Raw genomic sequence first — 57671 nt, 5'->3', positions numbered from 1 at the left:
TAAACCATCGGGTATACAGGGTAGAAAAGGATACAAAAATCCCCGTGGTTTGGGCAGAGGCCAGCGCTATGAACCAGCCCAACGATCTGGCCGTTAGCGATGCCGGTTTTATTTACCTCAGTGATCCAAACTGGGCGGAGAATACTGGAAATGTGTGGATGATTACCCCCGCCGGGAAAGTGTGTTTGTTAGCGTCTAATATGGGTACCACCAATGGCATAGAGGTAAGTCCGGATGGCAAATTTCTCTATGTGAACGAGTCGGTTCAAAGACGAGTTTGGAAATATGATATTCTGGAGGATGGAGCCATTGACAACAAGAGACTATTTTTCTCTTTTAAAGATTTTGGTTTGGATGGGATGCGGTGTGATGCCAAAGGAAACCTGTATATCGCCAGGTATGACAAGGGAACGGTGGTGATGATCTCCCCCAAAGGAGAGCAAGTTAAAGAGATAACATTAAAAGGAAAAAAGCCCTCGAACCTTGCGTTTGGAGGAGTTGATGGCCGGGACGGTTATGTAACCATGGCGGATAGGGGATGTATAGAAGTAATCCGGATTCCCCATCCGGGAAGTTATTATACTAAAGTTCATTAAATAGGATAAAAGAATGATTACAAAAATGCGATTACTGGGCGGATTTTTAAGCCTTAGTTTGTTAGTAGTAAGTTGTGGGAGTACCAACATTGTGGCCACTCCTATTGAGAATATAGATGCCATTCCGTTGAAGGTGTCGCCACTGACGGAGGTCCAGAAAAAACAATGGGGCCATGCCGATCTCCTTACGGATACTATTCCAGGAATGAGTGTAGACAAGGCCTATACTGAGATCATTGGAAACAAAAAAGGTGAAAAAGTGATCGTAGCTGTGTTGGATGCGGGCATTGACCTGAAGCACGAGGATCTGGAGGAGGTGCTTTGGACAAATAAAGACGAAAAGATAGGCAACGGTATTGATGACGATGGCAATGGCTATATTGATGATATTCACGGCTATAATTTTTTGGGCGAATCCTATAACGAGCAACAAGAATTTGCGCGAATCTTGCGCTTGAACCTGGGTGATGAAGCCTTACGGGCGAAGGCGCGCAAAGAATTAGACAAAGAGTTAAAAGAGGCTAAAGAAACCAAACAGATCATTCTGAATAATAAGCAACAAACCCAGCAGATCTTAGATATTGTAAAGGAATCTAACCAGGCTATTGCAAAACATTTGGGAAAAGAAGTCTATACCAAGGAAGAGGTGGGGGCAATCAATACCACTGATCTAAGCCTGCAACGCAGTGTAAATGTAATTCAACAGATGTTTAGCTATGGAAATAGTATCCCTGAGGTAATTGGGCTTATTGAGGCCGATATGGAAAATTTTGAGGAAGGTCTGGTCTATTACTCGGAAAAGTTAGATTACCACCTTAATGTAGATTTTAACGGCAGAAAGGCTGTAGGTGATGATCCGTATAGCTTCTCAGATACCAACTACGGTGATGGAAATCCTATGATCCGAAATAAAGAAGAAAGTCATGGAACCCATGTGGCAGGAATTATTGCCGCCGAACGCAATAATGGCATAGGGATGAACGGGGTAGCCAACAATGTGGCCATTATGAGTATCCGGGCCATCCCTAATGGGGACGAATACGATAAAGATGTGGCCCTTGGCATCAGGTATGCGGTAGACAATGGGGCAAAAATCATCAACGCAAGTTTTGGAAAGGCCTTTTCGCCTAATGCTGAATGGGTCTATGAGGCCATTAAATACGCTGCGGATAATGACGTGCTTATTGTACACGCGGCAGGGAACGACGGGGAAGACCTGGACAGCCAACAACATCCTAATTATCCAAACGATCATAGGTTTGGAGGTTCGGAGTTTGCAGACAATGTTATCACCGTGGGGGCCTTAGACGAAACCTATGGCTCTGAAATGGTGGCTTCCTTTTCTAACTACGGGGCCCGCAATGTAGACGTATTTGCCCCGGGAGGGGAAATTTATTCCTCCATGCCCGGTAGTGAATACGAGTTTCAGGGAGGTACTTCCATGGCGGCACCTGCCGTAAGCGGAGTAGCTGCACTGTTGCGTTCCTATTATCCCAACTTAAGCGCAGCTGAGGTAAAGAAAGTATTGATGGATTCCGGACTAAGCACTAAAACCTCGGTAATGGTTGCGGGCGACCCCTCCAAAGCAAAACCATTTGACCAGTTGTCCAGGTCAGGTAAAATGGTAAATGCCTACAACGCCCTTATCATAGGGAAGATTCTATCGGATAAAAAAAGTAAATTACCATAAATATGAGAAGAAGTTATAAGATTTTGCTAGTGTTCTTTATGGCGATGGTTCTTGGTTTCCACGGCTATTCCCAGGGAAATACCGGCTATTGGCAGCAAGAAGTAGACTACACTATGAAGGTGGCTATGGATGTGGAAACCTATAGATACACCGGAGATCAAACCCTGGTGTATACCAACAATTCTCCGGACGATTTAACACGGGTTTACTACCATATGTACTTTAACGCTTTCCAGCCCGGAAGCGAAATGGACATTCGCCTGCAAAGTATTTCAGACCCGGACAAAAGAATGGTCGTCGATGGAAAAAGCAGAATTGCTGCGCTGGCTCCGAATGAAATAGGATTTCTAAAGCCCTTGTCCCTCACCCAGGATGGCAAGGCGGTTTCTTATAATCTTGAAGGGACCGTTTTAGTGGTGTCCTTAGATCACCCTATAGTATCCGGGGCCTCTTCTACCTTTGTGATGAGCTTTGAGGGGCAGGTACCACTTCAGATAAGGCGTTCTGGCCGGGACAATAAAGAGGGTGTTGCGCTTTCCATGAGCCAATGGTATCCCAAAATGGCAGAATACGATTTTGAAGGCTGGCATGCAGATCCTTACATTGCCAGAGAGTTCCACGGGGTATGGGGCAATTTCGATGTTTCCATAACCCTGGACAAAAGATACACTATAGGAGGTACCGGCTATTTGCAAAATCCTGATGAAATTGGTCATGGATATGAAGCGCCTGGTACCAAAATAAAGAAGGCGAAAGGTAAGACCTTAACCTGGCATTTTAAGGCCCCTATGGTTCATGATTTTATGTGGGCAGCAGATCCTGATTATGTTCATGATACCCTCCCCCTGGAAAACGGGCCTACCCTGCATTTCTTCTATAAGAACAAGCCCGAGATCCTAGAAAATTGGAAGAATCTACAGCCAAAGACCGCGGAAGCCATGAGATTCTTTAGCGAGAATATTGGCCCTTACCCTTACAAGCAATACTCAGTCGTACAGGGGGGCGACGGCGGTATGGAATATGCCATGAGTACCCTTATTACCGGAGAGCGCACATTTGCAAGCCTGGTAGGAGTGATGATCCATGAAATGGCTCATTCCTGGTTCCAGCATCTTCTTGCCACAAATGAAGCCAAACACGAATGGATGGATGAGGGCTTTACCTCCTTTATTTCCAGTCTCTGTATGAATGCAGTGATGAACCAGCAGAAGCCAAACCCTTTTGAAGGCGCTTATAATAGCTATTATGCCCTGGTTAGCTCTGGAAAGGAGCAACCACAAGCAACCCACGCGGATCGCTATGAATACAATTCGGCCTACGGCAATTCGGCTTATAGCAAAGGAGAGGTGTTCCTGGCTCAGCTGGGGTATGTCATGGGGCAAGATAAATTAATGACCACCCTGCAGAAATACTTCGAGGATTTTAAATTTAAGCATCCAACGCCCAATGATCTGAAGCGAACCGCAGAAAAAGTATCAGGGATGGAACTAGACTGGTACCTCACGGACTGGACACAAACCACCAATACCATTGATTACGGCATCAAAGCCGTCTCTGAAAAGGATGGAGGTTCAGAAATAGTATTGGATCGCATAGGATTAATGCCCATGCCAATAGATATTTTAATTGTGTACAATGACGGAACGCAGGAAACCTTTTACATCCCTTTGCAAATGATGCGGGGTGAAAAGGAGAATCCTTATGGCAATGTTTCAAGAACCGTATTGCCAGACTGGCCCTGGGCATTCCCAACTTATACCTTTAAAATAGACAAGTCGTTCGAGAATATTAAGGCCATTGTGTTAGATCCTTCACAGCTCATGGCAGATATACAAATTGAGAATAATGTCTGGCTGCCCAACGAGCAATAGAAATAAGCTGTATTCATTAATACCAGGGACTGTTTTTATACAAATGGTTCCTGGCGGCTTTTTCCCGATTATTGATCAATAAATGATGCTTGTCTAATTCCCGATTTCGAAATCCCATTAAATGAAATATTGCCTTGCTGTAAAAACGGGCCACATTCAGGTTCACCACTAGTTGGGTTTTGCTTGCGTCTCTCCAGGAGATCCCCGGTAAAAAGGTCAGCAAATGATCTGCCTTGGTTCTTCGCAACATAGCAGATATTCCCAGGATCCATGTAGGAATGCGTTTTATCATAAAATACCCTTCTGCTCCCTGAGGTTGATAGAGCGGCATAAATAGTATTCCTTTTTTTTCGGCATATACATGGCTTTCATTGAGCTGAGCCAATAGGGTGCCTTTGGAAACCGTTTGAAAACTATGAAACCCGGGTTCCATGTTAAAGGAATCTTCAGGGCTTATAGCAAATCGCTTTACGATCTCATAGAAATTCACATTCCGCGAAGCGGAGGTTTTTAATGCAGTATAATAGGCATCAAAAGAGTTCACTTGCTCTTTTTGTATGGCGCCGGCAGAAATCATTGCGAGCCAGAAAAAAGCAATGCTGTTATTCTTTGCTTCTTCACTGGCATGCTGCCCTGATTCGAAGCCAAGGGAAACATATCCCAGTGAATTGATGTAACTAAGCAGTGGGCCCTCAAGGTATTCTTCTATCCCAAGGATAATGGGAACCGGGAACTGCCGCGCAAACTTCCTGTTGATCATGGCATCATTGATGGTAATAAACGGGAGTGTTTTGCTAGAAGTGGTATGGAAGTCAATAAAGTAAAATGGCTGATGATGGGCGGTAAATAACTGATTGATGAGGTTGAGTAATTCGTACAGTTCCTGTTCTTCAAATGATCTGTCAGTTGCGTCACAATGTTCAATGCGGTCGATTTCTTCCTTCAGCCATAACCTATTCAGGTCCTTCTGAATATACCGCCGGTTTTGAAGAATGGCGGGTATGTTTCCAAGCAAGCCATATACGTTGCCTGTTACCTGGGAGGCATGTTTTTCAAGTTTACTAAATACGTGTTCCAGTGCCTGTACGCCTGAGGGTTCATTGCCGTGGATCCCCCCAAAAAATACCAGCACAGGACCGGGTTCAGCACCTTGTAAATGCCCAATGATCCTGGTTTTGGTCTTTGGCGGGGCTTTTAAAAGATCTATCATTCATTAAAGATCATTGTTGGTAATAATGCCTACCAACTTTTTGTCATTCACTACCGGTAAGCAGTGGATGTTGTTTTCTTTCATCAACTTTTTAGCTTCTTCCAGTAACATATCAGCCTCTGCTGTAATAAGTGATGTTTTCATAATATCCTTGATGCTTTGTATTTCAAGATCAGGATTGTTGAGGTAGTGTTCCACATCTACCCAACTTAGCAGTCCGGCCAGATTGAGGTCGTCATCTAAAATAGGGGTGTGGTGTATCTGTTTCCATTGCATCATTCTAAGCACCAGGGCGGCACTGTCTATATCCTGAGCGGTAATGGTCTTGGTGTTCATCCTATCCCCAACCGTTATCTGTTTCTTTGGGATCTTGTATTCGTCCCCGCGAGCTAATTGCCAGGCGTCTACTGTATATCGCTTTTCCTGTCTGTCGTACATGGTCGCTACCATGATCTTTAAAGCTTCAGGAGCTTTGTTAGTTTTTAGAAGTTTTCTGTATGAATTGATCATCCATCGGGACCCCGAATGAGAGCGGATCCTTTTTTCTATTATGGAAAGATAACGCTCTGCATCCATAGGTTCAATATTCATACTGTAAAGTCCCCTGAAAGCCATCGGCAAAAAGTGATCTAGCAGTAATTCCTGACTGCTTATCAGCTTTCCTTCCCAATAAAACTGTGCCCCCATCCCATATCGGGCGGCATTAAAAAAATTGCCTTTAGCGTCTTTAAAATCCATTTTGGTGTGGATGTCGTCATATGCCTTGGGCCTGCCATGCATAAGTCCGACCCAAAACATCATATTGGCGATCTCGTCATCTGTGGTGGGCCCAGATGGCATATATCTGTTTTCAATACGCACATGGGGTTGGTTGTCCGTGATCCCATAACACAATCGGTTCCACCTGTAGGTGGTGCCATTATGAAGTGATAAGGCTTTTAAGGTAGGGATCTTTCCTTCCTTAAGTTGAGACAGACTATCAGTATCAAAAGAAGTAGTCACCAGGCTTCTGAAATTTATGATCGCATCTTTGTAAAAATCTGCAATGGTCCCACTTACCCAGTGGTCTCCAAAACTTACCCGCGACTCTTTCTCATTCAAAATAAAAGTGCTGCTGCGAGTGTCTACGCTTTGGGTAAAGAGTGCGATCCTGGTTTCTTCCCAAAGTTCCTTGCCTAAAAGCAAGGGTGAATTGGTACAAATAGACAGTACTGGGCCCGCAATAGCCTGAGCCCAATTATACATATTTACAAAATCGGATGGGTCTATCTGCAAATGTGCCTGAAAGCTGGTGTTACAGCCTTCATAAAGAATGGTGTCATGGTGCAGGTTTACCTCATCTACCCCTTTTATATGAAGCTCAATATCATCTTTTCGGATAGCTTTGATCGCCTCATTCAGGACTCTGTATCTCTCAGCAGGTGTCATGTAGTTATGGTGGAGATACTTATAGGTAATGGTGGGTAGAATGCCAGTAAGGATCACTTTTGCTTTGTGTTTTTCGGCTGCCTTTTTTGCCTTAATCATTAGCTCGTTTAGTGCGTGGTGAAGTTCTGAAAAACAACGACCCTCCAGCTTTAAGGGCTCCAGGTTTAATTCTAAATTATATTTATTGAGTTCTGAGGTAAAATGTTCGTCATTGATCTCTGCCAGTATCTCCACCCCAAGATCTGACGGATCCCAAAATTCATTTACAAGACAAAACTCCTGCTCTGCCCCAATGTGAATAGGTGCTTTTTGAAACATCCCGTTCTGTAGCAACTGATCGAGCGCTTCAACATCTTTTAATAAATGATCTATATAAATTGTTTTTTCCTCTGTATTGCTAATCTTTCGAACTGTTTTTTCTCCCATGTTATTGTATATATCCGTTACGAGATTAATGCACGCAAGATAATTCCTTGCGATCCCCTAAAATATGATAATTATCATTACGAGCCCACAAGCTAATTCTTGTTACTTTTATACCCTTATGAAGTTTAGGTACCCCAGAGAGGAAAAATTAAAAAGCGAAACGCTGGTACAGGCCGTCTTTGAAAAAGGTACGCCTGTCACTGCGTATCCTTTAAAGTTAATCTTTTTGGTCTGCCCTACCAATAATCCAAAAATTCAGGCTGGGGTAACAGTTCCTAAGAAAAACTTTCGAAGTGCCGTAAAGAGAAACAGAATAAAACGTCTGATGCGCGAAGCCTACAGACTCAACAAACATCTTATTTTTAACAAAATTGAAGGAAGCTATGCCTTTATGTTTTTATACCTTGGGAAGGAAATCCCTGCATATAGCCAAATAGAGGGATCCATGATTAAACTTTTAGGAAAATTCTTAATACTAGCGAATGATGAAGAAGTTGATACATAAAAGGTTGCTATTTATATCCCTGGCAGTATTGGTATTTATCTCTGCAAGTAGTTTCAAGACAGATTTCTTTGAAATTGCCAAACAGATAGAGATTTTTACAACCCTGTTCAAGGAGCTGAATATGAACTATGTAGATGAGACCAACCCGGCTGCCTTAATGGATACAGCCATTAAGAATATGCTCGATGATCTGGACCCTTACACCAAATTTTTAAATGAACAGGATGTAGAGTCGTACCGTATTAACAATACAGGAGAATATTCGGGAATTGGCGCTTTGGTAAGGTCTTATGAAGATAGGCTGGTGATCATTGAGCCCTATAAGGATTATCCTGCAGATAAAGCCGGACTAAAAGCGGGCGATGTGCTACTTTCCATTGGGGATATAGCCATCAAAGACTTTAAGGACGATGCCAGTGAGCTCTTAAAAGGGGCTAATAATACCGAAGTGAATGTTACGTATGAGCGCCAAGGTAAAACCGATAAGGCTACCATAGAACGAGAAGCCATTGAAGTAGATGCCGTGCCTTACTACAAAATGGTAGATGAAGAAACGGGGTATATTGTGCTATCCAGATTTAATAAAAAGGCTTCTTCCCAAACAAAGTCGGCCATGAAAGATCTAAAAGCGCAGGGAGCCCAGAAATTGATCCTGGACCTGAGGGGAAATCCGGGTGGCTTGCTCTCAGAGGCCATTAATGTTACCAATTTATTTATTCCTAAAGGCACCTTGGTGGTGACCACTAAATCCAAAGTAAAAAAATTCAATCAGGATTATAAGACCCGTAACCAGCCGGAGGATGAAGAAATTCCTTTAGTTGTCTTGGTAGACGGCAGAAGCGCCTCTGCCAGTGAGATCGTTTCCGGAAGTTTGCAAGATCTGGACAGGGCAGTGATCATAGGGGCCCGTAGTTTTGGCAAAGGACTGGTACAGCGGCCTCTGAAACTTACCTATGGCACTCAATTAAAAGTGACTATTTCCAGATACTACACCCCTTCTGGCAGGTGTATACAATCGCTCGACTACTGGAATAGAGATGAAGCAGGGAATGCTATACGCACAACCGAATTCAACGATTTTACAACCAGAAATGGGCGCAAAGTACAGGATGGTGGCGGTGTAATGCCCGATATTGAAATACAGTCCTTAAAAAGCAACGAGCTGGTCTCTGCATTGGTAAATAATAATGTGATATTCGATTTTGCCACCAACTATTACTATGCGCACACAGTACCAGAGATTCCTAAATTTTCATTTACCAAAGATGATTTTAACGCTTTTAAAAATTTTGTTTCCAAGAGTGAATTTAGTTTTGAAACCAAGACCGAAAAAGTCCTAAAGGAAGCCTTATTAAATCAGGGGAATGATCTATTAGGCCCTGAGGTAATAGAAGAATCCAAAAAGCTTCTGGGTACCATCGGTAAAAGTAAGGCTCTGGCTCTGGATACCTACCAGGGCGAAATCCAAAAACAATTGGAAGACGAAATTGTAAAAAGGTATTTCTATAGGGAAGGTCTTTACGATTACTACTTAGCGAACGATGCGGCCATTATCACTGCAAACACCCTGCTAAAAGACGGTTCAAAATACGAAAGCCTCTTAAAATAAAAGCCCTGCTCTTTAGCTTAAGGGTTGGTTAATTTTATTGATCGCAAGACGGTGTGTCGCACTAGATGTGCTTTTTATGGACTGACTGTTGATTTATACGGCTATTATTATACATTTGGGGCTTTCTAAAAATAATAGCTACATGACCAGCAAATACAACACGTGGTACCATCCATACACCCCTGCCTCCGCCTACAGTAAAAGAATTGCCTACTTCAGTATGGAATTTGGCATTCACCAGGCTCTAAAAATTTATTCCGGTGGATTGGGTTTCCTGGCCGGATCCCATATGCGTTCGGCATTTGAGTACAAACAAAATATGATTGGGATCGGGATGCTTTGGAAATACGGGTATTACGATCAGGGAAGGCACAAGGACCAAACGCTACACCCGCAATTCATAGAAAAGCAATACAGTTTCCTTGAAGATTCGGGACACGAAATAGATGTAAAGATTTTTGACAATGCCACCGTAAAGGTGAGGGCAATGGTGCTAAAGCCGGAAATTTTTGGGACGGTCCCCATTTATTTACTGACCACCGATGTGGATGGAAATGATGATCTGTCCAGGTCCATTACCAACCATTTGTATGATTCCACAGAATTAACACGCATCTGTCAAAGTATCGTTTTGGGAGTTGGAGGCGCCAAATTAGTAGAAGTACTGGGGGGTGCAGATGTGTATCACCTTAACGAAGGGCATGCCCTTCCCGCATTCTATTATCTGCGAAACAATGGGTTTAAAAAGGATCATATGGTCTTTACCACCCATACTCCGGAAAAGGCCGGAAACGTGGAGCGCAACGCCAAGGTCTTAAATGACAGCGGATTTTTTGGACGAACCTTAACAGCTGAGGAACTTCAGGAAGAAACAGGAAACAGAGACACTTTAAATTATACTATTGCGGCCCTGAGAATGGCAAAAAAGACCAATGCGGTTTCCAAACTTCACGCCAAGGTGGCCAAAGAAATGTGGAAAGGACAGACCGGAGCCGCCGGCATCTACCCCATCACCAATGCTCAGAACCAGAAGTTCTGGCAAGACGAAGGTGTAAAGAAATCCTGGATCGCAAAAAATAGCAAGACCTACCAAAAAAGGAAGTTGCAGCTTAAATCGGAACTCTTTGAGGAGGTCCTTAACCAAACCGGGAAGCTTTTTGATCCCAATATCCTTACTATCGTATGGGCACGCAGATTTGCCGCTTACAAAAGAGCTGATCTGTTGCTACACGACATGGAGCGTTTTGAAAGGCTATTGCACAACACAGAGCGCCCTATACAGATCATCTGGGCCGGGAAACCTTATCCTTTAGACTTTGATGCCATCGGTGTGTTTAACAGATTGGTGCACTTTACCAAATTTCGTCATAATACAGCTGTTCTTACGGGTTATGAAATGAGTCTTTCTAAAAAGCTAAAGACAGGTTCAGATGTTTGGCTGAATACCCCCAGAATTACCCGTGAGGCCTCTGGTACCAGCGGAATGACTGCCGCTATGAACGGTTCCGTAAACCTGTCCATTAATGACGGGTGGATCCCGGAATTTGCCAGGAATGGCAAAAATAGTTTTGTCCTGCCGGAGGCAGATTACAAGTCGCCCGTATGGGAGCAAGACGTTTTAGACAGTAAGAATCTGTATGAAATACTGGAGAACAAAGTGTTGCCCACCTATTATGAGAAGCCAGCAAAATGGCAGGAAATAGTTTTTAAGGGTATTGATGATGTGATCCCTGCTTTTGCAAGTCAACGGATGACTAAAGAATACTATGATACCCTGTATACCTAAGTTATAATAACCAGACACATTCCTGTGTTTTTTAGGATTGAGAATTAAGAATTACCTTTAAGCGTATTCTTATCTGCTCGCTGTGACTGTACATCGTAATTTGTTGTGGATTCTTTTGATCCTAATTCTGGGGGCTTGCGGGGGAAATGCCCAAACACAGCCCAAATTGTCTGAGGACCAACAGTTATACTCCCCGGAAACAGCTGTGAAACTTCTAATTCTGGGGACCGCACAAGATGCGGGTTCACCCCAAATAGCCTGCGATAAACAATGTTGTAAAGATCTCTTTAAAAATCCTGACAAGAGCAGGAAGGTAGTGGCCCTTGGATTGGTAGATGAACAATATAAAAGGAGCTATCTATTTGAGGCAACCCCCGAGATTGGCAGTCAGCTTCACGACTTAAATACGCAGGCATCCTTTCCTACTTCCAAGCAGCCAGATGGTGTATTTCTTACCCATGCACATATAGGACATTATACCGGATTAATGTTTTTTGGCAAGGAATCTCTTAATTCAACTAAGTTGCCGGTATACGCAATGCCTGGGATGACCTCCTTCATAACAAATAACGGTCCCTGGGGCCAACTGGTTTCAGATAATAATATTGCTTTGGAGGCCCTTTCAGAAGATAAGAAGGTCTTATTGAGCCCATCTTTAACTGTCACCCCTTTCCTGGTCCCGCACCGTGATGAATATTCGGAGACCGCGGGGTTTTTGATCAAAGGACCCTATAAACAAGCATTGTTTATACCTGATATTGACAAATGGGGGCGATGGGATACAAGCATTGTTAAATTGCTTTCTGAAGTAGACTACGCCTTTATTGATGCCACTTTTTATGATGGGAACGAATTAAATACCCGGGATATCTCCGCAGTTCCACATCCCTTTGTAATTGAAAGCATGGCGCTATTCAAGGATCTGCCTGCGAAGGAAAAAAATAAGATCTACTTTATCCACCTGAATCATACCAACCCGCTTTTTGATACCGATAGTGAGGAATATAAGGAGGTGATTAGGAGGGGGTTTCATGTCGCGACTTTCCTTCAGGAATTCGAATTGTAACGTTGTATAAAGGTGGAGGAAACGAACAGAAAAAAGTGTTTTGTAATATCGAAAATAACTACATATGACGATAGGTAATAAATTTAATGTTCTTGTGGTTGGCTGTGGTCATATGGGGACAAGCCACGCAAAGGCATATCATAAATTACCCGAATTTCAACTTGTTGGCCTTGTTAGCCGGTCTCCTAAAAGCAGGAATGCGCTTTCCGAATTGCTCGGGGGGGTCCCCACCTTTGAAAACTATGAGTTGGCCCTGAAAATCACCAAGCCACATGCGGTTTCTATTAATACCTATCCAGACACCCATTATGGCTATGTGAAAATGGCATTGAAGGCCGGTGCCCATGTGTTTGTAGAAAAACCCTTGGCTCTAACGGTGGAAGAAGCGGAAGAATTGGTCTCGCTGGCCCAAAAACTTCACAAAAAACTGGTGGTTGGTTATATTCTGAGGGTGCACCCGGCATGGGCTCAATTTATAGCTATCGCCAGGACGTTAGGCAAGCCTTTGGTGATGCGCATGAATCTAAATCAGCAGAGTTCGGGCGCTCAATGGTATACTCATCAACAACTAATGAGGTCCATGTCGCCCATTGTAGACTGTGGGGTACACTATATAGATGTGATGTGTCTGATGACCGGGGCCCAACCAATAAGTGTGTCGGCCATTGGTGCGCGTTTAAGTAATGAAATAGATGAAAAAATGTACAATTATGGGCAATTACAGGTGCGCTTTGAAGATGGATCTGTTGGCTGGTATGAGGCAGGTTGGGGGCCAATGATGAGCGAAACTGCCTTTTTCGTCAAAGATGTCATAGGACCAAAAGGCTGTGTTTCCATTGTTGACGAACAAAAGGGTGCTTCGGACGATGTAGAGGGGCACACTAAAACAGGTGGCTTAAAAATACACCACAGTGCACTTACTGAAAACGGGGAATTTGCAAAAAAAGATGAGGTAGTTTCTACTAAAGATGAACCAGATCATGACGGACTTTGTTATCTGGAACAAGTGTATTTTTTAAAATCCATCCTCGGGGATATAGATCTTACGTCGCATCTGCGAGATGCGGTTAATAGTCTAAAGGTAGTGTTGGCCGCTGATGCCTCTGTAAAAACCGGCAAGACAGTGTTCTTAAGTAGGGTAAAAGCAAATTGAATTCCACTTTAGGAAAATCTTAACATACTGTTAATCAGCTTGCTGAAATTGATCCGCATCAAAATTTTTTGTATATTAGTTTTTATGGTAAAGTCAGAAAAGAAAGAACACTCAGCATTTATTGAAAAATCGGTTCATCACTTGGAAGCCAGAGGTTTCGATAAAATCAGAGTAGATCTGGAGGGATATGACAAGCCAAAATCATTTCTCAGAAAACGCGACGGAACAAACGTTACTCCAGATATCGTTGCCAACAAGGATGGAAAGCGTTACTTTTTTGAAATCAGTCTTAAAACGGAAGAGCCCCGTTTGTTAAAATCAAAATGGGTGTTTCTGGATGCACTTAGCAGGATGAAGTCCGATTCCTTTCGAATTATTACTACCAAAGGGCATTACAAATTCACCGATAGTGTGCTAGAGGATATTAACCTTAGCAATAAGGTTCCTATCAAGATCTAAACTTCTTACTCCTTAAATACTTTAGTTACCAGCCCGATGTATATTTACCGATGGGTGTCCCTGATCATTTTAATATGTGGGATGTCGTCTTCCAAATATTCCTCTCCTTCTTCATAAAAACCTAATTCATTATAGAATTTTACCAGATATACCTGGGCAGAAAGCGCTATTTGAGGTTCTTTCCATTTGGTGTGAATAAAATCTACAGATGCCTGCATGATCTGTTTACCATATTTGTGTTTTCGTTCTTTTTTCGACACCACTACTCTGCCAATACTTGGGAGTTTAAAATAGTCCCCTGCTTTAAATAGTCTTGTATAGGCGCACAAGATATTGTTTACGGTTCCCAACACATGAACCGCCTTGCTATCCAGGCCATCTATGTCCTGATACACACAATTTTGTTCTACAACAAATACCTCGGCTCTGAGCTGTAATAAGGCGTACAACTCTTCGCGGGAAAGTTCGTTGTATGTTTTTACCTCGATCTTCATAATACTAATCTTGAACTATAATCTGATCCGATTCGCATTTGCCGTATTCGGGCTGGATATTTACATGACTGATTCCAAAATGGTGGTAGGCTTTTTCCTCTATCTCGTCTAGTACCTTATCAAACTCATGAAGACTGATATTCTCATGAAAATCAACATGGGCCTCTAAATGTATTTCATGTTCATTCAACTGCCAAATATGCACGTGATGAACATTCTTAACAGGGGGTATGGTGCTTAGAACTTTTACTATTTCTTCCACTTTAATGGCTTCGGGTGTAAATAACATTAGCACTTTGGTAGACGCTTTCAAGAGGTCGTAACCCATGTAGATCAAATAAAGCCCAATTGCGATAGTGAGCAATGGATCTATCCAGTAGATCTCATAGAATTTCATTAGAAGTCCACCAACAAGCACTGCCACAGAGGCTAACATATCTGTTACTAAATGCAGATAGGCAGATTTCATGTTCATATTATGATCAGAGTCCTTTTTTAGTAATAACACGCTAAATCCATTCACCGCTATTCCCAGTGCAGAAAGCCAAATAACAATGGTAGATTCTATGGGCTCTGGATGGATTAGGCGCTCAATAGCCTCTTTCATTAAAATAACAGCCACTACGAGGAGGGTGGCAGAATTAATAAAGGCCGCCATGATCTCTGCTCTTTTGTATCCAAACGTTCTTTTTACAGATGCCTGCTTTTTAGTGTATCTGGTGGCGGTATAACTTAGCAGTAATGATAGTACATCACTGAAATTGTGTAGGGCATCTGAAAGCAGCGCAAGACTTCCGGAGACAATTCCTCCTATTACCTGCGCAATGGTAATACTGATGTTTAGTAGGATAGAGACTAGAAGGTTCTTTCCTTTTAGCTCTGGGTGATGATGATGGTGATGAGAGTGAGAATGGGCCATTCAATGGGGCCGAGGAAAATGTCCTCTGTTTTTTAGTACGGTTATGAACAGGCTATTTTTTCTATTCTCCTTTCGTGCCGGCCACCTTCAAAGGGAGTTTTTAAAAAGGTTTTTACCATATCTAATGCCTGGGGCAGGGCAATATACCTTGCGGGTAGGCTTAGAATATTTGCATCATTGTGTGCCCTGGCTAATTCTGTTATCTCTTTATTCCAACACAAGGCAGCCCTAACTTTTTGATGTTTATTTGCCGTCATAGAGGCTCCGTTTCCACTTCCGCAAATTATGATTCCAAAATCAACAGTTCCATTTTCTACATCGTTAGCTACCGGGTGTATAAAATCTGGGTAATCAACACTGTCGGAACTATCAGTACCATGATTAACTACCTCTATATCCATTGATTTTAACAACCCAACAACTGCGAGTTTATATTCTGTTCCGGCGTGATCATTTCCTATTGCAATTTTCATGTCTCCAAGCTTTTAACAGTACTAAGGTACAAATCTTGCTATTATGAAGGAGGCTAATACTTGTTAACAAAACATAATTTAAGATATTAGTAAGACTTTGATAATCAACGTATATCTAAAAACAACAATTGTTAATAGTACGCACATAAGAGTTAATTTCTATTTTGTAAACATCTCAACAAAAATTCTATTGGCGATTTTCTAACTGAATAACAAAAAATATCTTTAAAAGTTTGTATCATCTTATCCACCTAAAAGTAATAGCAGTTAACATTAATAACCTTAAAACTTGTAAACTATTCGTTGTTAATTCTACTTATCAACATCTGCTAATAAGTGTTTTAAACTTCTGATATTTAAAACATTGAATTTAAGACAACCTAACAACAAACATATAAACCTGTTCAATAGTTTATTAAGTGGTAATTTTTATTGTACAAATTAACAGCCTATCATAATCACCATTATTTTTTAAATTAATAATTAAATAGAAAAGTATAATGTAATATATGTTAACAAATAGATAAAGCCTGCTTAAAGTATACTTAGAAGTGAAGGCACTGAATTATAATTCGTAATTTTCCACACAAATTAGAAATGAATGGCGAAGAAAAAGAAAAGGGCTAATAATCACAGAAAGAACGAAGTAACCAGAGGAATTTTTGAGGTATTGGAAGGAGAGCCCGGAAAAAGTTTTAATTACAAGCAAATAGCATCAAAACTTAATATAAGTGACACGGAAGGAAGAAATTTGTTGATAAAAAAATTAGGGCAGTTACACGCCAAAGAAAGGATAGAGGAAAGTGAAAAAGGTAAGTATAAGTCCTTAAAAGGAAAGGCCATTCACGAAGGAAAAATTGAAATTACTGCCAGGGGTAATGCTTATGTGATCGTTGAAGGTTTAGATGATGATATTTTTGTTGCTTCCAATAAGGTAAACAGAGCTTTTGACGGAGACAGGGTAGAAGTACTCTTGCGCCCATCCAGGAAATCTAATAAGTTAGAAGGGGAGGTAGTGTCTGTCCTGGAAAGAAAGAAAAATAAGTTTGTAGGGATCTTTGATCTCAATAAGTCCTTTGCTTTTGTGAGACCTACAGACCATAAGATGTATACAGACATCTTTATACCTATAAATCTCATTGGGAACGCCAAAAATGGTGAAAAAGTAATAGTTGAAATTCTTTCCTGGGATAAAAATGAAGATTCTCCCACCGGAAAAGTGGTAGAAGTACTGGGACTCCCTGGCTTACATAACACAGAAATACACGCTATTCTTGCAGAATATGGTCTCCCTTACACCTTTCCTAAAGAAGTAGAACACACAGCTAATACACTAGACACATCCATAAAAGAAGATGAGATAGCAAAAAGGAAAGACATGCGCGATGTGCTCACCTTTACAATAGATCCAAAGGATGCAAAAGATTTTGACGATGCTTTATCTTTTAGAAAACTGTCTAATGGGAATTATGAGATAGGGATCCATATAGCCGACGTTTCTTTTTACGTTACTCCAGACACTATATTAGATGAAGAAGCTTATGAACGAGCCACCTCTGTGTATTTAGTAGACAGAGTAGTTCCTATGTTACCAGAGATACTGTCTAACAACGCCTGTTCCTTGAGGCCAAATGAAGATAAATATACCTTTTCTGCTGTTTTTGAGATCGATGAAAACGCACAACTTAAAAATGAATGGTTTGGGCGTACAGCAACCCATTCCAATGAGCGCTTTGCTTATGAAGAAGCACAACACATAATTGAGAATGATACCAATAACATAGATGCTTCTGTGTCTATAAGAGGTGAAGCGTATGCTGTTTCTAATGAAATTAAAGAGGCTATCCTCACCTTAAACAGGCTCTCAAAGATAATGCGTGAAAAACGTATGAATGCAGGAGCTATATCTTTTGATAAATTAGAAGTTAAATTTAATTTAAATGAAGATAATATTCCTGTAAGTGTATATTTTAAGGAAGCGAAAGACGCAAATAAACTTATAGAAGAGTTTATGTTATTAGCTAATAGAAAAGTTGCTGCCTTTATAGGAAAACAACGCCCTGAAAAAACCTTTGTATATCGCGTACACGACGAGCCGAACGAAGAGAAGTTAATGGCGCTGAACGGTATCGTTTCTAAATTTGGCCACAAGCTTAACTTCAACAATAAAAAGACGATTAGTGAATCTCTAAATAGATTATTAGAGGATGTAAGGGGAAAGAAAGAACAAAATCTGGTAGATACCTTAGCAATAAGAAGTATGAGTAAAGCTATCTACACTACAGATAATATTGGGCATTACGGCCTTGCGTTTGATTATTACACACATTTTACCTCACCTATCCGCAGATACCCGGATGTAATGGTGCACAGATTACTTCAACATTATCTTGATGGAGGTAAATCACCAAAAGCGGAACCTGTGGAAGAAAAGTGCAAGCACTCTTCAGATATGGAGTATTTGGCTTCCAGTGCCGAGCGAGACTCCATAAAATATATGCAGATCAAATTTATGCAGGATCATCAGGATAAGGAATTTGTGGGTGTTATCTCAGGGGTTACAGAATGGGGTATCTATGTTGAGATCATAGAGAATAAATGCGAAGGAATGGTAAGGATCCGCGATATAAAAGACGATTATTATACCTTTGATGAAAGGCAATACGCCTTAGTGGGGGAACGAAGGAAGAAAATATATCAATTAGGAGACGAAGTGCGGGTGATGGTAAAGAACACTGACCTGGTAAAAAGACATCTCGATTTTAGTCTACTTGGAAAGGCTACGTAAGTTTTAAAACATTAGTTCGTTCTATATAGGACATCCTTAAGAATAGATCATGAAAAGATTGGTTTTATTACTTTTTATATGGGCAGGGGTAGTTGCTACACGGGCCCAGGAGGGAAAAGTATCCCAAAACCTCAGCAGCTTTAAAGAGCTTAAGGTTTTCGACGGACTCTCAGTGAACTTAATTCGGTCAGACAAGAACCAGGCGGTGATCACAGGAGCCAATACCTCCAAAGTTGCTATTGTAAACACAGATGGGGTCCTGAAGATCAGAATGGAAATTGGGAAGATCTTTAGCGGATACAGAACCTTTATTGATCTTTATTACACGCAAGATTTGGTGGTTATAGATGTAAATGAAGATGCGCGGATAACCACCAAAGAAGCACTAAAACAAGATGTTGTTGAGCTAAAAGCTCAGGAAGGGGGAGAAATTTCTATTCAGGCACAAGTAGAACAATTGTTGATTAAATCGGTTACGGGAGGGGTTATCAACGCCTCCGGTACTTCAGACAATCAGGATGTACAAATAAATACCGGTGGAGTTTATAAAGGGAAGGACCTTAAAACAAAATTTACCACGGTGAATGTAAATGCAGGGTCTAGCGCAGAGATCTATGCTACTTCCTACGTAAAGGTTAGCGTAAAAGCAGGGGGCACTGTGTTTGTTTATGGAGATCCCGATAAAATGGAAGAAAAGACCGTCTTTGGAGGCAAAATAGAGAGAATGTAAAAATACCACGGATGATCGAAGATATACAAGCGGCAGTTCCCCTTGGATTTTTCTTGAGTTTTATGATCGGCCCTGTATTTTTTGTGCTGCTGGAAACCAGTGCTACTAAAGGGTTTAGAGCCGGACTTGTTTTTGACGCAGGCGTGATCATTGCCGATATTATTTTCCTTACCATAGCGTATTTCAGTAGTTTCCAGTTACTCGAAAATTTAAGCAACCAACCGGGCCTTTATGTATTTGGAGGGGCTATATTGTTGGTGTATGCCATCACCATCCTCTTTAGTAAGGCACCCATAAATGACAAAACAGATGTTCAAACCAGCAAAACAGGCTATTTAGGACTATTTATTAAAGGATTCTTACTCAATTTTATAAACATTGGGGTACTGGTTTTCTGGCTGGGAGTGATCATTGTAGTAGGGCCCAGCCTTAATAATGACCCCAATAGAATACTGGTGTTTTTTTCCGCCATGCTTTCTGCTTATCTGATCACGGATATCTTTAAAATATTATTAGCTAAACAACTGAGGCGAAAACTTACCTTACGGAGGATTTATCTCGTAAAAAAGGTCCTGGGAGTTATATTAGCTATCTGTGGAACAGTATTGATCATAAAGGGGTTCCTTCCCAAAGACAAACTCAATATTGAAAAAGGGATAGAACTTATACGGGAAGTGGAGGGCAATTAACAGTGTAAAAACAAAAACCCCAACCTTTGTGGGTTAGGGAATCCTAGAGGCATCGAGCGGATTCGAACCGCTGTACAAGCTTTTGCAGAGCTGCGCCTAGCCACTCGGCCACGATGCCTTTACAAAGCAGCAAATTTACAAAATTAAGATGGAAACATCACCCAATAAATAGTTTCTAAATTAATGGGGAACTATTCAATAGATGTTGATGGGTTGAGGCATCGGGTGGACTCGAACCACCATAAAAGCTGTTGCGCAGCTTTGTCTATCCAATTCGACCACAATGCCGGATGCTACAAAAGTACTAATAGAAGTAAAAAATACCGCATTAAGTAAGATATGTTTATCTAGTAAACGAGTAATTTACCGAAACGGAAGACACATCTCCGTTAATAGGTGGATTTATCTTAGAGACCTTTACCTTTCCTTTTTTCACCATCCCAATCTCAAGTAAGATACGATCCGCAATACGCCGGGCCACATGCTCCAAAAGCTTTGAAGGGATCTTCATTTCTTCTTTGACGATTTGGTTGATAAGCACATAGTCTGCAGTGTCTCCCAAAACATCTGTAGCAGCTGGTTTACGGAGATCTGCCTTTACTTTAACATTCACTCGGTAATCACTCCCAATGAGGGTTTCTTCTTCCAGACAACCGTGGTAGGCATATAGTTTAATGTTGCAAAGGGAAATAGTGTCCAAGCTGTATTTTTGAACTGCAAATGTAAGCCAAAACGTCTAGAAATCTAGTAGGTACAACGGCAATTGCTGAGACCCTGGAAGAGGTCCACGCCCAGCGTTACCACGTGGGTTCCCGTACTAAAACCAAGAATCTCATTCAGGATGATCTGATAGGAGTAGCCGAAGTAAAAATTGTTCTTTTTTAATCCCATGATGGGGGCTATGTAGAGAGGGCTACCAATCTGGTCGTTTAGGAACCTGTACGTAACACCGGCATAATAGTAATCTTCAAAATCGTACCAGCGGAATTTTACGTTAAGATCGGTGACAGAACGGCCATCACTTTCAAACCATTGAAAGAATACAGAGGGTTCAATTTCCAAGCGGCTGTTCTTATTCTTGGTATATCTGTAACCCGAATAAATATAATAGTTGCGCAACCTGTTCGGCTCAAAAACCGGATTAAACTTGGTAAGGTCCTTATCCAGTAGGTTGGATGCGTTGACACTGAAATAGAACTTGTCTTTTCGGTATAGGACCCCTACGTCAAAATTATGATTGGTGGTAGCCCTGTCATCGGTCACGTTAGGGTCTGGCCCGTCAAAATTTTCAATGTCTATTCTAAATTGATTGAAATTATAGGAGATCCCGAAAGAAACGAACTCATCGTCGTATCTGTCTAATGTTAAATGGTGAGCAAAGGAAAGCCGCGCACCACGTTGCTTGGTCTCTCCGTTACTATCATTGTACAATAACATTCCAAGACCCGATCTGTTACCTATTCTGGCGTCGGCCGCAAGAGATTGAGTATCCGGGGCATCTTTTATCCCTACCCACTGGGTTAGGCCATTTACCCGGATCTTGATATGGTCACCAATACCCGCATAAGTGGGAGACATCACAAAGGGATTGTCTGCCAAATACTGAGAAAGCTGTGGCAACGTAAGCTCTTGCCCCCTGGCAAACACCGAGCTTACTAGTAAGATTCCAAATATAATATACTTACGCATAGTTGTGTTTCGGTTAAATTCTCTTATCTGTAGAGTGTAAAATGTCCTACAAATTCTCTGTCATCTCGCTCTCCATTTAGTTTTACCACGTACCAGTAATCGCCCGTAGGGAGCATGCTGCCTTGGTACATTCCATTCCAGCCTGGTGAGTTTAACGTAATTCTATAGAGCTCTCTACCATAACGGTCAAAAACGATGGTTAGTATTTCCGGAAAGCCCTCCATATTTCTTGGGATCCAGGCGTCATTCATACCATCTCCGTCTGGGGTAAAGAAGTTTGGCAATTCAATGTCTATGAATTCCATCGCGATCTGAGCTTCCACCATACACCCGTTAGCATCAATTACCTGAACCGTAAAGGTGTCGGTTCGATTAATGTAATAAGTGTTATCAGTACCATTGTCTTCCCCGTCAAAAATAAAGGTGTAGTCTTCAAGACCTCCAGTGGCAACTGCTGTAATTTCATTGATGTTGTTTTGTTCCAGAATCAGTGTTAAAGGTTCAAAGTTTTCGATCTCAAAATCTATTGTCTGAACACATCCGTTGGCGTGTGAAATGGCAATATAGTGTGGCCCCGGAGCGGTATTGGTAAAGTCGGGATTTAGTTGCATATCTGCAGGATCTGTAGAATCGAGTGCATACATGATAGATCCGAGAACCGTTGGGTCTTCCATGGTGATATTCAGATAATTATCCGGAACAGCACCAGTACATTCGTAAACAGGCTCAACAATTCCATTTAAATTTACACCAGGGTCTATAACCACAATTACATTGGCCTCACAATCCTGCGCATCCCTGATAAATACCACATAGGTGCCCGCGGCAAGGTCCGAATAAAAGAATTGGTCCTGAACAAAGGCAGTATCTACCGTAGTATTTAAAGCCGTTCTGTAAGGGGCTGTACCCCCGGAAATACTTACCGTAATGGTGCCATCTTCACTTCCTGCACATATCTCAGGCTCGGCTATATAAGTTGCCGTTACAGGCGCAGGCTCAGTAATGGTGAACTGGAATGGGATAAAACATCCGTTTACATCCTGTGCGATCACATCGTAAACTCCAGGAGCCAGCCTGTCAAAGGTGTTAATGGTATCAAATTGATTAAGGTTTGGCGTAATGGCATACAAGATGTTCCCTGTGCCACCAGACACTTCTACCGTAATGGTACCATCTCCTTCACCAGCACAGGTAACATTGGTAAATTCTTGCCTGTCTATTTGAAGTGGGAGTGGCTCAGTGATGATGATCTCATTGGTCACCTCAACACAGTCTACACTCACAACTCGTATATAATAACTTCCGGCAATTAATCCGCTGAAATCTCCATTTGGCTGAGGACCAACCAATAGGTTCGTTAAGGCGGCATCCGAGAACAATTCATAAGAATAATTCCCTAAGCCCCCCGTAGCGTCAGCAATAATAGTTGCCGTAGCCTCTCCCATACAGTTGATCATGGCAGCACTAAGGTCTAATCCAATAGTAAGCGGGGGTACCGGATCTATTGAAACCTGGTTAGAAATACTGGCCTCGCATCCAAAAGAATCGCGGACATAATATTGATATACTCCTGCAACCACTGTAAAAGTATGGGTGTTGCCACCAGACATTGGGGAAAACACAATATTATCTGTACTGTATTCGTAGGGCGCGGTGCCCCCTGTAGCCATAAGGGTTATTTGAGCGTCATTGGTACATGTAAGCGGGCTGATCTGGATTAAAGAGCTTTCAACATCCGAAGGCTCCGCAATAGTAACCTGGATCGTTTCCACACCACAATTCCATCCGTCTGAAACCGTAATACTATAGATACCGGCGCCGATATTATTGAAGACGGGACCAGACTGTCCTCCACTCGAAAAATCGATCACCGCACCCGTTGGGTCGTAATAGTTCAATCTATACTGATATACTCCCTGACCACCTAGCACATTAATTGCCGTGATAGTGGCATTAGTATCTCCATAACATACAAGAGTGGTTGGAGTAGCTGTAATATCTGCCGTGATAGGAGCTGGTTGTACCAAGGTTTCCGTATCACTTAGAATACATCCTCCCGCATCCGTAATATCGATAGTGAAATTACCTGCAGAAAGTCCGGTAAATGTCTGGCTATTCACTCCGGATACGGTATAAACCTGACTAGTAGTTGTATTGGTCAAAACAATATCATAAGGAGCATACCCACCAGATGGATCTACTAAAATTTCACCCTGGTCATTGGTACAGGTAACATTTGCAACCTGGTTTACCGTAGCTACCAAGGCAGAGCTTGGAGAAACTATCGTTATGATATTACTGTCTTCCACACACAAAGGCAGGGCCGTCTCTGTAATACGCACAAAGTAGTTCCCTCCAGGCAGGCCATTGATGGTCAAAGGATTAACAGCTGTGTCTCCGCCACCTGTGATGCCAGTTGAAACTGAGGCGCTCGTAAATATTTCATAGTTATATGTTCCGGAATATCCGGTTACGTCTATTTCTATCGCGCCATTAGAATCTCCATAACATACAACCGGAGTTGTTGCGATGGCCACCACATCAATAAGATCATATGGAGCAATGATGTAGGGCGCGGTATCTATATAACAACCCGTTACGGTGTCCGTTATTCTGAATGTATAACTGCCAACAGTTGTAAGGTCGAATTCTGCAGTAACATTTGTGGGAGTGCCGGTTAATGAACCATTTGGGTTTCCAAGTGGCAACAACTCAAAAGTGTATGCATTTAATGGATCTCCATCATCAGACACGGTGATAAGTACCTGTTCGGGGTTTGCACAGGAGATCGCGCTTACCCTAGAAACAGCCGCAGAAAATACGTTTAATGGATCAATAACAACAGCTGTTGATGTAGCACAACCGTTTGCATCTAACACATAAACCGTTATATTCTGAGTACTGCCGTTATCAACAATATCGAAGGTATTGGCTGTCTGATAGTTTACATTGTCTATACTATACAGATAAGGGCTTGTACCCGCACCTACAGGCACTGTAGCTGTTATTGTTGACGTATTTACTGTATTATTCGGATTACAATAGAACACGGTAGCTGTAGCAGAAACCGTTAGTAGGGGCGGTTCTCCAACAACAACGGTTTCCCGCAAAGAACATCCTTTGCTAGAAATAGCCTCTACCTCATAAGTTCCCGAAGGAAGGCCGCTGAACACAGGATCGGTTTGGGGACCGGCATAGAGCACAGCTGCGCTATATAAATTATAGGTATAGATTGGGTTATCATTAACACCGGGAGCACTTGCTGATAAATTAACAGTAACCGTACCATCACTCATTCCGAAACACGAAACATCCACAATGGTATGTGTGTCAAAGGTCACCGGAGTTGGGGCCACCAGTACCTCTGAAATATTCTTCACGCATACAGGATTTGTGGTGTCCAGATCTGTTACTACAAAAGTGTAAGTTCCAACCTGATCTAAGCCAACAAAGACTCCTGTGTTATTAGATACCGTTGTTACCAAATCCGGGTACGTAACAGTAAAATCAAGATTAGCAGATCCACCGCTAACGGCAATGGTTATTTCTCCATCAGGATTTACGGTACAATCTAACGGCTTCACAACGGCACTTACAAGGTTCATTTCCTCGTAGAGCACTTCAGGGCCAACCAATGCGGAACAAGACCATTGGTCAGTGATCTGCACCTGGTAACTACCCGCACCAAGACCACTAAAAACAGTAGTTGTCTGTGGCGCACCAAAAGCAGCGCCATCTTTTATCAATTGGTAGGTATAATTAGACCCCTGTCCTCCGGCCGTTCCAATAACCTCTATCTCTCCTTGAAGATTAACACAGTTTTCCTGATTTATTTGCAGGCTTGCCGTTATGAGTGCCGGATCTGCCAACACAAGGTTATTCTGAATCATTTGTTGACAGCCATTCGCGTCTATAACCCAGGCCTCATAGGTTCCGGCTGCCAGGTTTTCGAATCGCGGGCTAACTACATAATCCCCTGCTCCTGTAGGAGGTACTAGACCCACATAGTAGGAGTAACCACCCCAACCACCAAGGGCATCTGTAATTTCAATGATACCGTCATTCCCTAAACAACTTATAGGTGTGACATCTGCATTACCGGTAATAGCGGCATTGGGCCCAAGTATATAAAAGGGCTCTGTATTGGTACAGAAGGGAAAATTAGTCTGCGTAATGGACACATAATAATTACCAGCTACTATATTGATTACTGGCGTAGGCCCGTTACCAACCTCAGATCCTGTTGCGACAGATATATCATCAGCTAAGTTAGAAGGGGTGCCATTGGTATCCCAGATTTCCCAGTCAAAATCGCCGGGATAGGTGGCGTCTACAAGCTCAAATGTTACTTCTCCTGTGGCAGTTCCGTAGCAAATGACATCGCTTGTTTTGACTACATCAATGGTAAAGGTATTTGGATTTGCCAATGTCTCTGAAGCCGATATAACACAACCGGTATTTATATTTCGTATCAGAAAATTGTATACCCCGGCATCCAATCCACTAAAAATATTAGAAGCTTGGTAGCTTACGCCATTATTTATACTGTATTCGAAATTAGCCGGGTTATTAATGATTGAAGTGGCAGTGATTGTAATTTCACCATCCATTCCAGGATTACAACTAATAGGGTTGGTAATAGCCGCCGTAGCTGTTAATAATTGATCGAAAGGCACGATCACAGCACTGGCTGTTCCAACACAACCATTGGTGTCGTACACATTTATTGTATAACTTCCACCAGCTGTATTCGTTTCAATGTAGGTAACATTAGGACCTGTTTGAACAACAACATCATCACCTGGCGCAGGGGTTCCCTGATCATTGACGAATTCATATACTACGTAAGTGCCACTGCCCCCGGTTATTGCTGCACTGTTAATCGTAATAGAGGCATTACTGGTAGTATTTCCAGCCACGCATGCAAACTCAACAATTGTTGGTGCTGGGATTACCAGCACTGCAGGCTCATTAATAATAATATTTGCAAGAATGGTTATGCAATTATTTGCTCCCGTTGCCGTGATGGAGTACGTATCAGGAGGTAAATTTTCAAAAGTATTTGTTGCCGCATTAAAAGAACCCGCAATGGGTGAAATAGTATATGTAAGTGGGGTAATACCATTATCTACAGCCGTAAGCGTAATGGTACCATCATCTGCTCCGTTACATGTAACATCGGTATGGATTTCCGTATAAACCGGAACAATAGCAGCCGGGGCATCTACATCGATAGTGCGCTGGCAATTTGGCACTGGCGTGCCTACATCATAAACTATTACACTGTAAACACCGTTTGCGCTGGCACCGGTCCAAACATAAGGATTTGATGGCAGTGGAATCCGTCCCTGATTAATAGGACCAACTATTTCATATTCATAGAAACCGGAGCCAGAAATCACATTTATGGTAATTTCAGCATTATTATTAGGAGGGGTGTCACAATCTAAAAGCTCTGTTTGAATGGCAGTAAACTGCAATGGAGGATAGATTGTTATTATTTCGGTTTCTCCACAGCCGTTAAGATCCATGATCTCTACGGTCTGCCCCGCACCGGAACTCAGATTTGTAATGGTATACTCGTTGCTTCCGTTAAATACTATGTTTTGAAAGGGACCACCATTAACACTTAAAGCGTAAGGACCTATACCCGCCTGGTCTAATGTAACCATAACCTCAAATGCGCCTTCAACCGCGCAGTTAGGCACAAGCGTAAGCAAAATTTCCGGACTTGGATCCAGGGTAACAGGCACTACATAACTCTGCCCACAACCAAATTGATCCTGAATAGTGACCGTATAATTACCTGCTGGTGAACCAGTAGCTATTTCAATTGGATTATCGGTGGTGCCAACAATAGGAACAAATGGCGCTGGCCCGGTCACATCATAAGTGAATTGACCCCCTCCACCTAAAATATTGGTGACTTGAATTAGCCCCGGTGAGTTACAAGAAATATTTTGAATAACATTTACCGTTGCCGTAATAGCGTCTAGCTCTTCGATGAGAATATTCTCACTACCGGAAGTACAATTATCTGCGCCACCGCCGGTTACTTCCGTTACAACAATATAATATTCACCAGGCCCAAGACCGTTCACAACAATCGTTGGACTGTAAGGAATATTTCCACCACTCGATTGAACAATACCACCAGAGGGAACATCATACAATTCCCAGCGCATATTGGGTTCAATATTGCCATCTGTATCGGTAAGCGTATAAGTAATTTCGGCATCATTTGCCCCAAAACAAGAAGGCTCATAGGTTGCGTCTATCTCAATAGGGTTGGTCGTGATATCATTTACATTTACATTACTCTGCCTTATACAACCCGTGGAATCCCTGACATAAAAGACATAAGTTTTTCCTGGAATAAGACCAATCCAGGTGTAAGATCCTGGCAGAGCTGCGGTCCATCCTGCAGTAGCCGGATTGAAGGAAGCAGGGTCGTCTGTATAGGCGTACTCATAGTTTGGAACACCTTCGGTACCCTGTACCGTAACCTGTAGTTCATTACAGTTAACCACAATAGTAGAAATACTGATATCCAGATCATCAAGAGGAAAAGGAATAATATAGCGAGGCAAATCTACCTGACAAACCGTATTCCCCAGCCCATCGGTTGTTCTTAGTGAAGGATATACGCTTGTTCCTGAAAAATAACCGGTTAATATGTCGGTGGTACCCGGAATGCTATTATCTCCGGTCCATGTCAATCCTCCGTCCGCACTAAATTCAATTAACCCTAGGGTTGCAGGATAGTTTATAAACTGGAAGCCATAATCATTTGGATCTAGGCTGCCACAAGCCGCAGGCAATATGGGCACTATGTCGGCTGTTAATTCATCAGGGTTGGTTATCGTTATGGGTGTGTCTGTGACAATACAGCCATTAACATCCGTAACAATTACAGTATAATCACCCGGCATTAAATTATAATAGGTTTTAACAGGGTTAACCACATTGTTATTTGTTTCATCGGATGCTCCTCCATTATCCAAATCTATAATTTGAAGGGTATACGGACCCACACCAGATGTGATATTCACATCAATAGAGCCTGCGCCATCATGACACTCCGGATCATTCGCTGTGGTGGTAAACACCAAAGGAATGGCCGGGTTAACGGTGACTGTTTCGACGTATTCACAATAAGGAACAACAGCTGAATTATCCCTGACATACACATCGTAGTCACCTGCATTGCCGGCGGTAACAGCGAACGTATTGGCCGGGGTAAATAATCCCGTTGGACTGGTTGTCGTAGGAACAAATGCGTATTCATAACTTCCATCACCACCAGAAGCTGTAACTGTAATGCTTCCATCAGCACAAGTACTTAGGTCTACTACATCAATAATGGCGGTTAATTGGGGATTAATTGTAATACTTTGTTGAACTCCCGTACAACCAAATTGATCCCTAACATCAATAGTATAGGTGCCAGTGGCCAGGTTCGTGAAGGTGTATGTAGTGGCTGTAGCAGGGCTTGGTGTAATCCAAGGTCCTCCATTTAGACTAAACTGAAATCCACCATTTCCTGGCAGAGATGTAATATCTGCCTGTATAGATGCATCGTTAGCTCCTGAGTAGCAAAGCGTAGGCGTAGTGGTAAATGTAGGATTTACTGGCGGCAATACAGATATTGGCGCATCAATAGGATCATCACAATTGTTAATATCCCTGGCACGAACAATGTAGTCTCCCGCAGGAACACTTGCAAAAGTAGTGGATGCCTGATACGGCCTAATAATGCCACCCACGGTATCCTCTAATTGATATAGATAGGTTGGGGTGCCACCTGTGGCACTTGCTGTGATTGTAGCCCCCAGATTGGAGCATGTAAAGGGCGCTGTAATGCTTGCAGAAGCAACTACCGGCGTTGGCTCTGTTAGCGTTTCTGAAAGTGCAATTAAACAACTGTTGTTTAAAACATCCCGCACATCAATGGTGTTAATACCAGCGGATAAGCCATTAACCACTATTGGGGATGAGGTTTGTGGGGCAGAATAGCCTCCCCCGTTTACAGAGTACTCAAATCCATTAATGGTATCAAAGTTGGTAATGGAAAAGGTAATACTACCATCAGCACCACCATTACAGGAAATGTTTGTAAAATTGGTCACTGAAGCATCAAAGGCATTGCCGCTGTTAATAAAAACAGGAGCGTCTACCGTGCAGTCACTTCCATAATCTACGGTGATCGTGTGACCTCCCACTATAACATTATAGAAAACATTGGAAGCCTGAGGCACTCCCCCATCCAGGATGTACATATAGGAAGGATCGTTTGGCAGTATGGTAATATTGCCTGTTCCGTCGCAATTATAGGTTAAGGTTGTTGTTACATTAGGCTCCACTGGAAGAGGCGCAATAATAACATCGGGCAATGTAATTGAACAACTGCTTGCATTGGCATCGCGCACCCTTATGGAGTATGCGCCGTCTATTAAACCAGAGAAAACAGCACCTCCCGTGGTGGCCGCTGTCCACACCCCGCCATTAAGGCTATACTGGTAATCTCCGGATCCGCCTGTGGTTGGTGTTATGCTTCCAACAGTAATTTCACCTAATTGGAGACAAGTATAAGCTTGTGTTTGAACAGCTTCAGCAGTTATGGGAGCCGGCTCTGAAACTATAATAGAAGAAGTTTCCTCGCAATTGTTGGCATCTCTGACTCGGATAGTATATGTCCCGGCAGCTACATTGACAAAATTTCCTGAGGGTTGATAATTTGCCCCATTGTCAATACTATATTGGTATGGCCCCATACCTCCAGCAGCGGTTATGCTTATGGTTCCGTTCGATTCACCAAAGCAAACTACGGGCGTACTTGTTGGGGTAATAGTAATTGGAGGATCCTGTGCAATTGTAAGGTCATAGGTAGCTTCACAGTATCCTACACCCCCATTATTGTCACGGACATAGACGTCATAATCTCCTCCACCTGTCACAGTTATAGGATTAATAACCCCAAAATCACCTGGAATTGGGGAAACACCATCAGCTACAATAGCAAACACATAACTACCGTCTCCTCCCGCAGCCGTTACGGTTACATCGGTTGCTGTTCCACAACTGGTGATATTTCCTGCAGCGGCAGTTACACTTAGCTCGGGATTAATGGTGATAGTAGCGGTATCAGTACAATTATTTCCATCAATTACATCAATGGTAAAAGTACCAGCACTCAAACCGGCAAATACATTATTTGTGCCGTATGTACCCCCGTTTAGACGATATTGATAATTTCCATCTCCACCCGAGGTAACGTTTGCCGTTAGCGTTAAGCCTGTAGCATCGTCATAACAAAAAGCATTCGGAGTAATAGCTAGCACTGGTGCAACAGCGGCATTTAGATCGAAGGTTGTGGTTATAATACAACCATTGGCATCGGTAACCGATGCGGTATATGTTCCAAACTGATCAAGTCCTGTAAAATTCCCCGAGGTGTTTGTTACAATGGTCACTAAATCAGGAAACGTTATACTGTAATTATAACCTCCCCAGCCATTTGAAGCCACCAGGCTTACTGTACCATCTGCAGTACAGGTTGGCTGCGTTTCGTTAGCGAGCAGGGCTAAGGCGGCGGCAGGACCGTTTATAGTTACACTGGCAGTATCGGTACAATTTGTATCTGTATCCGTTACTGTAATATCGTAGGTGCCTACAGCTAAGCCCATTAGTGAGATGGTCGCACTTGTTTCGGCCACCCCACTAAAACTAGCCGGACCGGTTACAGAATAATCATAAGAAGTAACAAACCCTGAAATGGTAAATAGGGCTTCGCCGTCAGTGTCCCCAAAGCAGCTAATATTACTGACCAATTGCCCTATGGCATTGATAGGAATTACAGGTGCAATAGTATAATTTTCTTCATAAACACAACCATTGGCATCGGTTACTCTGAAGGTATACGTATCCGGACTAAGTCCTGTGAAAAGGTTACTTGCGCCATTATTTACTACCGCTGGGGCAATAATATCATAAGTTATAGCACCCGTTCCGCCAGCAACTGTTAAGGTAACATCGGCTGTTTGAGCAGGGCAGTTAGGTGGGGTTGCAGCAAAAGAGATATCCGTTGGCGGATTAAGCGGAGCCACCACAACAGTGTTGGTTACAAACAGACACCCATTGGCATCTCTAACGGTTATCGTATAACTGCCATCTGTAAGCCCCACAAATGTTTCAGCACCGGCTCCGGAGAAGAAAGTAACCCCGTCAATACTGTATTCATAAGGGGCATTTCCACCGGTAGCGCCCTGCGCCTCAATAGTTGCATCTTGAAGACAAGTATATGGCTGTATTAATACCGCTGTAGCTGTAACACTATCTACCGGGCCACTTATAGAGAAGGTCTCAATAAAATCACAGATATCAGTCCCATTGGTTTGCGTCAGAGTAAGGGAGTAGTTGCCTTGTCCCAAACCTGTAAAATTACCTGAACCATTAGATGCCGTAGAGCTGTCGGGATAGGTCAGGGTGTACGAAAGCGTATAGCCGTTACTGTTGATAATATTTACAGAAACGGAACCGTCTGCCGCCCCAAAACACAATTCATCTACCGGAGTTATGGTATAGTCAACCGCTGGTTCAACAGTAATAGTTGCAACATTTGAAAGCTCCCAACAGTTGTTGGCATCTACTACAATAAACACATAATCGCCTTCTTCTCCATTTGTAAAGCTAAAATCGTTTTCAACCTGGAATTCTGCAGGGGGGATATCAGTAATATCGGTATAGGGGGTTACCCCATTGTAGCTCCAAATAGCATAGAGGTATTCCGGATTTGGAAAACCTCCGGAACCGGTTACGGTTATGATCCCATCAATACAGTCAATAGGCTTTGTGGTAGTGGCAATTGCAGCAAGATCTGTTACATCATTAATGGTAACTTGTTCGGTAAGATCACATCCGTCGTCTGTGGTAACCCTTACGTCATATATACCATCATTTAAGTTTTGAAAGGTATAGTTGTTGTCATTCGTAGGGCCATACGTGTCTACGATTGTCCCACCTTGTGATATTTCATAATAGTACTGTGGCTCAACGTCTAGGGCGGAGATGGAAATCTCCCCCAAACCGTTACAATCCGTGTCTTTTGTAGTAATGTCTAGTTGGAAATCTCTGGTGAGGATACCTATGTTCTCCAATCGGAAAATACAACCATCTGTTACCCCAACCTGTCGCATTTCTACCGTATAGGCACCATTGCTTCCAATGGTAAAGCTTGGCCCATTGTTGGCGCTGTAAGGCACAAGGATATTCCCATTGGTTGCATCCAGTAATTGGTATTCATAATCTGCCGGCATATTGGTTACCGTAATATTGCCGGGAGCGGCACAGATTAGATCTCTGGAATTATATTGAGGATCTAGCGGGTTCTTAAAGATGTTAAAATAGAACCTTGTAAAGCACCCGTTTTGGTAATTGATAATGAGACGATATTCCCCCGGATCCGAAGCTAAAAAGCTATTCCCCGTACCTACATTGTTCCAGGCACATCCGGAGTTCTTATTGGCACAATCGGCCCCAGCAGAGGAACAACTTGCCGTATCTAATTGTTCCCAATCTATGCTATCAGCATCGGGGATATTAATGGTTATGAGCTCGGTGTCATTTAATCCACAAAGGAATATTTTTGGTAATAGCTCCCCGTCATTGGGACAGGTAACAATCTCGCCTTCTACTGTGTTAGAGGTATCGTTTATAAGGTCTATGATAGGGTTTGTCTGTGTAAGACCAAAAGGCTCAACAGTAATGATCTCCTGAAATCCTTTACAAGGATCGGCTATGATTTTATCAACAATGTATATCCCAAGATCTGTTACCAACTGTGTACTCGGATCTCCGTCTGGATCCCCATCATCAATGATGGTATCTCCTGCGTCAATAAGACCATCCATATTCTCATCCCGGTACCAAACGTAGCTGTCAAAATTATCCCCTGCATCTAGCAATACATCCTCTCCACAGAGCTGGACGGTTCTGCTATAATCACAGCTTTCCAGATCGTCTAGTAAAAAGTTTGTCGCGCCCGGGGTTACAAAACCACAATTGTCAAAATCGGACACACTGGGATCATCTGTAATAACATTATTATTAATGACTCCCTGATAGGTTGAATAGGCCTGGTTTGGAATTTGATCTGTACATGCATCCACAAAATCAAAACAGTTTTCTGCCACCCTAACACGCATTCTGATCTCTCTTGTGGGATCTCCTTCTTCCACGATATTATCAGGAATAAAAAAAGAAATTTCGTGCGATATCGGATCGTATACATAGGTTACCCCCGCAGGCATTACGAGATTAGACTCGTCTATGGTGACATTCACGGGCAGGATGTCGCGCAACACATAGTTAGTGGCGTCATCGTTGCCAATATTTTCAAAGGAAAGCACGTAATCCAGGAGTTGACCCAGATTAACGCCCATTCCGGTAATATCGTTCCCCGCAATGTCTTCTACCTTTTTCTCTACGATAATATTGGGTTCAATGATCTCAATATTAAAAGAGTTGAAAAAGGGGTAATATTGATCTCCACTCGAGGTAAACCTTAGGGTTGCAGCGGTTTCTGAATTGGGAATCACGGAGTTGCCCGGGTTGTTTAACAGAAACATATCCGTATCGTACCCAAGGGTATTTACACTATTGGGATTTCGGTTGGTAGTGATAGCCCCGTTTAAAGTAATATTACTGTTAAAGAAGTTATTTGCAGGATTTACCCCGTTACTGATATTTGTAAAACCGGGTACAGTAGCAGAGCTGATCTGCATTCTATCTCCTGTGATACGGTTATCGCCCTCTAAAGCTGCCGCACCTATGTTAGCACGAACCGGTCCGGCCGGTATCGTGTTAAAACCAGCATAGTTGATATCTACCGTAGGATTGGCACTTCGAACCCTGGCAAAACCATCAAAAGTGGTAATTAGTTTCCCGGTAAGGGTGGGGTTTTCATATACAATAACGAGTGTCCAGCCTGCGGCGGCACCTCCTCCGGGGGATAAAGACCCAACTACAGAACGTACGTTGGCAATGGTGTAATCTCCGGTTGGATCCGCTAATGGAGTGATCAGTGCGGTTACATCGGCATAACAGGCATATGGGCTGTTTTGAGTTACAGAGGGGTCACCACTTGTAAATCCATCATATAGGACCTCATCGGCTACAATGTCTATATAGGCACCACCAGGCACCATAAATTTAACCTGATTGAAGTCGTTTTGTCTATTGGTTCCTACCGCCTGCCCTGCCTGTTCACTAGGATAGGTAGCGGACCAGTACAGTCCGGCGTACCTAATAAGGTTACAACTGGCATTAGGGAACGCAAAGGTGGCCGAGCTCGAACTAAAAGTAGTGGGGTCGCTGTCTATATCTATGTATTGCTGGTTGAGCCAGTCATTATAGGTAGAGGAATTACCTGTGGTATTGTATGGATCTTCAGGTTCGGTATTTCCTGTTCCACCATCTCGGTTCACAATATTGTTGGCTATAAAGGTAAGGTCGCCCTTGAGATTGTTCTGATATCGAATCTCGAAGTTGTTAAATTCCTGTGAATAGCCTACATAAGAAAAGAGGACTAAACAGGCCGCAAGTACTTTTTGGGTAAAGTTTGGTCTCATACTTATGCAATTAGATTTGGGGTGACACGCATGATCCACATTTTGTCCTTATACGCGTCATTAATTTTGGAGTAGTAAGAAACCAAAGCGTTGTTCCAGCTATTGTGTTTTTTTAAATATACGTATCGGTATTTATTTTGTGGATTAATAAAGTAGCTTGCGCTTAATCCTCTGGAATTCAATAGCTTTACAAAACGTGAGGCGTTATTTGGGTTTGCAAAAACATTCGCAATGATATAGTAATCTGTGATTCCCTGAGCCAGGCCTTGTTCCTGTTCTTCTGTGGCATTGTTCGCGATATTATCCTGTACAACCACATTCTTCTGAAGCACATCCGTTCCGAATTTGGACGACTTTTCCTTGATTTTGTTTGTGTTGGCAACATAGGCGTCATTTCTATATCGATTCTCGATATTCATGATCCACAGATCGCCTTCATAATTTCCACCCATTTTAGTACGGTAGGCATCTTCGGCCTCTTTCCAGCTGTTGTATCTTTTCAGGTATACATATTTAAGTCCGTTATTCGGATTGTCTATATAGTTGGCAGGGAAGCCTTCACCGTTCATTTTATCCACGAACTTAGACAGGTAGTGCTCGTCCTTATATACATTTGCTACCACATAGTAGCCATCCTCAACACCTTGTAGATTACGGAATTTTCTACTCTTGACACCAGATGATGTCTGTGTAGAAGTAGTTTTTTTCTCTTGTTTGGTGCTTACTCTGGCAACGGCATCCCTGGTCTGTTCTTTTTGAATAACCGGTTCTGGTCTGGCCTCATTGGTCTTTCTTTGATTGAAATCCTTAGGATCTACAGTTTGTTGGGCCAGTGCGGACTTGTCGTTGTTTATAAAGTACATCTCTTTGGCCTTTTCCTCAAGCTCAGGACGTTCCCCGCTGGTTTCTCTTCGGACCATGCGCATAACGCGCTCAAACCTGTCTTCCAGATCTTTTTGACGATTGTTTTCTAGAGAATCTTGCCTGTACATTAATTCGGCCAGGATGGCATCGTTTTCAGTAAGACGACGTTTGAGCTCTGCAATTTCTCTATCCTTTTCAGTAATGGATTCTTCAGTAAGCAGTTCATCTTCTTCCTCATTTTGAGCTAGGACCTCTTCACTATCTTCCAACATTACCCTGTCTTCTGTGAGGTTTGGGGTAATGGAGTAAGCAAAGGAGATTTCATGGGTAAGTCCAAAATTGTCGAAGGTGTTAGACAGGCCTTTTTCCATGGTATACCCTATGGAGATCCGCTTGTTGAGATTAAAGCCAATACCTGCAGAAGCACCATAAAAACTATCGTATCCTCCCTGCACCCATCCTAGTTTTGGAAGATCCAGGATAAGATTACCCCCCAACACAAAGTCGTCCTGCCCTACCTTTCTTGCACGGGCAAGAGGCATAAGTCGGGCATTTTCCATGATCCCACTTGCATTTTCAAACTGATGGGTATATTGTAGGTGACCGGAGAATGTCTTGTCCTGAAAATCGGAAACAGATTCATTGGTTTTAAGATTGTAATCGAACAGATTTTCAGCAAAAAGACCAAAATCAAATTTCCCATAAGACAGGTTAAAACCGGGCTGAAAAGATATTAGGGAAACATCCTGAAAGCCATTTAATAAAGGATCTATTTCTATGGGGTTTGCCCTGTTCTCATCAAAACCGCTATTGTAGTAAGAAAAGTTGGCACCAAACGTAAAATTACTCTTATCACTAAGTTTTATTCCGTAGGCATAATTAGCAAGCACCCCATAGTTACTTACGATCCCTTCTCTTTGGGTGTACAAACTCAATCCGAGTCCGGTGCGGTCGTTCATCCTACCGCTGTAGCTTAAGAAATAGGTTTGGTTGTTATCGTCGAAAGTAACAGATTGGTTACGGTGTAATAGGTTGACGTACGATTTATTCTCCCTCACAGTTGAAAATGTGGGATTGATCAGGAACCGGTTAAACTTTAACAGGTTCTGAGAAGGCACGTCATAGGTAATGAAGGGATTCTCATCCTGGGCATGTAAACCCAGGGATCCCAACACACACAATAACAATAAAAGGAGTACTCTTGGTTTCATTGGTTTGGTTAACGTATAACGGTTATGGTACCTTGTTTTAAGACTTCCGAGGCATTTCTTATTTTATAGAAGAACACCATATTCTGTTTTGGGAACGAGGCGGAAGACAAAGGCCAGTTATTTTGATAATTAAATTCATTGATGATCTCTTCACCTTTTTCATTATAGATGATCACATTTACATCAGTTTTGTTCGAATATGAATTGGGAATGATCCATTGATCATTTATCCCATCACCATTTACAGTGATCACATTGGGCACTTTAAAAGTGTCCAGATATGAAACAGATATATTTCTTACCACCTGGCAATTCCCGATGGTCGCAATTAGCACAAAGTCTCCTGCTTCAGTAAAGGTCATTGAAGATCCTGTACTCATTTCTACATTATTGCTGTCTAACCAACTATAACTGGCACCTCCTGTGGCAGATATAGTTCTGGATCCACCTTCCGGAAAGACAATATCTGCAGCAGGATCCAGGCTTATAAGATTCTCATCCAGTGGATTTATTGCGATCTCATTAGAGGGTAATGGGCAGCCGTTTCGCATTAATACCAATTGGTATGTCCCTTGTTCGGTTACAGTAAGATCCGCCATGGTTACCCCCATATCTGTACCATTTCGATACCAAGCGTAGGTCTCTCCGCTTAAATTGGTGGTTGTACTAATAGTAATAGGTTCCGCAGGCCCGCAACTTACCAGTCCGGTACTTGTGATGGTCAAAGTCTCATTCACTAAAAGTTGAACAGAGAGCGCATTTGAACTGCTGGAATATGTGCTAATAGAACCATCTAAGGTATAGGAACCATTTTCTGATGGATCCGTTAAGCTTATAGAGCTATTGGTGGCTCCTGCAACATTGGCGCCGTCTAATTGCCATTGGTAGGAAAAGTCATTGATGATGGCCGAGGTAACATCGGTTCTGTTACCTCCAGCATCTACTGCATTGATAGTACTTACTTCAAGGGCGATACTTGTGCTTTCACAAGACATATAAGAGTTGGCGTAGTCTACAATCAGTTCAAAAGAAGCGGGCGTAACCACAACGGTACTCTCTGAATCTAAAGAAGTAGAAGCGCAGGCACCACCACTTAAGGTAACCCTGGCAAAATACGTACCTGTTTGAGTGTCGTTCACTACCAGGCTTGAAGAGGTAGCCCCACTCACCGGATTACCATCCCTAAACCACTGGTAGGTTGGCGCTGAAGCACCTGTACTAACACTTAAAGTAGAGGTTTGTCCTGGCAACAATACAATGTTAGCAGTATTGTCTCTGGTAACCGTAAAGTTACCCGCGTTGGTGATGGTCAGGGCCGCTGAACGCTCCACACAGGCTCCTGGCCCAAAGATCTCAAACTCATAATCGCCTTCAAATCCGGGATTTGAAGCGTCTACCGTATAGATATAATTGTTAGACGCCGGGATCACCGCGCCGTTTTGATACCAGGTATATGTTAAGCTGGGATTGTTGATGTTCGCTTCCAGAGGCATGGTCTCCCCACTGCAGAGATCTGTTTTGGCAGGAGGATTAATGGCTATGCCCAGACTAGTGCCCGAGGTAACATCTATTAAATTGGATAGGGTGTTCCCGGATCCGGAACAAGCACCGTAATCTATTTCAACATTGTACATGCCGGAAGAACTTACCGTAATAGATTCTGATTTTTCAGATAGTGGCGAGCCAGACATATACCAATTATACTGAAAGGTATCTGCATTGGCTAAACCATATACTTCAAGGGTAATAGAATTTCCATCACATACCTGGGCAGTTCCATCGCCAAAGTCGGATTGGCCCTGTTGTCTGATGGTGAGTCCACTATTAACGCCAATGTAGTACATAGGGTAAGGCACAGAGGCAGGGCCGGTAACAGCCGGACTAGTACTTCGAACCCGAAGACGGTAGTTTTCTCCCCTTGTATCAACAGGAACCGTGAATTGCATATAGAAATCGAAAACAAGATTCTTGGTCCCATCCCTGGCCAGTTCAACCGGACTGCTAAAGTTGCCGTCGGCATCCGAGAGCTCAAGTACAAATTCGTTATCAGTGTTCACCATAGGAGGATTCCAGGTAAATTGAACCCAGTAATCATTAAAACTGCCAGAAGCACAAGCCCTGTTCCAGGGAGTGGCACCGGCAGGGGGCGTTTGGTTTGGCGCTGCCTCTGGTGCATTAAGCACCTGGGCATGCATACTACCCAGACCCAGTAGGAAGATCGGTAGCATCATAAACCGTACGATGTAGAATAATTTTGTTTTCATAAGCGGGTGTAGTTTTGGGGGACTACAGCGGTGGTATCTCAATCTCAAACCACCAGTTTTTCTCATCCCATTTAGTATTCTGTAACAAATATGTCATATAAATGCTGCCGCAGGAATTTAATGTTGTAGGGCTATTTAAATATGTTGTGAAATGGTACTATTTGTATGGATAGGCTTTTTTATGGGCCTTATACTCCCATTTTTCATACCTTTGCAGCTTCAAAAAGCCAGTCATGAGCGAAGAAAAAAAAGCGCTGAATTTTATAGAACATATTGTGGAGGAAGACCTGTCTAAAGGATTTCCAAAAAAGCAATTGCGTTTCCGTTTTCCACCCGAACCCAATGGCTATTTACACATAGGCCACGCGAGTTCTATTTGCCTCAATTTTGGTCTTGGATTACGATACAATTCCCCTGTAAATTTGAGGTTCGATGACACCAATCCGGCTAAGGAGGAAAAAGAGTACGTAGATGCAATAAAGCGAGATGTGGAATGGCTTGGATACATTTGGGAGAATGAATGCTATGCCTCAGATTATTTTCAGCAGTTATATGATTGGGCCATTCAGTTGATCAGGAATGGAAAGGCCTACGTAGATAGCCAGACATCAGAAGAAATGGCAACACAAAAGGGAACCCCTACGGAACCGGGTGTGAATAGCCCTTTCAGAGAGCGCAGTGTGGAAGAAAATCTGCGTCTTTTTCAGGAAATGAAAGAGGGAAAATTCCCCGAGGGAAGTCATGTGCTAAGAGCTAAAATAGACATGGCCTCCACCAATATGCTTATGAGAGACCCTATTATGTACAGGGTATTGCACAGGCCTCATCATCGCACAAATACCGATTGGTGTATTTATCCTATGTACGATTGGACGCATGGGGAAAGTGATTATATTGAGCAGGTGTCACATTCCTTGTGCACTCTTGAATTTGCACCTCATCGGGAACTATATGACTGGTTCTTAGATCAGGTCATTGCAGACGACAAGATACGTCCGAAACAACGCGAATTTGCCAGAAGGAACCTAAGCCATACGGTGGTAAGTAAAAGAAAACTTCTGCAATTGGTAGAAAATAATGTGGTAAGCGGATGGGATGATCCAAGAATGCCTACCATATCCGGACTCAGAAGAAGGGGGTATACGGCAGAATCTATTCGGAATTTTGCAGATACCATTGGGATCGCTAAAAGGGAGAACCTGGTAGATGTTTCCTTGCTTGAATTTCATGTTCGGGAACATTTAAATAAAATTGCACCCAGAGTAATGGCGGTCTTGGACCCTATTAAAGTGGTGATTACGAACTATTCAGAAGACAATACCGAATGGTTGAAAGCGGAAAATAATCCCGAAGACGAGTCCGCTGGCTATAGAGAAGTACCTTTTTCAAGGGAACTGTATATAGAGCAAGACGATTTTAAGGAAGAGGCCAACAGGAAATTCTTCCGCTTAAAGCTGGGAGGTGAGGTCCGTCTTAAAAATGGGTATATCATTAAAGCAGAGAGTTGCACCAAAGACAGTGAGGGAAAGGTCACGGAGATACAGTGTAGCTATGATCCTAAAAGTAAAAGTGGCAGCGGCACAGAAGAAAGTCTCCGAAAAGTAAAAGGAACCCTTCACTGGGTGTCTGTTCCTCATGCTTTAAAGGCAGAGGTGAGGTTGTATGACCGACTTTTCACGGACGAGGCGCCAGATGCTCATAAGGACAGGGAATTTATGGAATTTGTAAATCCGGATTCCTTACAACTTATAACTGCATATGTAGAGCCCAGTTTAAAAGACGCACAGATAGAAGATCATTTTCAATTTCAGCGCCTTGGATATTTTAACGTAGATTCGGATTCCACCCCAGAGAAGTTGGTTTTTAACAGAACCGTTCCCCTGCGAGATACCTGGGCCAGGATTCAGGAAAAATCGTAATATAGAGGATGTCTATTATTTTTATTATAACAATAAGTATATATAATTATAAATCGGTCAATTAGGAGAGTTCTAAGCCATTTTTACGGCATGAGAAGGCAAATGCCTGGCTCGTTGATCGAAATCTCAAGGGAGGGCGTCTAAAGAGAATAACTTCGTTTTGAAGACACATCCAATAAAAAACCCTGACGTTTGTAAAACGTCAGGGTTTTTAACTTTAATGAGAAGTGCCTACTTCTTTGTTTTCGGCTTAGGATTATCTTTTTTCATGGCCTCTCCTATCATATTACTGGCTGTAAAAGATGCTACCATATTGTTGAGCATGTCACTTCCGGCTTGTGGTGAGTTAGGCAATAAAATCAGATTGGTGTTGGTTTCCTCACCAATAGCCTGTAAGGTGTCGTAATGTTGTGTCACCACGATTAAAGCAGATGCTTCCTGTGAATTAATACCCACTTTGTTGAGCACTTCTACAGATTCTTCCAGGCCTCGGGCAATTTCCCTTCTTTGATCTGCGATCCCCATTCCCTGTAAACGCTTACTCTCGGCTTCCGCTTTTGCTTTTTCAACGATCAGGATACGCGCGGCATCTCCTTCAAATTGTGCTGCGATCTTTTCTCTTTCAGAGGCATTAATACGGTTCATGGCCGCTTTTACCTGAGAATCGGGATCAATATCCGTCACCAGGGTTTTGATGATGTCGTATCCATAGTCGAGCATCGCATCTTGTAATTCGCTTTTCACGGCATTTGCAATATCATCTTTTTTCACAAATACATCATCGAGTTTCATTTTAGGAACCTCTGCCCTGACCACATCAAAAACATAGGAGGTTATTTGTTCATGAGGAAAATCTAAAATATAAAAAGCCTCATACACCTTGCTTTTGATAATCACGTATTGTACGGACACCTTCAATTTTACAAATACATCATCCAGGGTTTTAGTTTCAACGATCACATCTAATTGCTGAATCTTTAAACTCACCCGCCCTGCTATCTTATCCACTAAAGGAATCTTCATCTGTAATCCTGAATTCCGGATGCTTTGGAATCTCCCAAAACGTTCAATGATGGCTGCCGATTGTTGTTTTACGACAAAAAAGGACATTAAAAGAACTAGGAGTGCTAAGAAGAAGATTGGTATTAAAACAAAATTTCCCATTATTATTGATTTAGTTAATGATTTAAAAATATGTGTTCCTAATTGGTCGGAATTTTTACCGGTTTGTTACACCCTTTTCTTATATAATTTTGGTGTGCTGCGTCAATATATTAAGATAATCGGTCTAAAGCAATCTGAATTCTGTTTAGACTTTCTTCTTTCCCAAGCAAGGAAAGAATATCAAATAAATGAGGCCCTTTAAGATCCCCAACAATCACCAGTCGCAATGGCGCCATTACCGCACCAAAGGAAATTCCTTCCGCAGCGATCCATTGTTTTACGGCGGTCTCTAATGTATCCGATTCAAATGAAACCTGAGTTATTAACATCTTTTGCAGCTCCCCAAGAACGCTTGGGGTACTCTCTTTCCATTGTTTTTTAACAGCCTTATCTTCATACTGCTGGGGCGCAAAAAAGAAATATGAACTCAGATCCCAAAGGTCATTGACAAAATCGGCGCGTTCTTTCACCAAAGACACCACCCTGGTTACATAATCCAAATTCACATGTGACGCCAAATCAACATTCTTGTTATTTACAATGGGATAAAATAGTGCTGCTATTTCTGCATCAGATTTTTGTTGCAGGTATTGATGGTTATACCATTTGGTTTTATCCGGATCAAAACGCGCTCCGGAATTGTGGACGCGTTCCAGCGTAAAAGCATCTACTAATTCCTTTAAGCTATACAGTTCTTTGTCATCTCCGGAATTCCATCCGAGCATCACCAGGAAATTAACAACAGCTTCCGGAAAATATCCCGCTTCCCTATATCCCGTAGAATTTCCCCAGGAGAGCGGAAAGACCGGGAAGCCCATTTTTTCTCCGTCTCGCTTGCTTAATTTACCTTTGCCGGTGGGTTTCATAATTAAAGGCAAATGCGCAAATACCGGAGGTTTCCAGGCAAACGCCTCATAAAGTTGACAATGCAGCGCTAAGGAAGGTAACCACTCTTCGCCTCTGATCACATGACTGATCTCCATTAAATGATCATCCACAATGTTTGCCAAATGATAGGTAGGCATCCCATCACTTTTAAACAAAACCTTATCGTCTAATAATGAAGCGTCTATGTGAATCTCTCCACGGATTAGGTCGTGTAAGACTACATTTTCCTGATGCGGCGTTTTAAACCTGATTACATGATCTTCGCCTGCTGCTATTCTATTCTGAACCTCTTCTTTGGATAAGGATAGAGAATTGGAAAGCTTTTCTCTATTGTGCCAGTTGTAGATAAAGGTCTTGCCTTTTGCCTCGTGATCGTTACGGTGAAGCTCTAAATTTTCTGGAGTATCGAAGGCGTAATATGCCTTGCCGTTTTCCACCAGTTCTTCCGCGTATTTTTTATAAAGATCTTTGCGCTCACTCTGACGATACGGACCAAAACCTTTTTCTTTCCCCGGGCCTTCATCAAATGGGATATTACACCAGTTTAGGGCATCAATAATATATTGTTCGGCGCCTTCCACATAGCGTTGCTGATCTGTATCTTCAATTCTCAGCAGAAAAGAGCCTCCGTGTTTTTTTGCAAATAAATAATTAAATAAGGCCGTACGGACCCCGCCTATATGTAATGGCCCAGTAGGACTGGGAGCAAACCGAACGCGTACATTGTTGTTCATCCAAAATTTCTTAAGGAAACAAAGATAGGCGGAAGCAGGCGAACCCCAAAAGGTTACGGCTTCAATTCCCTTGCTGCGGGAGACTATTTAATCTGTTATCTTATTTTCATAGGGGCGGGAATACGCTTGTTCATAATCCTGAACCACAAGGGAGGCATCAATGCAAGAACCATAGAAGTGGGATAGCCAAAAGGCATTTGCGGAGAATCCTCATAACAATCGAGTAGCTGATATTTTTTAGAAGAAATATAATGATGATCACTATGTCTGGTTAATTCATAAAGGATAATTCGCCCCAGGATATGATTGCTGTTCCAGGAATGTATCTCCTTTACCCGCTCATAACGGCCCGAAGGGAGTTTTAGGCGAAGCAGACCATAATGCTCTATATAGTTTACCGTTTCTAGTAATAAGAAACCTACAACAGCCGATCCAAGAGCGAATAAAAGCGTTGGGATATTAAATAAGAACAGGATCAGCATCAAATACCCAAACTGCAACACCAGATACCAAAACATATCATTTTTAAAAGAGAAGAACGATCGTTTTTCCAGCGCTAATAATTTTAGTTGAATCTTCCAGGCTTTTGCGATTTGTCTGCTGACCGAAGTGATCCAAAAGGAATAAACGGACTGGTTGTATCGCGCTGTGGCAGGATCTTCTTTTGTGGCAGCGTGAACATGGTGCCCAAAATTATGTTCAATGTAGAAATGCATGTACAAAGAAGGAAGCAGCAGCAATTTTCCCAGAAAACGTTCCTTTGATTGTTGTCTATGCCCCAGCTCATGGCCAACATTAATACCGTTGGTGCCAAGTACAATCCCAAGAGAGAGGATGAATCCTATTATTTCATAAGACGCATAGGCGTTCTGTGAAAAGGACCAGAAATAGTAGAATAGTAGACCGTAGACAATGGGAAGATTAGCGTAAAGCATCCAGTCAAACACCTTGTTGACCTTTCTATTTTCCCTGGTTGCAGCGTCGTAGTTCTCAGCGTCCAGAGGCAGAATGATTTCCAGTACCGGAATAATTACAAAGGCATAAACGGGCGTTAAATAACTCCATATACCTCCATAATAAATACTTAGCACGGCAGAAACAGGAATACTCAATGCTGCCAGGTATTTTAAATCCTTCATAGTAAGCTTTTTAACAAATTTTTGACCATCAATTATGGCATATCCGGTATCTTGGTATTAAATATAGGAGATTTTGGATAGTTATAATAGCATTCTACATAAACTGTCGGCTTTCATTACCAAGTACTACACCACCCAAATAATTAAAGGGACACTGGTATTTATGGCCTTGGGATTGTTGTTTTTCTTGTCAGTAATGTCCCTGGAATACTTCCTTTGGATGGGCTCAACTGCCAGGCTTATTTTATTGCTGGTGTTCTTTACAGGAGTAACACTATTACTTATTCGATATGTAATCATTCCCTTTGCGTATTTATTCCGAATAAGAAAAGGACTCAACTTTAAACAAGCATCAGGGATCATAGGGAATCATTTCCCCGAAGTAGGCGATCATCTGATCAATCTTTTAGATCTGGCCGAAGACACACATCAGACAGAATTATTGTTGGCCAGTATAGAACAGCGTTCTAAAAGGCTTTCTCCCATTTCATTCAATAAAGCGATCGACCTGCGGAAGAGTTTAAACTACGCAAAGTATATCGCAATACCGGTAGTGATCATCGCCTTAATCGCCGTTGCGGGTAAATTAGATGCTTTTTTTGGCTCCTATAAACGGGTGGTTAATTATGACGTCGCCTATGAGAAACCTGCTCCATTCAGGTTTGTGCTGCTAAATGGGAACTTGGATGTGCTTCAATCAGAATCATACACGCTTAATATTGCCATCGAAGGCGAAGTTCAACCAGAAGTGGCCTATATAGTACTAGATGGAAAAGAGCGTTTATTACAACAAGACAACGGACAGTTTTCATATACTTTTAAGGCACCCATACAGACACAGGATTTTTACCTGACCGCCAACGACATAAGTTCCAGACAGTACCAATTAACTTCATTGGCAACACCTTCTATTCAGGAATTCAAGACTATTTTAAGATATCCTGCCTATACACAGAAGAAGGCCGATACCTTGTTAGGAACCGGAAACGCAGTGGTACCTGAGGGAACTAGTGTTACATGGCAGATCTCAAGCCAGCAAACAGATCGGGTAGATTGGATAAGCGCTGACACCACTATGGCGTTTATAGTTTCTGACGGGCGCTATGGTTTTTCTAAAAGGGTTTTTAAGGATGTAGAATATGAAGTAACTACCTCAAATGAGAATGTGATGCATTATGAGCGACTCAAATACCGGATTGGAGTGACCAAGGATGCGAGTCCTTCCATCAACGTAGAAGAGTTGCGCGATTCTACATATGGAGGAATCACCTATGAAGGCAATACCAGTGATGATTATGAAGTAAGCAAGGTAGAATTGGTCTATTATACTGATAATGAGGATAATAAAACAACTTCTGTGGAATTGGCGCGGCCCGAGGCCCGCGATTATCGCTTTTACTATGACTTTCCATCGGGTCTGAACCTGGAAAAAGGAAAGGCGTATTCTTATTATTTTCAGGTTACAGACAATGATGTTTTGCATAACGGGAAGGTGGGAAGAAGTCAGATTTTCACAACAGAGATCCTTAATGAACGTCAGGAAAAAGAGCAATTGCTTAAGGATCAGAAGAAACTGCTGCAAGAGTGGGATGGGGCATTAGATAAATTTCAGGAACAGGAAAAGGTCCTGAATAACCTGGAGCGCGAACAAAAAGAAAAAAGCGTATTGAGTTTTAATGACCAAAGGGCGATAAAGGATTTCCTTAAACAGCAGCAACAACAGGAGTCTCTAATGGAAAAGTTTAGCAAGGAGCTAAAGCAATCAATAGATAAAGCAGCGCAAAATGACCCTTTGTTAAAAGAAAGATTGGAACGGCAGGAGTTAGAAGCTCGCAAGAATGAGAAATTACTGGAGGAACTTCAGAAAATAGCAGATAAGCTTAATAAAGAGGAAATGGCCGAACGGCTCGAAGAAATAGGGAAAAAGCAACAAAATAGTAAGCGTAATCTAGCTCAATTACTAGAACTCACTAAACGATATTACGTAACAGAGAAGGCGAATCAGCTTGCTAAAGATTTGAATGAACTATCAGAAAAACAGGAACTCTTGTCTAAGTTAGGACAGGAACAAGATTTTAATGTAAAGGAACAAGAGAAGATCAATACGGAATTCGATTCTATCTCAAAAGGCCTTGATGAACTTAGAAGTGCGAACAAGGATCTGAAAAAACCATTAGAAATAAACACTTCTGAAAAAAAGGAGGAAGAAGTAAAGGAAGAGTTACAGCAAGCGAAAGAGGAGTTAAATAAACAGCAGGGAAATGAGGAGGCTTCGGAAGGACAGGAGAAACAAAAGGCGGGGGATAATGCCAAAAAGAAGCAACAATCCGCAGCCAATAAAATGAAACAGATGTCGGAGGCTCTACAGCAATCGGCAATGTCCGGTGGAGGTTCCTCCATGGCCGAGGATGCAGAAATGTTACGACAGATCCTGGATAATCTGGTCATTTTTTCATTTAAACAGGAGGCGCTGTATGACCGCTTACAGGAGCAGGGGACAGAAAATGGGTATTATACGAATGTAGTGCGCGAAGAGCAACAATTAAAAAGTTTGTTTGAACATGTAGATGACAGTCTTTTTGCTCTTTCCTTAAGACAGGTAGAGCTGACAGAATTCGTAAATGAGCAGATCACAGAGGTGTATTTTAATATAGAACAATCACTAAGTAGTTTATCAGATGGGCAAACGTATCAGGGTTTGTCTTATCAACAGTATGTATTAACGGCTGCCAATAATCTAGCAGACTTTCTAGCAAATACGTTAAGTAATATGCAGCAGTCCCTGAGCAAGGGGAAAGGCAGCGGTCAGAAAAGTGAAGGTTTCCAACTCCCGGATATCATAAAGGGGCAAAATAGCATTCAGCAGGGGATGGAGGGTTTGAAAAATAAGGGGGAGAAGGGAAAGGAAGGAGAGCAGGGAGAAAATGGTAAAGAGGGCGATACTGGGGAAAGTAAGGAGGGTAAAGGTAAGGAAGGGAAGAATGAGGGAAAAGAAGGCACGGAAGGAAATGGAAACGAAGAGGGCGATGGGAATAGAGGCATGGATCTGAATGAAGAGGAGTTGAGAGAATTATATGAAATATATAAAGAACAACAAGCAATACGCAATAAGCTGGAGGAACAATTAGAGAACTTTATTCAGGAGTCAGATAAACAACTGGCTAAAAGACTGGCAAAGCAAATGGAGGATTTTGAACGAGATCTTTTGGAAAATGGGATCACGCAGAGAACGATGGACAGGGCAAACAGGATACAGCAGCAGCTGCTAAAACTTGAAAATGCGGCTATGGAACAAGGGATGAAAGAGGAAAGAGAAAGTAGTGAAGCTAGAAGTAAATACGGCAGACCGTTGGTTACGACAGAGAAGGATAAGAATACAGAAGAAGGACAATTGGAATTATTACAAAGACAAGTATTACCTTTGCAGGAATTTTATAAGCAGAAGGCTAAGAAGTACTTTAAAAAAGATGATTGAATTTGTATATGAAACTGATTTTCAGATCGATGATCAAAAGAAATAGACCGATTGGTTAACTAAGCTGGCGGCATCAGAGGGATATATCGCTGAGCAGATTTGTTACATACTAAGCTCTGACGAAAAGGTGCTGCTGATTAACGAAAAATATTTAAAGCATACGGATTATACGGACGTAATTACTTTCGATTATACAAGAGGGAAACAACTTCAGGGGGATGTTTTCATATCAATAGATAGAGTTAAGGAAAATGCCCTGTTGTTCAAAACGGGAACCGATGAAGAATTGAGGCGCGTAATGGCTCATGGGATGTTGCATTTAATGGGTTATAATGATAAGTCAGTATTGGATAAGGAAGAAATGAGACGCAAAGAGGACGAAAAATTAAAGATGTTCCACGTGGAACAATAGAAGAGAGCTATGTTCGAGAAAGAATATGATGTAATTGTAGTAGGTGGGGGTCATGCAGGAGCGGAAGCGGCCGCAGCGTCGGCAAATATGGGCTCTAAAACCCTATTGGTTACCATGAATTTGCAAACAATCGGGCAGATGTCTTGTAACCCGGCCATGGGGGGAATAGCTAAAGGACAAATAGTTCGGGAAATTGATGCCCTTGGGGGTTATAGTGGATTGGTTTCGGACAAGTCGGCCATACAATTTAAAATGCTCAATAAGAGTAAAGGCCCAGCTATGTGGAGTCCAAGAACACAAAACGACCGAATGCGTTTTGCTGAAGAATGGAGACTGGCTTTAGAAAGGACGCCCAATGTAGACTTTTATCAGGAGATGGTAATGGGCTTGTTGGTAAAAGGCGAGAAGGTTGTAGGTGTGCGAACCTCGCTGGGAATTGATATTAAGTCGCGTTCTGTGGTTCTTACGAATGGAACTTTTCTCAATGGACTTATTCATATCGGGGAAAAGCAGTTTGGTGGAGGTAGAGCAGGTGAAAAGGCCGCTACTGGTATCACGGAACAATTGGCAACATTTGGATTTGATTCGGGAAGAATGAAAACGGGTACTCCACCACGGGTGGATGGGAGATCTTTGGATTATTCAAAAATGATCCTTCAGCCGGGAGATGCCATCCCAGAGAAATTTTCGTATTTAGATACCCCCTCACTGATGATACAAAGGGATTGTCATATGACCCATACGTCCAAAGAAGTACATGAATTACTAAAAGAAGGTTTTGATAGGTCCCCTATGTTTAATGGAAGGATCAAGAGTATAGGGCCAAGATATTGCCCGTCTATTGAAGATAAGATACACAGGTTTGCTGATAAAGAAAGCCACCAGATCTTTGTAGAGCCAGAGGGGTGGGATACCGTAGAGGTCTATGTAAACGGTTTTTCAACTTCGCTGCCGGAAGACGTCCAGTTTAAGGCACTTAGGTCCGTAAAAGGTTTTGAAAAAGTAAAATTCTTCAGGCCTGGTTATGCTATAGAATACGATTATTTCCCCCCTACTCAATTAAAGCACACCCTTGAAACTAAACTTATTGAGAATCTCTATTTCGCCGGGCAAATAAATGGTACAACCGGTTATGAGGAAGCCGCTTCCCAGGGCTTGATGGCTGGGATCAATGCTCATTTAAAGATACATGAATTACCTCCTTTTACCTTGCAAAGAGATGAAGCGTATATAGGGGTGCTAATAGACGATCTTATCACCAAGGGTACAGAGGAACCTTATCGTATGTTCACTTCCAGGGCGGAGTATCGCACCTTGTTGCGACAAGATAACGCAGATCTTCGATTAACTCCTAAGGGATATGCGTTGGGGCTGGCTACTGAAGAACGTTTACGAAGAATGCAGGAAAAGGAACAGAAATCGGATGCTTTTATAGACTTTTTTAGAAATACTAGTTTCTCCCCGGACGATATTAATCCAATCCTGGAGGAAGTAGCTTCAGCACCTGTAAAGCAGGCAGATAAAATGTATAAGGTTTTTTCCCGTCCAAATGTAACCATGGGCCATATGATGCAACTTGAGGAAGTAGCGAACTATGTTGAAACACATGAGCTAGGCAGGGAAGTAATGGAACAAGCGGAAATCCAAGTTAAATATTCGGGTTACATTACGAAGGAGAAGAACAATGCAGATAAATTGCAACGTCTGGAGAACATTAAAATACCGGAGGGTTTCGATTACTCTAAACTGAAGTCCCTGTCGTTTGAAGCGCGAGAAAAACTTCAAGCTATCAGGCCAGTAACCATTTCGCAGGCATCAAGAATAAGCGGTGTATCACCTAGCGACATTAGTGTGTTGCTTGTTTTTATGGGGCGCTAAGCTTGTTTGTTCCACGTGGAACAATTTATGCCTGCATATCTTTATATTTAATCCAATGAAAAAGAATGGAATTCTTTTTAAGAACTAAAGATCACGCCCTTACCCAGGAATCTTTTGACTTGCAGTACGATGCGGAACTTAAAATGCTTCAAACGGTTCCGAAACCCACGGAAATAGAAAAATATTATCAGGATGAGGCTTATATCTCTCATACCGATGGGAATCAAACCGCGCACGAAAAAATATACCAACTGGTAAAAAGATATAACCAAAAGAAAAAGGCATCCTGGATACAAAGGTACGCCAGGCAAAATGCCAAGGTCCTGGATGTTGGTGCCGGGACGGGGTCCCTGATAAAGTATTTACGAGACCAGGGCTGGCAAGCAGAAGGGGTAGAGCCCAACAAAAAAGCTCAAAATATAGCAAAGGATAAGGGGGTAGACCTCAAGAGCTCTTTGCATGATGTAGAAGAGAATAATTTTGATGTGATTACCCTGTGGCATGTATTGGAACATTTGCCAGATCTTGATAAGGCCATTTCAGACATTTCGAAAAAACTCAGAAGTAAAGGTGTAGTTTTTATTGCGGTCCCTAATTTCCGTTCCTATGATGCCCAGCACTATGGAAGCTATTGGGCAGCTTATGACGTGCCAAGACATTTATGGCATTTTTCTCAGCATTCAATTCAAACGATATTTTCCAGAAAGGGATTTAGCCTGCTTAAGGTGAAGCCAATGTTCTTCGATGCCTTTTACATAGCAAAGCTTTCTGAAAAATACAAGAAGGGGAATCATCAACTTTTAAAGGCATTATGGCATGGCCTGCGATCTAATTTCCACGGCTGGAGAACAGGAGAATACTCTTCCCTGCTATACATCTTGCAAAAGGAATAATTGCTCCTATAAGACTACCTAAGGCAAGATCTCACCCAGTAAAGCACTCTGGCCTCTAATTTCTGCAATCGGGCCCTAGTAATCTCTTTTTGTGTTAGTAAATAATAGTTTTGATCGATTAAAAATTAAATATATCATAAGAAATATCTATTATCTTAAATAGCTATTTTCATTTTATTGGGAGCCCCTTGGAATTTTAAATCAAAACTTCATAATTCTGAGAATTCCTTTCTTACTTTTGTCGCCTTAAATAAATATTCAAATGAAAAAGTTAGTACTGGCAGTAGTGATTTTAACGGCCGTGGCCTGTAAACAAGATAAAATTGCCTTTGTGGATAATATCCGCCTGATGGATGGCTATAAAGAGAAAATAGCGGTAGAAGCTCAATTTACGGCACAAAAATCGGCCTTTAATAAGAAACGAGATAGTATCTCGCAAGTTTTCCAAGCGGAAGCCCAGGCGATAGAAACACAGTTAAAAGGCATGTCGGAGCAAAAGGCCCAGGAAACTTATGCCATGCTGCAACAACGCGGGCAACTAATAGGACAGCAACTTCAGCAGGAAGAACAGCAAATGCAATTGCAGGGCCAGACGGAAATGGACAGTGTAATTCAGAAAGTCAAAAGAGAGATCAAAGCATTTGGCAAGGCAAACGGGTATACTTTTGTTTTGGGGGGTGGCGAAGGAGGCAGCGTACTGTATGGCTCTGAGGCCAAAGATGTGACGGATGAGATCCTTGCAGCTTTAAACAAGGACCCAAAAGAGTAACCAAGCTGTTCTAACTACCTTTACCGTTAGTTTTGTAGTAAAAAGACAAGGAATACTGCAGGAATAAGATAAATCACTATTGTTTTAGCGCCCACGTAGTCTTTGGCTATCCGCTGCCCAAAAAGCAACATTAATAAGGAAAGACAGGCCAATACGCTACCCGCGAAGGCAAAAGAACTTTCTCCCTGTAGCAAAATTTGAACGAAACCAATAGTGCTGAGAACACCAGACATAACCTCCATTACAAGAACCGTAAACAGCATTACGGGAACCGTATTCTTGAAAGGGGTCTTCAAAAAATGTCCCTTGAGCCAGTCCAGATTTCCCTTCCAATCTATAATTTTGTCTATACCGCTTTGAAGGAAGGTGATTATAACAAAAAGCAGCAGTAATAATTCTGAGATATGTTGGGTGATATTTTCCATAGACTTGTTTTTTTAATGGACGGCAGCCAATTTAGGCCGCTGCTCTGTGTAACAATCGGGTTAGTTTAATAGATAAATCGGTCAGTATAATTTTTGAATTGCCATTTCGCTCTACGTGATAAATTGCTTGTTCCAACTCCTCAATGATCCCCAGAATATTGTTCTCGTGAACATAGCTTGCAAATTTATCGAACTGAAAACCATCTACGTGCACTTTCATAAATGCCAATTCATTTACCTTATAGTTAATGAGCATGGCTTGCCTGAAGACGGCGATACAGTATTTTAAAAAGTTTTTTTGAGTTTCCCGCCCGGTTTTGGCCACCTCTTCACTCCACAAGATAAGTTCATGAATGGCACCTTTTTTTCCTTTGGCCATAAAGGCGCTTCGCACCCATTGAACAAACCATTTCTCAAAGATCAATTCCTCAGAATCCTTATTCATGAGTTCCAGGGCCTTGTTAAAGTTCCCATTAGACTCGTATGCCAAGCGCTGGGCCTCTTCTCGTTGCAACCCCATACCTATCAGAGCGGCTGTAATAGCTTCTTCTGGCAAAGGAGGAAAATGCAGCATCTGACATCTGGACCGTATGGTTTGAAGTATCTGTTCCTCGTCTTCGGCAATTAACAAGAAGATAGTTTTGTCTGGGGGCTCTTCAAGTAATTTTAGCAACTTGTTCGAGGCCGAGGTATTCATCTTTTCTACCATCCAGATGATCATGATCTTATACCCTCCTTCATAAGATTTTAAAGACAACTTCTTTACGATCTCAATCGATTCATCTACCCCGATCTGACCTTGTTTTTTCTCAATACCAATCACCCTGTACCAGTCGAACAAGCTACCATAGGGATCATCTTTTAGAAACTGTCGCCATTCTGTGAGGTAATGACTGCTTACGGCATGACTTTTCACAGTGTCTGAATTGGATACCGGGAACGCAAAATGAAGATCTGGATGAGTAAGCGCATTACATTTTAGATTACATACCTCATTTCCTGTATCGTTCTCACTTTTAGAATTCTGGCAAAGAATGTACTGGGCATATGCAATAGCGATTGGCAATGTGCCCGAGCCTTCAGGACCCACAAACAATTGCGCATGAGGGACCCGCCCAGAATCCGCACTATGGGTCAAGTGTTTTTTTATGTGGGAAAGCCCGATTATTTCCTTGAAAAGCATGAGTTCAAAGATACAGATTTTGAAAGTTAAGGAGCCCAAATTAAACAAAGTGATGACTTTACCTTCGTTCTTTTATTCTTTACATTTGTCTTTCTCATAATTGACAAAAAAATGAAGACCTTAGAAGATTTTAATTTCAAGAATAAAAAGGCATTAGTGAGGGTAGATTTCAATGTCCCTCTGGATGACGAATTTAATGTAACCGACACCAATAGGATAGAAGCCGCCAAGCCTACCATTATGAAAATATTGGAAGATGGGGGAAGTGCCGTTTTAATGAGTCATTTAGGAAGACCAAAGGGGCGACAAAATCAGGACATGTCCCTAAAACACATATGTAAAGCCGTAAGTGATATTATTGGGGTAGAAGTGAAGTTCGTTGAAGATTGTATTGGTGAAAAAGCCGTCCAGGCGGCACAGGAACTCAAAGACGGGGAAGTATTACTTCTAGAAAATCTTCGTTTTCATGCCGAAGAGGAACAAGGAGATAAAGCGTTTGCCCAGGCTCTTTCTGAATTAGGGGATATCTATGTAAATGATGCTTTTGGAACAGCCCATAGGGCCCACGCATCTACAACAATTATTGCTCAATACTTTCCGCAAAGTAAATGTTTTGGCTATTTGCTGGCTAAAGAAATAGAGGCAATAGAAAAAGTGATGCGCACCGGGGAAAAACCCGTAACAGCCATACTCGGTGGCGCCAAGGTATCATCTAAGATCACTATCATTGAAAACATCCTAGATAAGGTAGACCATCTCATCATTGGGGGTGGCATGACCTACACGTTTATCAAAGCTATGGGTGGAGAAGTAGGCGATTCTATCTGTGAGGATGACAAAATGGATCTTGCGCTGGAGATCATGGAACAGGCAAAGAAAAAGGGCGTTTCCATACATCTCCCGGTGGATGTGCTGGCTGCAGACAGCTTTAGCAATGATGCCCACACTAAGATTGTATCTGTGAAACACATTCCCAATGGATGGCAGGGGCTAGACGCCGGTCCGGAAACAATAAAAATGTTCGGCAAGGTGATCCTTGCCTCCAAAACCATTCTTTGGAACGGCCCGGTTGGCGTATTTGAAATGGAGAATTTTGCAAAAGGCACAATTGCCATAGGGAATTATATAGACGAAGCCACCAGAAACGGGGCATTTTCCCTTGTGGGCGGAGGCGATTCTGTAGCGGCTGTAAAACAGTTCGGTTTTGAAGATAAAGTTAGTTATGTATCTACCGGTGGTGGGGCCATGTTGGAGAGTTTGGAAGGAAAAACACTACCCGGTATCGCAGCAATATTAGAGGCCTGAAATCGTTATAAAAGTAGCGATCAACGCCCATTAAAAAGACTTGTGGGAGGATAATTTTATTCTTTCAGAAAAAAATCGCATTTTCGTTAATCCCCACGGCTTAAAGAAAAACTATGAAAGCATTTATAAAATGGTGGCTGCCTTGCTTCCTTATGGGATGTGCCCAATTTGTTATGGCACAAGAAGCCGATTCATTGATCGTTCAAAAAGGGATCAAAGCACAAGATTCTTCTTTACAAACGATCACCTTGAAAGACACCCTGATAAATATGTCTGAAGGGAATGCCACATTTTTTGTAAATCCGGATAAGACCGTGGCACTTACAGACCATCCCTTAGCTGCAAAGTATGATAGCATCTGGATGAATGAACTGTACACCAGTGCACAGTCTTTTGAAAGTATGTACGACGAAGTACTCAATGCAGAAAGCCCCTTACTGGATAGCATCACGATAGACACGGAAGTATTAAAACAACGGCTGGAAGCCCTGGATCAGAAAACACCTTTCAATATTTCCTATAATCCTTCACTGGAGTCCGTGATCAAATCCTTTTTGATCCGAAAAAGAGACCTGATGGAGCGCATGTTAGTGGCCAGTCAGTTTTATTTTCCCCTTTTTGAACAGGAACTAGACAACTACAACATTCCTTTGGAGATCAAATATTTGGCCATTGTAGAATCGGCCCTTAACCCAAGAGCAAAATCGCGCGTGGGAGCAACAGGTCTATGGCAATTTATGTACAGCACAGGTAAGATGTACGATCTGGATGTGAGCAGTTATGTGGATGAGCGAAGCGACCCAATAAAGTCGACCAAAGCAGCATGCCAGTACTTATCTAAATTATACGATATTTTCGGCGACTGGGATTTGGCCCTGGCCGCTTATAATTCCGGTCCGGGGAATGTCAATAAGGCGATCAGAAGATCGGGAGGATATACAAATTATTGGAACATCAGGCGAAATTTACCAAGGGAAACAGCAGGCTATGTCCCCGCCTTTTTAGCCACCATGTATTTGTTTGAATATGCCGAAGAACACGGCCTGAAATCAACCAAAGTTCCGCGACCTTATTTTGAAACAGACACCGTTCATATCAAAAGGCTGATCACTTTCGATCAGATCTCAAAACTCGTTGATGTTAGCGTAGAAGAGCTCACGGTCTTGAATCCTTCCTATAAATTGAATATAATTCCCAATATTCCCGGAAAGGACTACGTGCTGCGTTTACCAAAAAGCGAAATTGGCAAGTTTGTCACTAATGAAGAAGCTATTTATGCCTATGTTGAAGAGGAATTAAAAACACAGGAGGTTCCATTGCCCGAATTAGTGAAAGCTGAGGAACGGATACGTTATCGAGTGAGAAGTGGAGACTATCTTGGGCGAATAGCGGAGCGGTATGGTGTGCGGGTAAGTCAGATTAAGGATTGGAACGGACTTCGCAGTAATGATCTTCGGGTTGGACAGCGTTTAACGATCTTTCCAAGAAAACCCTACATAGCCAAAGCAGCATCGGCTAAACCGTCTAATACGCTGAATAACAGCAGTATAAAGGTACATACTGTCCAAGAAGGAGATTCGCTCTGGACCATCTCAAAAAAATATCCCGGAATTACTATTGAAAATTTACGAGAATGGAACGGTATTAGTGGTAACAATTTGATGCCGGGCACAAAATTAAAACTTTGTGCATGTTCATCATAAAATGCCGAAACTAAACTAAGATTTAGCCTTCGGTTTAGAATAAACCTGACTCAAAGATCAATGAAACACTTATTTACACTACTATTTGTCCTATTACTTTTATTTTCTTGTGATGACGGACCTAAAAAATCCTATAAGCCCGCTTCTATAGGAGCTATTAATACCGTAGGGGTAGTCATTAGCAATGACCTATGGGAAGGCCCTGTGGGGGATAAGTTACGTGAGTATTTTGCCGC

Annotated in this window: 34 protein-coding genes, 2 tRNA genes and 1 pseudogene (1 of these 37 running past the window's edge); 20 read left to right on the top strand and 17 right to left on the bottom strand. The window is 42.2% G+C overall.

Annotated features, from left to right (window positions below; all coding sequences use genetic code 11):
- The 3 genes in view from WBM49_RS06565 to WBM49_RS06555 are tightly spaced (at most 38 nt apart) and all read left to right on the top strand, a layout consistent with a single transcriptional unit that may run on beyond the window.
- Window positions 1-596, top strand: the 3' portion of a protein-coding gene (locus WBM49_RS06565) for an SMP-30/gluconolactonase/LRE family protein (protein ID WP_424371257.1). It extends 298 nt beyond the left edge of the window; only the last 596 of its 894 coding nucleotides appear in the window; its start codon lies beyond the left edge, outside the window; it ends in the stop codon at window positions 594-596.
- Between the two features lie 13 nt (window positions 597-609).
- Window positions 610-2286 (top strand): S8 family peptidase, encoded by a 1677-nt coding sequence (locus tag WBM49_RS06560; protein WP_424371256.1) that lies wholly within the window; start codon window positions 610-612, stop codon window positions 2284-2286.
- 38 nt (window positions 2287-2324) lie between these two features.
- Window positions 2325-4157, top strand: a complete 1833-nt coding sequence (locus WBM49_RS06555; protein ID WP_424371268.1) for a M1 family metallopeptidase — start codon at window positions 2325-2327, stop codon at window positions 4155-4157.
- A gap of 16 nt (window positions 4158-4173) precedes the next feature.
- Here the strand turns inward: WBM49_RS06555 and WBM49_RS06550 are convergent, their stop codons facing one another.
- Window positions 4174-5367, bottom strand: coding sequence for a succinylglutamate desuccinylase/aspartoacylase family protein (locus WBM49_RS06550; protein ID WP_424371255.1), 1194 nt, complete (start codon window positions 5365-5367; stop codon window positions 4174-4176).
- A gap of 3 nt (window positions 5368-5370) precedes the next feature.
- Window positions 5371-7221, bottom strand: a complete 1851-nt coding sequence (locus WBM49_RS06545) for a CBS domain-containing protein (RefSeq protein WP_424371254.1) — start codon at window positions 7219-7221, stop codon at window positions 5371-5373.
- A gap of 118 nt (window positions 7222-7339) precedes the next feature.
- Between WBM49_RS06545 and rnpA the strand changes: the two genes are divergently transcribed.
- The 6 genes from rnpA (at window position 7340) to WBM49_RS06515 (ending at window position 13799) form a co-directional block, all read left to right on the top strand.
- Window positions 7340-7726 carry a ribonuclease P protein component gene (rnpA, locus tag WBM49_RS06540; protein WP_424371253.1) on the top strand — a complete coding sequence of 129 codons (387 nt, stop codon included), beginning with the start codon at window positions 7340-7342 and terminating at the stop codon, window positions 7724-7726.
- The gene (locus WBM49_RS06535) at window positions 7707-9335 is read left to right on the top strand and encodes a S41 family peptidase (protein WP_424371267.1); all 1629 of its coding nucleotides are present in this window, start codon (window positions 7707-7709) and stop codon (window positions 9333-9335) included. The genes rnpA and WBM49_RS06535 overlap by 20 nt, the downstream gene beginning before the upstream one ends.
- A gap of 142 nt (window positions 9336-9477) precedes the next feature.
- Complete coding sequence (gene glgP / locus WBM49_RS06530; protein WP_424371252.1) at window positions 9478-11121, top strand: alpha-glucan family phosphorylase; 1644 nt, start codon at window positions 9478-9480, stop codon at window positions 11119-11121.
- 115 nt (window positions 11122-11236) lie between these two features.
- Entirely contained in the window at window positions 11237-12187 is a 951-nt protein-coding gene (locus WBM49_RS06525; protein ID WP_424371251.1) for an MBL fold metallo-hydrolase, read from the top strand.
- A 64-nt stretch (window positions 12188-12251) separates the two neighbouring features.
- A complete protein-coding gene (locus WBM49_RS06520; protein WP_424371250.1) occupies window positions 12252-13340 on the top strand; it encodes a Gfo/Idh/MocA family protein in 1089 nt (362 codons plus the stop codon).
- Between the two features lie 84 nt (window positions 13341-13424).
- Window positions 13425-13799: a hypothetical protein gene (locus WBM49_RS06515; protein ID WP_424371249.1), complete on the top strand. Its 375-nt coding sequence runs from the start codon at window positions 13425-13427 to the stop codon at window positions 13797-13799.
- 44 nt (window positions 13800-13843) lie between these two features.
- On the opposite strand, the gene WBM49_RS06510 is transcribed toward WBM49_RS06515, so the two are convergent.
- The 3 genes from WBM49_RS06510 to rpiB are packed head-to-tail and all read right to left on the bottom strand — an operon-like array spanning window position 13844 to window position 15685.
- The gene (locus WBM49_RS06510) at window positions 13844-14293 is read right to left on the bottom strand and encodes a GNAT family N-acetyltransferase (RefSeq protein WP_424371248.1); all 450 of its coding nucleotides are present in this window, start codon (window positions 14291-14293) and stop codon (window positions 13844-13846) included.
- Between the two features lie 4 nt (window positions 14294-14297).
- Complete coding sequence (locus tag WBM49_RS06505; RefSeq protein WP_424371247.1) at window positions 14298-15212, bottom strand: cation diffusion facilitator family transporter; 915 nt, start codon at window positions 15210-15212, stop codon at window positions 14298-14300.
- Between the two features lie 41 nt (window positions 15213-15253).
- Window positions 15254-15685, bottom strand: a complete 432-nt coding sequence (gene rpiB, locus WBM49_RS06500; protein WP_424371246.1) for a ribose 5-phosphate isomerase B — start codon at window positions 15683-15685, stop codon at window positions 15254-15256.
- Window positions 15686-16286: 601 nt separating this feature from the next.
- On the opposite strand from rpiB, the gene rnr reads away from it, so the two are divergent.
- Genes rnr through WBM49_RS06485 form a run of 3 tightly spaced genes read left to right on the top strand, consistent with a single transcriptional unit; the run spans window position 16287 to window position 19892 of the window.
- Entirely contained in the window at window positions 16287-18473 is a 2187-nt protein-coding gene (rnr, locus tag WBM49_RS06495) for a ribonuclease R (RefSeq protein WP_424371245.1), read from the top strand.
- 49 nt (window positions 18474-18522) lie between these two features.
- Window positions 18523-19203, top strand: a complete 681-nt coding sequence (locus WBM49_RS06490; protein WP_424371244.1) for a head GIN domain-containing protein — start codon at window positions 18523-18525, stop codon at window positions 19201-19203.
- An 11-nt stretch (window positions 19204-19214) separates the two neighbouring features.
- On the top strand, window positions 19215-19892 hold the full coding sequence (locus tag WBM49_RS06485) for a LysE family translocator (RefSeq protein ID WP_424371243.1): 678 nt from the start codon (window positions 19215-19217) through the stop codon (window positions 19890-19892).
- Between the two features lie 47 nt (window positions 19893-19939).
- On the opposite strand, the gene WBM49_RS06480 is transcribed toward WBM49_RS06485, so the two are convergent.
- The 7 genes from WBM49_RS06480 to WBM49_RS06450 form a co-directional block, all read right to left on the bottom strand.
- Window positions 19940-20010, bottom strand: a tRNA-Cys gene (locus WBM49_RS06480).
- Window positions 20011-20108: 98 nt separating this feature from the next.
- Window positions 20109-20180: transfer RNA gene (locus WBM49_RS06475), tRNA-Cys, on the bottom strand.
- Between the two features lie 55 nt (window positions 20181-20235).
- Entirely contained in the window at window positions 20236-20592 is a 357-nt protein-coding gene (folB, locus tag WBM49_RS06470) for a dihydroneopterin aldolase (protein ID WP_424371242.1), read from the bottom strand.
- Between the two features lie 44 nt (window positions 20593-20636).
- Window positions 20637-21581, bottom strand: coding sequence for a PorP/SprF family type IX secretion system membrane protein (locus WBM49_RS06465; protein ID WP_424371241.1), 945 nt, complete (start codon window positions 21579-21581; stop codon window positions 20637-20639).
- Between the two features lie 23 nt (window positions 21582-21604).
- On the bottom strand, window positions 21605-35209 hold the full coding sequence (locus tag WBM49_RS06460; protein ID WP_424371240.1) for a T9SS type B sorting domain-containing protein: 13605 nt from the start codon (window positions 35207-35209) through the stop codon (window positions 21605-21607).
- Between the two features lie 2 nt (window positions 35210-35211).
- The gene (locus tag WBM49_RS06455) at window positions 35212-37284 is read right to left on the bottom strand and encodes a PorP/SprF family type IX secretion system membrane protein (RefSeq protein ID WP_424371239.1); all 2073 of its coding nucleotides are present in this window, start codon (window positions 37282-37284) and stop codon (window positions 35212-35214) included.
- Between the two features lie 8 nt (window positions 37285-37292).
- Window positions 37293-39548 carry a gliding motility-associated C-terminal domain-containing protein gene (locus WBM49_RS06450; protein WP_424371238.1) on the bottom strand — a complete coding sequence of 752 codons (2256 nt, stop codon included), beginning with the start codon at window positions 39546-39548 and terminating at the stop codon, window positions 37293-37295.
- Window positions 39549-39781: 233 nt separating this feature from the next.
- On the opposite strand from WBM49_RS06450, the gene WBM49_RS06445 reads away from it, so the two are divergent.
- Window positions 39782-41467 carry a glutamine--tRNA ligase/YqeY domain fusion protein gene (locus WBM49_RS06445; RefSeq protein ID WP_424371237.1) on the top strand — a complete coding sequence of 562 codons (1686 nt, stop codon included), beginning with the start codon at window positions 39782-39784 and terminating at the stop codon, window positions 41465-41467.
- Between the two features lie 231 nt (window positions 41468-41698).
- Here the strand turns inward: WBM49_RS06445 and WBM49_RS06440 are convergent, their stop codons facing one another.
- The 3 genes from WBM49_RS06440 to WBM49_RS06430 form a co-directional block, all read right to left on the bottom strand.
- Complete coding sequence (locus WBM49_RS06440) at window positions 41699-42631, bottom strand: SPFH domain-containing protein (RefSeq protein ID WP_424371236.1); 933 nt, start codon at window positions 42629-42631, stop codon at window positions 41699-41701.
- A 110-nt stretch (window positions 42632-42741) separates the two neighbouring features.
- Window positions 42742-44253, bottom strand: coding sequence for a glutamate--tRNA ligase (gene gltX, locus WBM49_RS06435; protein WP_424371235.1), 1512 nt, complete (start codon window positions 44251-44253; stop codon window positions 42742-42744).
- A 95-nt stretch (window positions 44254-44348) separates the two neighbouring features.
- Window positions 44349-45392 carry an alkane 1-monooxygenase gene (locus WBM49_RS06430; protein ID WP_424371234.1) on the bottom strand — a complete coding sequence of 348 codons (1044 nt, stop codon included), beginning with the start codon at window positions 45390-45392 and terminating at the stop codon, window positions 44349-44351.
- Between the two features lie 73 nt (window positions 45393-45465).
- On the opposite strand from WBM49_RS06430, the gene WBM49_RS06425 reads away from it, so the two are divergent.
- The 5 genes and pseudogenes from WBM49_RS06425 to WBM49_RS06405 all read left to right on the top strand — a co-directional run bounded on the left by WBM49_RS06425 (window position 45466) and on the right by WBM49_RS06405 (window position 52819).
- Entirely contained in the window at window positions 45466-48867 is a 3402-nt protein-coding gene (locus WBM49_RS06425; protein WP_424371233.1) for a hypothetical protein, read from the top strand.
- Window positions 48860-49279: pseudogene (ybeY, locus tag WBM49_RS06420) on the top strand (rRNA maturation RNase YbeY). The gene WBM49_RS06425 and the pseudogene ybeY overlap by 8 nt, the downstream one beginning before the upstream one ends.
- 9 nt (window positions 49280-49288) lie before the next feature.
- Window positions 49289-51157 carry a tRNA uridine-5-carboxymethylaminomethyl(34) synthesis enzyme MnmG gene (gene mnmG / locus WBM49_RS06415; protein ID WP_424371232.1) on the top strand — a complete coding sequence of 623 codons (1869 nt, stop codon included), beginning with the start codon at window positions 49289-49291 and terminating at the stop codon, window positions 51155-51157.
- 65 nt (window positions 51158-51222) lie between these two features.
- Complete coding sequence (locus WBM49_RS06410) at window positions 51223-52050, top strand: class I SAM-dependent methyltransferase (RefSeq protein WP_424371231.1); 828 nt, start codon at window positions 51223-51225, stop codon at window positions 52048-52050.
- Window positions 52051-52312: 262 nt separating this feature from the next.
- The gene (locus tag WBM49_RS06405) at window positions 52313-52819 is read left to right on the top strand and encodes an OmpH family outer membrane protein (RefSeq protein WP_424371230.1); all 507 of its coding nucleotides are present in this window, start codon (window positions 52313-52315) and stop codon (window positions 52817-52819) included.
- A 26-nt stretch (window positions 52820-52845) separates the two neighbouring features.
- Here WBM49_RS06405 and WBM49_RS06400 read toward each other — a convergent pair whose 3' ends face one another.
- Together WBM49_RS06400 and WBM49_RS06395 are read right to left on the bottom strand one after the other, a co-directional pair.
- The gene (locus WBM49_RS06400; RefSeq protein ID WP_424371229.1) at window positions 52846-53244 is read right to left on the bottom strand and encodes a DoxX family protein; all 399 of its coding nucleotides are present in this window, start codon (window positions 53242-53244) and stop codon (window positions 52846-52848) included.
- A gap of 31 nt (window positions 53245-53275) precedes the next feature.
- Window positions 53276-54427, bottom strand: coding sequence for an ATP-binding protein (locus WBM49_RS06395; protein ID WP_424371228.1), 1152 nt, complete (start codon window positions 54425-54427; stop codon window positions 53276-53278).
- Window positions 54428-54538: 111 nt separating this feature from the next.
- On the opposite strand from WBM49_RS06395, the gene WBM49_RS06390 reads away from it, so the two are divergent.
- Window positions 54539-55732: a phosphoglycerate kinase gene (locus tag WBM49_RS06390; RefSeq protein WP_424371227.1), complete on the top strand. Its 1194-nt coding sequence runs from the start codon at window positions 54539-54541 to the stop codon at window positions 55730-55732.
- 113 nt (window positions 55733-55845) lie between these two features.
- A complete protein-coding gene (locus WBM49_RS06385; protein WP_424371226.1) occupies window positions 55846-57435 on the top strand; it encodes a LysM peptidoglycan-binding domain-containing protein in 1590 nt (529 codons plus the stop codon).
- Window positions 57436-57671: the final 236 nt, after the last annotated feature.

The organism is Muriicola sp., assembly GCF_049669965.1.
Taxonomy (GTDB): Bacteria; Bacteroidota; Bacteroidia; order Flavobacteriales; family Flavobacteriaceae; genus Muriicola.
The sequence above is the reverse complement of the archived record's forward strand: the minus strand, read 5'-3'. Positions and strand labels throughout refer to the sequence as shown.

What these genes read in the sequence shown, in the direction of transcription:
- WBM49_RS06560 (WP_424371256.1), top strand. Translation starts at nt 610, where the DNA reads ATGATTACAAAAATGCGATTACTGGGCGGATTTTTAAGCCTTAGTTTG.
- WBM49_RS06555 (WP_424371268.1), top strand. Translation starts at nt 2,325, where the DNA reads ATGGCGATGGTTCTTGGTTTCCACGGCTATTCCCAGGGAAATACCGGC.
- WBM49_RS06550 (WP_424371255.1), bottom strand. Translation starts at nt 5,367, where the DNA reads ATGATAGATCTTTTAAAAGCCCCGCCAAAGACCAAAACCAGGATCATT.
- WBM49_RS06545 (WP_424371254.1), bottom strand. Translation starts at nt 7,221, where the DNA reads ATGGGAGAAAAAACAGTTCGAAAGATTAGCAATACAGAGGAAAAAACA.
- rnpA (WP_424371253.1), top strand. Translation starts at nt 7,340, where the DNA reads ATGAAGTTTAGGTACCCCAGAGAGGAAAAATTAAAAAGCGAAACGCTG.
- WBM49_RS06535 (WP_424371267.1), top strand. Translation starts at nt 7,707, where the DNA reads ATGAAGAAGTTGATACATAAAAGGTTGCTATTTATATCCCTGGCAGTA.
- glgP (WP_424371252.1), top strand. Translation starts at nt 9,478, where the DNA reads ATGACCAGCAAATACAACACGTGGTACCATCCATACACCCCTGCCTCC.
- WBM49_RS06520 (WP_424371250.1), top strand. Translation starts at nt 12,252, where the DNA reads ATGACGATAGGTAATAAATTTAATGTTCTTGTGGTTGGCTGTGGTCAT.
- WBM49_RS06515 (WP_424371249.1), top strand. Translation starts at nt 13,425, where the DNA reads ATGGTAAAGTCAGAAAAGAAAGAACACTCAGCATTTATTGAAAAATCG.
- WBM49_RS06510 (WP_424371248.1), bottom strand. Translation starts at nt 14,293, where the DNA reads ATGAAGATCGAGGTAAAAACATACAACGAACTTTCCCGCGAAGAGTTG.
- WBM49_RS06505 (WP_424371247.1), bottom strand. Translation starts at nt 15,212, where the DNA reads ATGGCCCATTCTCACTCTCATCACCATCATCATCACCCAGAGCTAAAA.
- rpiB (WP_424371246.1), bottom strand. Translation starts at nt 15,685, where the DNA reads ATGAAAATTGCAATAGGAAATGATCACGCCGGAACAGAATATAAACTC.
- rnr (WP_424371245.1), top strand. Translation starts at nt 16,287, where the DNA reads ATGGCGAAGAAAAAGAAAAGGGCTAATAATCACAGAAAGAACGAAGTA.
- WBM49_RS06490 (WP_424371244.1), top strand. Translation starts at nt 18,523, where the DNA reads ATGAAAAGATTGGTTTTATTACTTTTTATATGGGCAGGGGTAGTTGCT.
- WBM49_RS06485 (WP_424371243.1), top strand. Translation starts at nt 19,215, where the DNA reads ATGATCGAAGATATACAAGCGGCAGTTCCCCTTGGATTTTTCTTGAGT.
- WBM49_RS06465 (WP_424371241.1), bottom strand. Translation starts at nt 21,581, where the DNA reads ATGCGTAAGTATATTATATTTGGAATCTTACTAGTAAGCTCGGTGTTT.
- WBM49_RS06460 (WP_424371240.1), bottom strand. Translation starts at nt 35,209, where the DNA reads ATGAGACCAAACTTTACCCAAAAAGTACTTGCGGCCTGTTTAGTCCTC.
- WBM49_RS06455 (WP_424371239.1), bottom strand. Translation starts at nt 37,284, where the DNA reads ATGAAACCAAGAGTACTCCTTTTATTGTTATTGTGTGTGTTGGGATCC.
- WBM49_RS06450 (WP_424371238.1), bottom strand. Translation starts at nt 39,548, where the DNA reads ATGAAAACAAAATTATTCTACATCGTACGGTTTATGATGCTACCGATC.
- WBM49_RS06445 (WP_424371237.1), top strand. Translation starts at nt 39,782, where the DNA reads ATGAGCGAAGAAAAAAAAGCGCTGAATTTTATAGAACATATTGTGGAG.
- WBM49_RS06440 (WP_424371236.1), bottom strand. Translation starts at nt 42,631, where the DNA reads ATGGGAAATTTTGTTTTAATACCAATCTTCTTCTTAGCACTCCTAGTT.
- gltX (WP_424371235.1), bottom strand. Translation starts at nt 44,253, where the DNA reads ATGAACAACAATGTACGCGTTCGGTTTGCTCCCAGTCCTACTGGGCCA.
- WBM49_RS06430 (WP_424371234.1), bottom strand. Translation starts at nt 45,392, where the DNA reads ATGAAGGATTTAAAATACCTGGCAGCATTGAGTATTCCTGTTTCTGCC.
- mnmG (WP_424371232.1), top strand. Translation starts at nt 49,289, where the DNA reads ATGTTCGAGAAAGAATATGATGTAATTGTAGTAGGTGGGGGTCATGCA.
- WBM49_RS06410 (WP_424371231.1), top strand. Translation starts at nt 51,223, where the DNA reads ATGGAATTCTTTTTAAGAACTAAAGATCACGCCCTTACCCAGGAATCT.
- WBM49_RS06405 (WP_424371230.1), top strand. Translation starts at nt 52,313, where the DNA reads ATGAAAAAGTTAGTACTGGCAGTAGTGATTTTAACGGCCGTGGCCTGT.
- WBM49_RS06400 (WP_424371229.1), bottom strand. Translation starts at nt 53,244, where the DNA reads ATGGAAAATATCACCCAACATATCTCAGAATTATTACTGCTGCTTTTT.
- WBM49_RS06395 (WP_424371228.1), bottom strand. Translation starts at nt 54,427, where the DNA reads ATGCTTTTCAAGGAAATAATCGGGCTTTCCCACATAAAAAAACACTTG.
- WBM49_RS06390 (WP_424371227.1), top strand. Translation starts at nt 54,539, where the DNA reads ATGAAGACCTTAGAAGATTTTAATTTCAAGAATAAAAAGGCATTAGTG.
- WBM49_RS06385 (WP_424371226.1), top strand. Translation starts at nt 55,846, where the DNA reads ATGAAAGCATTTATAAAATGGTGGCTGCCTTGCTTCCTTATGGGATGT.